Below are 56,967 nucleotides of genomic sequence, written 5' to 3' on the forward strand. Positions count from 1 at the left end.
AAAAAATTCGTGGCGTGATTGAAGAACGCACCGTGGTCGGCCAGTTGGGCGTCAGCGATTTCGTGCTGCTGGTGAAAAAGGCCAATAACCCATTCCGGGCCTATCGGCTGGCACGCAATCTGATGAACCGGCTTAATCAGCCGGTCAGCCTGCAACAGGTGCAGCTGCGTCCGACGCTGAGCATCGGCATCGCTCAGCGCGACGCGGCAAAGATGAGCGCGCCGGAGCTGCTGGGACGCGCGGTGTCGGCGATGATGTCGGCGCGCCATCAGGGTAAAAATCAGATTCTGTTCTTTGACCCGCTGCTGACCGAGCGCGCCCAGCGCCGGCTGACGCAGGAGCACGATATTCTGCAAGGTCTGGAGCAGGAGCAGTTCGCGCTGTTTTTACAGCCGCAGATCAATATGGCCAATGGCGAGCTGGTCGGCGCTGAAGCGTTGCTGCGCATGCGTCAGCCCGACGGCAGCTACAGCCTGCCGGAAGAACTGATCGCCAGCGCGGAAGAGATCGGCGTTATCGGCGCGCTGGGACGCTGGGCGCTGGAAGAAGCGTGCCGCGTGCTGGCGGGCTGGCAAAAGCGTGGCATTTTACTGCCTTTAAACGTGAATATCTCCGCCATACAGCTGCGCGAGCCGGGCACCGTCTGGCATCTACAGGAGCTGCTGGAACGTCACCGCATCCGTCCCGGCAGTCTGGTGCTGGAGTTGACGGAAACCGCGCAGATTGGCGATCCCCTTCAGGCGAAAAGCCTGCTTGGCGCGCTACAGGAGGCGGGCGTGGCGGTGGCGCTGGACGATTTCGGCACCGGCTACGCCAACCTCAGCTACCTGCATCAGTTCCGATCATTGCCGATCAGCAAGCTGAAAATGGATCGCAGCTTTGTTTCCGCGCTGCCGGATGACGATACGATGGTGAAGATTGTCGCGGCGATTGCGGACATTACCGATCTTGAAGTGGTGGCGGAAGGAGTGGAAACCGAGGCGCAGCGCGACTGGCTGCTGGCGCTCGGCATCACTATCGGGCAGGGTTATCTGTATGACGGCCCGGTTTCGCTGAGTGATTTCGAGAAGTGGCTGCGGACGCTGTCGCCTCCGCAGTGAAGACGCGGCGCGCAAGGGCGCGCCGCTCGGCCAATCTGTACGGCGTAGCGCTCCATGCACCGCTCGGCGAATCTGTTTCCCATAGCGTTTTATGCGCCAGCCAGCAAACCTCGCCCCTGTTTCGCTCCATGCCCGCTTTTTCCTTTCTTATCGCCGCCTTTTCATCAGCCAGCGAATAATTCTGAATATCTGGTTATGGTTATTCAGGCTGAAGCGTTTCAGTTCATAAATTCTGTTTATGGCCGTGCAGACCAGGGCCAGATTATATCAATCTTGTTAACACGGTGTTATTTTCCGCGCTGTCTCTTGATGATAATAACAGCTATGCACTCGTCACCTCACGCCGTCAACGGATACGCTTTTATGAAAACATCTTTGTTCAAAAGCCTTTATTTTCAAGTCCTCACCGCCATCGCCATCGGTATTCTGCTCGGTCACTTTTACCCGGAGCTGGGCGCGCAGATGAAACCGCTGGGCGACGCCTTTGTAAAATTGATCAAAATGATTATCGCGCCGGTAATTTTCTGCACCGTGGTGACCGGCATCGCCGGAATGGAAAGCATGAAGGCGGTCGGGCGCACTGGCGCGGTGGCGCTGCTCTACTTTGAAGTGGTCAGCACCATTGCGCTGATTATCGGCCTGATCGTGGTTAATGTGATTCAGCCCGGCGCGGGCATGAACGTCGATCCGGCGACGCTGGACGCCAAAGCGGTCGCTGTCTATGCGCAGCAGGCGGAACAGCAGGGCGTGGTCGCCTTCCTGTTGGACGTGATCCCCGGCAGCGTCATCGGCGCTTTCGCCAGCGGCAATATTTTGCAGGTGCTGCTGTTCGCCATTCTGTTCGGCTTCGCCCTGCATCGTCTCGGCGACAAGGGCACGCTGATCTTCAACGTGATTGAAAGCTTCTCTAAGGTGATTTTCGGCATCATCAATATGATCATGCGCCTCGCCCCCATCGGCGCGTTCGGCGCCATGGCCTTCACTATCGGCAAGTATGGCGTCGGGTCGCTGGTGCAGCTGGGCCAGCTGATTATCTGCTTCTATATCACCTGTGTCCTGTTTGTCGTGGTGGTATTGGGCACTATCGCCCGCATTACCGGCTTCAATATCTTTAAATTTATCGCCTATATCAAAGAAGAACTGCTGATTGTGCTCGGCACCTCCTCATCGGAATCCGCGCTGCCGCGCATGCTCGATAAGATGGAAAAGCTGGGTTGTAAAAAGTCGGTGGTGGGCCTGGTGATTCCGACCGGCTACTCGTTTAACCTCGACGGCACCTCTATCTATCTGACCATGGCGGCGGTATTTATCGCGCAGGCCACCAACAGTCATATGGATATCGTGCACCAGATCACCCTGCTGGTGGTGCTGCTGCTCTCCTCCAAAGGCGCGGCGGGCGTGACCGGCAGCGGCTTTATCGTGCTGGCGGCGACGCTGTCGGCGGTGGGACACCTGCCGGTGGCGGGCCTGGCGCTGATCCTCGGCATTGACCGCTTTATGTCGGAAGCGCGTGCGCTGACCAACCTCGTCGGCAACGGCGTGGCGACGGTGGTGGTGGCGAAGTGGGTCGATCAGCTGGATGAGAAGCAACTGCGCGATACGCTCTCCTCATCGAAAAAAGCGAAGAAACTGCCGGTCTGATCCTGAGCGGCGATGCTGAAAACAGCGTTAATTAACAGGGGCGCCCTCTGCATACCAGACGGCGCCCCTTCTGTTTTTATGTTTCCTGCGCCTCTTTCTCCCTTTTCAAAGGTCTGCCAACGGCAAAATGGCGTTTTGCGTGCGTAATGAGCAGCTTTCGGGTGGGCAAAATCGGTAAAATTATAAAACTTTGCAAAAAACCGTTATCCGGCTTCGCTGCGGCTTGCCCTTGTTCCATGCATTTGCATAATAAAGCCCACACAGACTGTGTCGCCTCATTGCGCCTGGCCACACTTCAGACGCGAAAGCACGGTTAACATTCATTTATTTATGATTTTTCACTTTGTTGTGTGACAACCTCGTTTTGGCGTGGTCTAACTGCGGTGCGCCCGCTGTGCGTTATCAACAGGACGATAACGCCTGACTATCGCGCGTCATCAATGAAATTAAGTGGGCAATTGAGTAGGGGTTCACATGCAGGGCACCAGAATTCGTCTTTTAGTTGGTGGGTTGTTGCTGGCGGCTGTCAGCGGCACATTGCAGGCTGAAACACTCCAACCCGATCCTGCCTGGCAGCAGGGAAAATTAGATAACGGCTTTAAGTGGCAGGTGCTCAGCACGCCGCAGCGCCCCAGCGATCGCGTTGAAATTCGCCTGTTGGTGAATACCGGCTCGCTAATGGAAAACGCCCAGCAAACCGGCTTTACGCATCTGCTGCCTCGTCTGGCGATGGTGCATAACACCGCGCTCGATCCGGCGCAGCAGCGCGCGCTCTGGCAACAGGGCATGGACCCTGATCGTCCGCTGCCGCCCGCCGTTACCTCCTATGAATTTACGCTGTACAACTTAAGCCTGCCGAACAACCGCCCGGATCTGTTAAAAGATGCGCTGGGCTGGCTTTCTGCGACCGCAGGCAAAATGTCGATTAATGAACAGGTGGTCAGCACCGCGCTGAACGCCGACGATCCCATCGCCAGCTGGCCGCCCAACCCGCGCGATGTCTGGTGGCGCTATCGGCTGAAAGGCTCCACGCTGCTGGGTCATGACCCGGCTGAACAGCCGAAGGCGCCGATAGATATCAACCAGCTCGGCAGCTTCTATAAACAGTGGTATACGCCGGACGCGATGACGCTGTTCGTGGTGGGCAATATTGACAGCCGCGCCCTGAGCGAACAGATCAACAAGGCGTTTTCACCGCTGGAAGGACGCCGCGAAACGCCCGCGCCGGTGCCGACGCTTTCTCCGCTGCCGACCGAGTCGGTCGCGCTGGTCAATCCCGCGCTGAAGCAGGATCGCCTGTCGCTGATCTGGGATATGCCGTGGCAGCCGATTCGCGATTCGCAAAACCTGATTCGCTACTGGCAGAGCGATCTGGCGCGTGAGGCGCTGTTCTGGCACGTACAGCGCGTGCTGAGCGAAAGCAAAGCGCAGGGCGTGCAGGTTGGATTTGACTGTCGCGTGCTTTATCAGCGCGCCCAGTGCGCCATCAGCATGGATTCCAGCGCCGAGACGCTGGAAAAGAACATGAATCTGATCGCGCGCGAGCTGGCTAATGTGCGCGATAACGGCCTGCCGCAGACGGAGTTCGACGCGCTGATGGCGCAGAAAACCGCCGAACTGAACAAGCTGTTCGCCACCTATGCGCGCACCGACACCGACGTGCTGATGAGCCAGCGTTTACGCTCGCAGCAGAATGCGGTGGTCGATATCGCGCCGGAGCAGTATCAGAAATTCCGTCAGGATTTCCTTAACGGCCTGACGCTGACGGCGCTGAATCAGGAGCTGCGTCAGCAGCTGTCGCAGGAGCTGACCATGGCGCTGATGCAGCCGCAGGGCGAGCCGGAAGCCAACGTTCAGGCGCTGCACCAGAGCTGGCAAAAAATCATGGCGCCGCCGCCTGCGCCGGTCGTGGCCACGCCGGAGGAAGGGAAGGCGGAAGTCTCCGATATTCCCGCGCCGCGCTCGTAAATAATGGACCGGTCAGCCACGGCGTTTAGCGCTGCCCGGCCTGGCCGTGTTTTAACGCCGTAGTCGGGCCGCCGCTCGTCTGCGGCTTCGTGCTGCCCGTCGGACGGCGTTTTCGCTTATTCCTGCCGGTGCAACGCCACGGCGGATTTACTGCCGCGTCAAACCGCCAGCGTGCGGGTTTTCTGCGCGCGCAACCACTCGGTCACCAGCATCGGCCAGCTTGCCAGCGGCGAATCGGCAAGGTTGCGCATACCGAAACCGTGGCCGCCGCGTTCGTAAAAATGCAGCTCCACCGGCACCTTCTGTTCACGCAGCGCGCTGAAAAACGCCATGCTGTGCGTCACCGGCACGCTCTCATCATCTACCGCATGAATCAGCAGCACCGGCGGCGTTTCACGACTGACGCGCGTTTCCAGCGAGTAAGCTTCGATGGTTTTGCTGTCGGGCCATTCGCCCAGCAGCCGTTTACGCGCGTCGGCATGCGTCTGCCCGTCGCGCATGGTAATCAGCGGATAAACCAACACCAGCGCATCCGGACGCGCAGGCAGGTTGTCGATGGTGTCCTGCGGCGGATAGAGCTTTTCGCTGAAGCGCGTGCCGAGGCTGGCCGCCACGTAGCCGCCGGCGGAAAAGCCCATCATCACGATGCGTTTGCCGTTGAGACCGCGCGTGGCGCGATCGCGCAGAACGCGTACCGCCCGCTGCGCATCGGCCAGCGGCGCATCGGCGCCTTCATGATGGCCGTCAGCGGGCAGTCGGTAGGTCATCACCGCCAGCGTATAGCCCATGGCGGTGAAGAAGGTCGCCAGCGCGCTGCCTTCGCTGTCGATCATAATGCGGGCGAAGCTTCCGCCGGGCGCGACCAGCAGCGTGACGCCGTTTGACTCTTCGGGATACCAGACGGCCAGTTCAGGACAGCGAACGCCTGACGCCGCGCGGTTGTAGGGCTCAAACTCTTTCGCTAAATCGATAATCTGCGGCTTAGCGGTTGACTGACTGGCGCCAGGGGCATCGCCGTGTGGCCAGAGATTGAAAATATCTGCTTTCATAGCCTGTCCTGATGAACGTGATGGTGGAGTGAAAGAGCCGCAGCGCAGCGCAAAAAAGCCAGGCGGGGCTTATTAATCATTGGCGGTGAAAGCGGTGCGCGTCCAGTCATTACTGGCGGTAAAAAGGCAATTCAGATTTAGCCTGGCGGCAAAAAAGGCGATTTGCATTAAGGAAAAATAGTGCCTTTTATTAATGGTTTTGGCGCGCGGGGCGAAAGGAACAGGCTATAGCGTGAGCAAGAAAAAAGCGGATGAATACAGGGCTGTGACGCAGTGGGCGCCGATATCCAAAGGAAATCAGCGCCAGCCAATTAATGTGAGTGCTTACTTACATTATGCGGGTTCGCGCAGCTCATCGTAGGGCACTATAACATGCTCCTGATAAGCCGGGCGCTGTGTTAAGCGCTGGTAATAGTTTTCCAGCGCCGGCAGCGTCGGACGAGCCATATCCAGCGTGTAGTAACGGTAGAGCAGCATGCCAAACAGAATATCCGCTACCGTCAGCCGATCGCCCGCCAGATAGTCATGCTGCGCCAGCCGATCGTCAGCGATTTTCAGCAGTTTCGTCAGGCTGTCCATCGCTTCGGCCAGCGCCTGGGTATCCCGTTTCTCCGGCGCGACTCGGATCATCGGCCAGAAAACAGGACGCGCAAAGCCGACGTAGACGCTCGATTTGGCCCATTCCGCCCAGACATCCACCGTGGCGCGCGCCAGTGGATCGTGCGGCCAGAAGGTGTCATTGCCGTAACGGCTCGCCAGATAGCGCACGATGGCGGCGGACTCGAACAGCGGCGGGCCGTCGCCGTCGCGCAGCACCGGCACCAGGCCGTTGGGATTCATTGCCAGAAACTCTGGCGACTGGTTGCCGCCATATTTGTGCCCGATATCGACGCGCTGATAAGGCAGCCCCAGCTCGCCGATACACCACATCACAGCCTGTACATTTGATGAAGTTTTACGTCCCCAAACCTTAAGCATCGCGTTACTCTCCTGAGCGGTGGCGGAAAGCAACAGCATAGTCCTCGCTAGCGCTGCGGCATAGCGCTAAGCGGAATAATTGCGCCGCGATGCTGTATCACCGTGCTGGCGGTCAGGTGGCCGCGCTGCGCCGCATCCTGCGCGCTGCCGCCGCACAGACGCACCGCCAGATAACCGGCGCTGAAGGAGTCGCCTGCGGCGGTAGTGTCGATAATCTTCTCTTTTTCGAGCCGCACTGCGGGCACTTCCAGCAGCGGCTCGTCATTCAGCGCCACCAGACAGGCGTCCGCGCCGCGTTTGATGACGATTTCGCTGACGCCGGCGGCGCGGGTGCGCGCAATCACCAGTTCAGTCGGCGCTTCGCCCCAGAGTAAGGTTTCATCGTCCAGCGTTAAAAAGGCGATATCGGTGCAGTCGAGCATTGCCTGATAAGCCTGCTGCGCCGCTTCGCGGCTCGGCCAGAGGCGCGGACGGTAGTTATTGTCGAAAATCACCTTGCCGCCGTTGCGTCGGCAGGCGGCCAGCAGCGCCATCAGCTGATGACGATCTTCCGGCGAGAGGATCGCCAGGCTGATGCCGCTGAGATAGAGGTAGTCAAACTGCATCAGCTGCTGGCAAATCGCTTCCGCCTGCGGGCTTTGCAGCCAGAAACGGGCGGCGGCTTCGTTGCGCCAGTAGCTGAAGGTGCGCTCGCCGTGCGCGTCGGTCTCGATGACATACAGGCCGGGCAGCCGATTCTCCAGACGTTGCACCAGGCGGGTTTGCACCCCTTCCTGCTGCCACGCGGCCAGCATTTCGTTGCTGAAGCTATCGGTACCGAGCGCGGTGACATATTCCACCGTCAGCTGCTCTGACGACGCCTGCCGCGCGATATAAACCGCCGTGTTTAAGGTATCGCCGCCGAAGCCCCGTTTCAGCGCGTCGCCCTGTTGCGAAAGCTCAATCATGCATTCGCCGATTACCGCTATTTTTTTCCCTGTCATCATGGTCACCCCCTAATGAAAATCTGTCCTAGTCTCCATCCGGCGCGTCGCCGAGTCAATATTTTAAAACGCCGTTTTAATTTAACTTAAGTCACTAAACTGCTGATATAAGCGGCGATAAAACCGTAAATCACCGCGTTATTGTTACGATTGAAAGTATTATTGGCTGATAAAGTGGATCGCCTCGACGTGGCGTAACCTGTAAAAATGCGTTCTCCATCACGCTGCGTCTGGCTGAAGATCACGGCCCGCCATTCAGGATAAAAACCATGAGGATGAAGAAAATCAGTTACCAGCTTCCTTCCTCAATTGTCGCGCAACAGCATCAGGAACAGCAGCAGTACTGGCTGTCATGCCAGCGTTCTTATACCTTTCAACCGATTTATCAGGTTACGGGTCGCCTGATGGCAATTGAGCTGCTGACCGCCGTGTCGCATCCTTCCGCGCCGCAGCAGAGGATTTCGCCGGAACGCTATTTCGCCGCGCTGAGCGTTAATCAGCGTTTGCATATTATTCAGGAACAGCTGGAGATGCTGCGCGGCTGGGAACGCTTTTTTGTCGGCTCGGATCGCGTCGCCTCCGTCAATATCGACGGGCCGACCCTGCTGGCTATCCAGCATCATGGGCCGCTGCGCGCGCTGATTGGCCGCCTGCCCTGGGTGCGCTTCGAACTGGTCGAGCATCATGTGCTGCCGCAGGAAGAAATTGTGGCGCGGATACCAGAGCTGGGCGCGCTCTGGCTGGATGATTTCGGCTCAGGCATGGCGAATTTCTCCGCGCTGACCGAGCTGAGCTACGACTACATTAAGCTGGCGCGCGAACTGTTTGTCCTGCTGCGCAACAGCGATGAAGGACGTAATATGTTCGCCATGCTGCTGGCACTGATTGGTCGCTACTGCAAAGGGGTGATTGTCGAAGGCGTGGAAACCGCCGAAGAGTGGGAGCAGGTGCGTCAGTCGCCCGCTTTTGCCGCGCAGGGCTACTTTTTTTCGCGGCCCGTACCTTTCAGCCAGCTGCCGGAATTGCCTCTCCAGCTTCCCTGATGCCGTTTTCGTCGCGCTCTACTATCTTTACCAAATAGATAACAGGTAAGGAGACGAAGATGTCACGCGCAGGAAAGATCACCAGCTGGGTTATCGGGATTTTTTGTTTGCTGGTTGTGGTAATTGTCGTCGTAATCGCAACCTTCGACTGGAATCGTCTGAAGCCAACCATCAACCAGAAAGTCTCGACGGAGCTGAACCGTCCGTTCGCCATTCGCGGCGATCTCGGCGTGAACTGGGTGCGCAATCGGGAGGAGCCGGGCTGGCGCCGCTGGGTGCCCTGGCCGCAGATCCACGCTGAGGATATTGTACTGGGCAACCCGCCCGATATTCCTGAAGTAACGATGGTGCAGCTGCAACGCGCCGATGCCACCCTTTCCCCGCTGGCGCTGCTGCATAAAGAGATTTTTATTCCCTCGATCAAACTGCAACAGCCTGACGCTCGTCTGATCCAGACGGCGGATAAGAAGAACAACTGGACGTTTAACCTCGCTAACAGCGACCAGCCGGAGAATCAGCAGCAGCCCTCCGCCTGGTCATTCCGTCTTGATAACATTCTGTTTGACCGTGTGCATCTCGCTTACCGCGACGCAGTGAATAAAGCCAATGTGAAAATGGAAATCGATCCGCTGGGCAAACCGGTGCCTTACGGCCAGGTGGCGGGCGGCGACGATAAGCAGAAGGGCGCGGCCGATTTCGTTTTCGGCTGGCGCGCCAGCGGCACTTATAACGATCAGCGTCTGGACGGCAGCGGTAAGCTCGGCGGCATGCTCTCGCTGCGCAGCAAAACCACGCCGTTCCCGGTGCAGGCCGAAGTGCGCAACGGCACCACGCGCGTCAATATTACCGGCAGCCTGCAAGACCCGATGAATCTGGGCGGGCTCGATCTGCGCGTGCGCTTCTCCGGCGATACGCTGGCGAACCTCTACGATCTCACCGGCGTGCTGCTGCCGGATACGCCGCCGTATGAAACCGACGGCCATCTGAAAGTGAAATTCCGTGAGAAGGGCGGCGCCGTTTATCACTATGAAAACTTCAACGGCCATATCGGCGACAGTGATATTCACGGCACGCTCACCTACACCCAGGGTAAACCGCGTCCGAAGCTGAGCGGCGAAGTGGTGTCGCGCCAGCTGCGCATGGCGGATCTCGGCCCGCTGATTGGCGTCGACAGCGGCAGCGGCCACGAAAAAACCGCGAAGGCGAAGGCGGAAGCGCAGCGCGGCGAGAAAAGCGGCCAGCCCGCTGACCGCGTACTGCCGCATGACCGCTTCGATACCAAAAACTGGGATGTGATGGACGCCGACGTGAAATTCAGCGGCAAGCGCATCGAACACAGCGACTCGCTGCCGCTCAGCGATCTCTATACCCATCTGGAGCTAAAAAACGGCGACCTGCTGCTGGACCCGCTGCGTTTCGGCGTGGCGGGCGGCACGCTGAACTCCACTGTGCGCCTTGAGGGCAGTCGGACGCCGATGCGCGGCCGCGCCGACCTTCACGCCCGTAAGCTGCACCTGCGCCAGCTTTTCCCCGGTGTGGAGGCGATGCAGAACAGCCTCGGCCAGCTGAACGGCGACGCGACGCTGAGCGGCACCGGCAATTCGGTGGCGGATCTGCTGGCGACCAGCAACGGCGATGTGAAGCTGCTGATGAACGACGGCGTAATCAGCCGTAGCCTGATGGAGATTATCGGGCTGAACGTCGGCAACTATGTGGTCGGCAAACTGTTCGGCGACGATGAGGTGCGCATCAACTGCGCGGCCGCCAATCTGGACGTGCGCAACGGGCTGGCGACTTCGCGGCTGTTTGTTTTCGATACCACTAACGCCGTGGTCAACCTCTCCGGCAACGTTAACTTCGCCAACGAACGAATGGATCTCTCGATCAACCCGGAAAGCAAAGGGGTACGCATCGTTACCCTGCGTTCGCCGCTCTACGTGCGCGGCACCTTTAAAAACCCGGACGCGGGCGTAAAAACCGGGCCGCTGCTGGCGCGCGGCGCGGCGGCGGTGGCGCTGGGCACGGTGTTGACGCCAGCGGCGGCGCTGTTGGCGCTGATCTCCCCCAGCGATAACGAAGAGAACCAGTGCGTTAATATTCTGCAGCAGATGAAAAAATAAGCCGCTGTCGGCAGCAGGCGGCGATAAAAAAGGCGTCTTTACAAATGATGCCAGCCAGCTAAGCATTTTAATGAATATGAATTCATCATGATGCTGGCAAGGAAAACGACGGAATCAGGCTTTCAGCCCGGTTGCACGTCGTCAGAGGCCCGAATTTTCGGGCCTCAACGCTTTGACTGACCAGCTTTCACCCGAACACGGCCTTTTTCACTCACGACAGATTAACCGTTACAAACGTCGCCATCCATTTCCGTTTTCAGGTTAACCAAAATGGCGCCGAAGATAGCCTGTACGCCGGACCTGCCACTACCACACCGTCAGCGCCCAGTTTGTTCAGGTCAGCCTGATCGACTTCAGATATGTCAGCAACGCCCAGCGATTACCTTTTCCCGTAACGGCGTTCGATATTTACGCCTTTTTCGCCGCAGCTTATTATCACCAGACGGATATAAAACAGGCAGCACAAGGAGTGCTCAATGACCGCATTACGCTTTCCCTGTACCATTTTTAAAACGCAGGACAGGATGGATGATTACAGCGCGGAGGATATGCGCTACGGCGATCTGACCGAATCACAGCTAAAAAACGATTATCATCTGCTTGATGTCTCCACCCGGGTTGATCCTTACACGCTGACGGAAATTACCCCTTTCAGACAGCCGCATTCGATGTTTTACGGTGCGCGCGGCGAAGGCCGGAAAATCATGCAGCAGGAATGCGCCAGCATCCTGTTTGACGAGATGCGCCACCTGTCGCAAAGCTTTGCGATATATGGCCCTTATAAGCACCTTATCGAAGAGATGATTACCCATATGCAGCGCGGTGAAGGTGAACCGTTCAGGCGTTTATCGCTGGATAACGCGTTGAGAATGCAGATTATTGACGACCACTTTGAAGAAAACAGTACCCGGATGCTGTTACGAACAGCGCTTGGCAGGAACATTGACTGGAAAAACAGAATTTACCCGACAAAGTTGAAAGAAGAATTAAGAAAAGCCGTTTTAAAAGGAAAACTCCCTAAATTCGATCGTTTTCAGGATAATATCAACGGCATGGGAATCACCGTACACGACACCTGGGCGACGCATATCACTATCCAGTCCCTCCATATCGAAAATAATCGCTACCGTGCAAAAATACACTATAAAGTTCAGGATCATTTTGGCCTGGACGCACACGACATTTTCAAGGGGAAATTTAATCTTTTCCGTTTCTTTCGCATCTGGTTTGTACTCCAGCGATATCATCGCTTTGGCTTTAAACCTTTTATTACCCATATGGAAGCCACGGTAGACATCAGCGGAGAAGCGAAATGACGGGAAAAAATAAGAAACTGATTGGGGCAATATTCATTATCGCCATTACACTGGTAGCCGGTTTCCTTTGGTTATCTCTGCGTCCGGTCACTATCGTAGCTGTTCATCACAGAAGCAGCGGCTTTAGCGATGTGCTGGTAGACCGCTTTCCTTTTACCACCAAAGGAAAAATAGCCTGGTGGCAGAAAAACCGTGACACGCTGAAAAAACGCTACGGCGTTCCTCAACCGGCATTTGCACAGGATTTTACCATTACCTTTTGGTACTTCGGTGACGGCTATAAGGAAAGAGGAAGATACAATGACAGACTGTGCTATATGGATATGAAAACGCAAAAAAACTGTATAGAAAAAGATAAAGCCTTTACGGTCGGTTACAGTAAAAACAGCGGTCTCTATTTTACCACCAGCGATGGTTATTACTATCTGAAAGAGAACGGTGAAATAGCAAAGAGATTGTCCGACTAATGATATACCAGTTCAATCATTGCTTTGGCTTTAAACCTTTTATTACCCATATGGAAGCCACGGCAGACATCAGCGGAGAAGCGAAATGACGCGAAAAAATAAGAAACTGATTGGGGCAATATTCATTATCGTCGTGACAATAATAGCCTGGTTTCTTTGGTTGTCCCTGCGTCCGGTAAAGATCGTGGCGGTACATCATGATGGCAATTATAGCGATGTCCTGGTAGACCACTTTCCTCTTACCACCAAAGGAAAAATAGTCTGGTGGCAGGAAAATAAAGATATGCTTAAGCGCCGCTACGGCATACCACATACTATTCCCGATGGTGGTTATAACATCACCTTCTGGCTGTTTGGCGACGGCTATATGGAAAGGGAAAGATACGATGACAGGCTATGTTTTATAGATATGAAAACCCAAAAGAATTGCATAGAAAAAAATAAAACATTCACCGTGGATTACAGTAAAAACACCGGTCTTTTCTTTACAACCTATGCGGGGTATTTCTACATAAAAGACAATGGTGAAATTGCAAAAAGATCGTTTTAATTAAATTCAGAAAAGTATTACTAAAACACAAAATTTTATTTATAAAAATCCTACAGAACCAGGATAGATATTTCACTCACAAGATGAAAAGGAATTTATGGAAAGTCTGTTTCTTAAAATAGCAGGAATAACCGGCGAGTCGCAGGACGCAGCTCATCAGGGGTGGATCGATGTGAAAAGCTATTCATGGGGCGTCTGGAGAAACGGTGATGCTGCCGGGCCCGGCGCGTCCCGTTATAAAAATCTGCTGGTTCGCTGTGCTATCGACAAGGCTACCGCGGCGATACTGCTGTTCGCCTCCAACGGCAACCGGATAAAAGCGGTTCAGCTTTCGTTGTGTAAAGCAGGCAACGGCATGATTGAATCCTGCCGGATCACGCTGGAAAACGTCACTGTCATTGATGTGAATCTGGATCATGCCACCGAGGTCGCCTGTGCGTTTCAGGCGGATAAGGTGAAATTTCAATACTGGGAACAGGCCGCGTCCGGGATTAAAGGCGCGGAAAGCCGTATGGGCTGGGATATCAAAAATTCCACTTCCTGCTTTTAGCCAGTGCGGGAGCGACCAGCGCGCCGACGCTAAACAAGCGAAACAGATAAAGTGTCATTTCTCCTCTGTCACTGCCCGGAAACAATAACAGGCGACGACGGGCGAAAAAGGCCGCTCTGAGGCTAATGCTGGCCAGTTAAGCATTTTAATGAATATAAATTCATTATATTGCTTATCGGGAAAATAGCGGAAACAGGTTTTCAGCCCGGTTTCACGCCGTCAGAGGCCCGAATTTTCGGGCCTCAACGCTTTAACTGACCAGCATTCACCCGAAGGCGGCCTTGTTCTTTTTCATTGCAGGGTAAGTCCTGCGCCGTCAGGCCTCATACAGCGTTTGATGGCGCGTCTCTTTACAGGCGATCAGCGCAATCAACGTCAGCAACGCCATCGCCGCCAGGTAGAGGCCGACGGCGAACAGCCCGTAGTTGGCGTTCAGCCAGGCGGCGATATAGGGCGCGACCGAGGCGCCGAGGATCGACGACAGGTTGTAGGAGAACGACGCGCCGGTATAGCGCACTTCCGTCGGGAACAGCTCCGGCAGCAGCGCGCCCATCGGGCCAAAGGTCAGCCCCATAATGCTCAGGCCGATCAGCAGGAACAGCATCATCATCGCCTGGCTGCCGGAGGCCATCAGCGTCGGGAACAGCAGGGCGAACAGCAGAATGCCGAGCGTAATCACAATCATGGTCTTGCGGCGGCCAAAGCGATCCGCCAGCAGACCGGCGATCGGCACCATCACGCCGAAGCCGATCACTGCCACCATCAGCATCCACAGCAGGCTGTTGCGTGAGAAACCAAGTCCGGCGGGAACCGGCGCGGTGCCGTAGCTCATCGAGTAGACGGTCATAATGTAAAACAGCGTGTAGGTCGCCAGCATAATAAAGGTGCCGAGAATGGTCGCGCCCAGATGCTTGCTGAGCAGGGTGCCGATCGGCACGCGCACCTGTTTTTTCTCTTTCTGCACCTTAGCGAACACCGGGCTTTCATGCAGCGATATGCGCACGTAAAGGCCGATAATCACCAGCACCGCGGAGAGCACGAACGGCACGCGCCAGCCCCAGCTCATAAACTGCTGGTCGGTCAGCAGCCAGGAGAGCAGCAGGAAAGTGCCGTTAGCGAAGAAAAAGCCGATTGGCGCGCCGAGCTGCGGGAACGAACCGTAGAGCGCGCGCTTTTTCGCCGGCGCGTTTTCCGTCGCCAGCAGCGCCGCCCCGCCCCATTCGCCGCCGAGTCCCAGCCCCTGGCCGAAACGCGCCAGCGCCAGCAGCAGCGGCGCGAATACGCCGATGGTGTCATAGCCTGGCAGCAGGCCGATTACCACCGTCGAAATGCCCATGGTCAGCAGCGAAGCGACCAGCGTCGTCTTACGTCCGACGCGATCGCCGAAGTGGCCGAACAGCGCCGAGCCGATAGGACGCGCAATAAAAGCGATGGCGAAGGTGGCCAGCGACTGTAGCGTCGCAACGGTGGCGTCGCCCTGCGGAAAGAAGATATGCGGAAAAACGATCACGGCGGCGGTGGCGTAGATATAGAAATCGAAGAATTCGATGGCGGTGCCGACCAGCGAGGCGATGACCACTTTTCCGCGCGAATTAACCGGCGTGTCGCCGTTTTCGGTGTCGAGAGTTGGTGCGATGGATGCTTGCATAATTGTTTCTTATTTGTAAACCCGGACAAAGAATCTTACGCACTGGCTGAAACGGGTTCAATGGCGAAAAGCCGCGCCGCGCCTGCCTTGCAGGACAAAAAGTGGATAATTTTTAGCATGAAAGCTTTACCGGCGGATGGCAGGGCGAACGGCGCGTTTTCTGGCGTGAATCACTGCAAAACGGGGAAATAAAAGTGAGGCGTCAGTTATTCATGCTGGCTTATGGCGAATTTTTGCGCAAGCGCGGCATTTTCCTCTGCTCTGCCGCGTCGTTGCCCGCTGCGTTATTTTTTCCGGCGCAGAGTGAGCTGCGGATCGTCCTTATACTCGGCGGTGGCGATCCAGGCGGCGCAGAACAGCGTCAGGCGCGCAAAGAAGTAGAAGAACGCCATCAGCCCCAGCACGGAGCCGAAAGCGGCGCCAGAAGGCGATGTGGCCAGCTTCGGCAGCGTCAGCGTCATGATGAATTTGATCACCTCGAAGCCGATGGCCGCCAGCAGCGTGCCGCGCAGCAACGCTTTCTTATGCGGGCGGTGGCGCGGCAAAATCCAGAAAATCCACAGGAACAGCAGATAGTTGGCGAAGATAGAGATCGACAGCGCGATCAGCGTCATCGCCGGGCGCAGCCACTCAATGCCTTCCAGCCCCAGCGCGCGCACGATCGCATCTTGCGCAGCGCCTGCGATAGAGGTGAGCGACAGGGTGATCACCAGCGCAAACACCAGTCCCATCAGCGAGATAAAGTCGCGGGTATATTTGAAATAGATTTTCTCTTTATCCTGCGCGCCGCGTTCCCAGACGTCGCGCGACTGCGCGCGGATCGCCTCGCGCAGGTTGCCCATCCAGCTGATGCCGGAATAGAGCGCCACCAGCAGGCCGGTAATGCCCACCGTGGTGCGCTGCTGCACGGCGGTATGCACGGTGTTTTTCAGCGTATTGGCTAAGGTCGGATCGCTGATGCTGCTGACGATGCGATCGATCAGCTCGTTCAGCAGCGTCGGATGCGACGCCAGCACGAAGCCGACGGCGGCGAACGAGACCATCAAAATCGGGATCAGCGATAAAAAGGAAAAATAGGTAATGGCGGCGCCGAACTGACTGCCGAGACGGTCGGTAAAGCGCTCTCCGGCGCGAATAAAGTGCGCCACCGCCGGAATCGACTGAAACCAGCTGACAAAGCGCGAGACGCGAGTAATGGAGCGATCCACGGTGTGATTGCCGGTTTTAATATTAATGAGCGGCTTCTTTTCCTGCCGCTGTTCGGGAGGCTGCGAATATTTGTCCGTCATGAACCGGAGTCATCCTTCTGTTTAGGCGTCAAAATGTCATTATAGCTGCGCTGTTACGTGATGGTGCCTTTCATCGCCTGCGTCAGCCACTCCATAAATACCCTGACCCGCTGCGCCAGGTTGCGGCGATGCGGCCAGAGCAGCGACAGCGGCATCGGGCGGGCGCAAAAATGGGGAAGCACCTCTACCAGCCGCTGATTCTCCAGCAGCGCCTGCACGCCATGGCGCGGCACCTGAATAATCCCCAGCCCGGCCAGGCAGGCGTGACGATAGGCGGGCGTCGAATTCACCGTCAGGGCGCCGCCGGTCTGGATAAAGTGACTGCGCTGACCGTCGAAAAATTCAAAGCCGCTATGCGCGCTGCCCAGCTGCTGGCTGTAGTGCACCATCGCGTGCTGCGAGAGATCTTCCAGCCGGAGCGGCATGCCGAAACGCATCAGGTAATCGGGACTGGCGCAGTTGATCATCGGCAGATGTCCCAGCGTGCGGCTCATCAGCCCGGAATCCTGTAGCTGGCCGATGCGCACTACGCAATCGAACCCTTCGCGGATCACGTCTACCTGACGGTCGCTGCTGCTCAGCTCCAGCTCAAGGCCGGGATAGTGCTGCAAAAACTGCGGCAGTTGGGGGATGATGATATCGGTCGCCAGCGCGACCGGCATATCGACGCGCAGGCGGCCGCTAAGCGTCGCCGGTTCTTTCTGGAACAGGGTATCCATCTCTTCCAGCGTCGCCAGCACATCGCGGCAGCGCTCGTAATAGACCAACCCGTCCTGGGTCAGCTGGACGCGGCGCGTGGTGCGGTGCAGTAGCCGCGCGCCCATGCGATCCTCCAGCGCCTGAATCTGCCGGGAGAGGCTGCCCTTCGGCTGGCCGAGACTCTCCGCCGCGCGCGTGAAACTTTCCATTTCAGCGACGGTAACAAACACCTTCATTGCGTGAATTTTATCCATTTATGCACCATTTGTTGTCAAAAATGAAACAATGAAGCGCATTGAGCATAGTTTATCCCCGCCACTGATTTCAATATGCTGTTTTTTCACTCACTGATAAAGCGGAGTTAATCAAATGGTCGATAAAATTGCGTTAATTACCGGCGGCAGCCGGGGTTTAGGGCGTAATGCGGCGCTGAAGCTGGCGGAAAAGGGCGTTGACGTCATTATTACGTGGCGCCAGGGCGAGCAGGAGGCGGAAGCGGTCGTAGCGGAAATGCAGGCGCTGGGGCGACAGGCCGCCGCGCTGCAACTGGACGTGGCGGACGTGCAAAGTTTCGGCGATTTTGTCGCGCGGCTGGAAGAGACGCTGCAAAGCCGCTGGCAGCGGCAGCGCTTTGATTATCTGTTGAACAATGCCGGCGTCGGGCTTTACGGCGCGTTCGCCGATACCACCGAAGCGCAGTTCGATACCCTGATGCTTACCCATTTTAAAGGCCCGTTTTTCCTCACCCAGCGGCTGCTGCCGCTGATTAACGATGGCGGACGCATACTTAACGTCTCCACCGGCCTGGCGCGTTTCAGCCTGCCGGGTTATGCCGCCTACGCCTCGATGAAGGGCGCGATGGAAGTGCTGACGCGCTATCAGGCGCGCGAGTTGGGCGCGCGCGGCATCGCCGTGAATATCCTGGCGCCGGGGGCGATCGAGACCGATTTTGGCGGCGGTTCGGTGCGCGACAATCCTGAGGTCAACGCCTGGATCGCCTCGCAAACCGCGATGGGCCGCGCCGGACTGCCGGACGATATCGGCTATGCGGTGGCGGCGCTGTTCAGCGATGAAACGCGCTGGATCACCGCCCAGCGCATAGAGGCCTCCGGCGGCATGTTCCTGTAAATCAGACCGTCAGGACGCCGTCGATCGCCGTCAGCGTCTCGCCGCCAATCCAGATGCCGTCGTCGCGGAAGCGCACGCTGATACGGCCGTCGCGCTGAATGGCGGTGCCCTGGCGCGCCAGGTAGTCCTGCGGCATCCCCTGCGCCGCCAGATAGCGCGCCAGGCAGGCGTTGGCGCTGCCGGTAACCGGATCTTCCGTCAGCGCGCCCTGTTCCACCAGCAGGCCGCGCACCTCATACGCCACCTCGCCGTCGTCAGACGGGCCGAACGGCATCAGGCCGGTTACCCCGGCGTCCGCCAGCAGCTGCGCCAGGCACGGCACGTCGGGGTTGATATCCAGCACCGCCTGCGCCGACGTCATCGGCACCAGCAGCCAGCGAATCCCCATATCGACGATGGTCACGGTGTGTTGCATATCAAAAGCCTCGCTGTTCAGCGCCGCAGCGATGCCGGGATGCTGCCATGCCGACAGCGTCGCTTCCGGTGCGGCAAACGCCAGTTCACCGCCTCTGCCGATAGCGATCTGCACCAGACCGACGCCGCACTCCTGTACCATGCGGCCCGGCGTTTTCGGCTGATGTCCCGCCTCCAGCAGCGCGTGGGCGGTGCCCAGCGTGGGATGTCCGGCAAAAGGCAGTTCGCCTTCGATGGTAAAGATGCGCACCCGATAGTCGGCGTCAGGATGCGTCGGCGGCAGCACGAAAGTGGTTTCGGAAAGATTCGTCCAGCGGGCGATGCTCTGCATTTGCGCATCGCTCAGCGCGCTGGCGTCAAGGATCACCGCCAGCGGATTGCCGCTGAAAGGCGCGCTGCTGAAAACATCGACCTGCTTAAAAGGAAGCGGAGTTGCCATTATTTTCCCACCGTTGTGAAACAGAAACCTGATTACTAACGCGTTTCTGTTGCTAACGTCAATCAGGGCAACTATGAATAACGATACCGACATTTACTTTTCATGGCTGAAACGATGCTGAAAATTCTGGGGCGCGCCTCTTCGATCAATGTCCGCAAGGTATTATGGCTGTGCGACGAGCTGGGGCTGACGTATCAGCGGGAAGAGTGGGGAGAGGGATTTAAATCGACGCACGATGCGCGTTTTCTGGCGCTGAACCCGAACGCGATGATACCGGTGATTCAGGATGACGATTTTATTCTCTGGGAGTCGAACACTATCATCCGCTATCTGGCGAACCGCTACAGCGGCGAATGGCTCTATCCGACGCCGCCGCGCGAACGGGCGCGCGTCGATCAGTGGATCGACTGGCAGGCCACCGAGCTGAATACCGCCTGGCGCTACGCCTTTATGTCGCTGGTGCGCCAGTCGCCTGCCCATCAGAACGCGCAGCTGCTGGCTGCCGCCTGCAAAGGCTGGACCTGGACCATGGGCATTCTGAACCAGCAGCTGCAAAAGACGGGTCGCTATATCGCTGGCGACCGCTTCACCCTGGCGGATATTCCCATCGGCCTGTCGGTGAACCGCTGGTACGAGACGCCGCTGGAACATGCCAACTACCCCGCCGTGCGCGCCTACTATGAGCGGCTGACGGGACGCGACGGCTATGTCAAATGGGGACGCAACGGCACGCCGTAGCGCAGTACTGGCGCGCACGATCGGCGAGCGGGCACGCTTTCGCCCGGCTCCGCTCTGAAAAGATCACTCCGCGCCCGCCGGCAGATCGCTCATCTCGCAGGCCAGCGCGCCCGCGCGGCTGATGGCGTAGCGGTAACGTTCGTCGAACGGGTAGCAGCAGGAGAGACGCAGCGCGTGATCGGCGCGGTCGCTCAGCGTATAGAGCGCGCCGGGCGTCAGGCAGATCTTCTCCTGCAACAGACGGTGAAACAGCGCCACGGCGTCGATCTGTTCCGGCAGCGTCACCCAGAACACAAAGCCGCCCTGCGGACGCGTGGCGCGGGTGCCGACCGGAAAGTGCTGGGCGATCAGGCCGCGCGCCTCGTCGAGATTGGCCGCGTAGCGGCGGCGCAGCGTGCGCAAATGGTGCTCATAGCCGCCGGTCGCCAGGAACTGAGCGAGGGTTTCGCACAGCAGCGTGGGTTCCGCCATCGAGGAGAATGCCTTCAGTCGCGCCACCGCCTGCGAAAAGCGACCGGCCGCCATCCAGCCGATGCGGAAATCGGGCGCCACCGTTTTGGTAAAGCTGGTGCAGTAGATAACCCAGCCGTCACGATCGAACGCTTTGGTGGTCGGCAGCGGCGGCGTGCGGTCCTGAAGTTCGTCATACAATCCATCCTCAATCAACGGCACCTGCCAATGGTTCATCAGCGCCGCCAGCCGTTTTTTATTCTCCAGCGGCATGCTGCATCCCAGCGGGTTCTGCATGCCGGGCATGGCGATCAGCGCCTGAATGCGCCGCTCGCTCAGCACCATTTCCAGCGCGTCCAGCGACAGACCGTGCTGCGGATCGGTCGGGATTTCCAGCGCGGTCAGACCGAGGCTGGCGAGCAGGGGAAAGAGAAAGAAGTAGGTGGGCGTTTCCAGGCCCACGCAGTCGCCCGGACGGGTTGTGGCGCGCAACGCCAGCTGCAACGCCTCCATGCAGCCATGGGTCAGCGTGACGCCGTCCGGCGTCAGCTTCATGCCCATATAGCTGGCGCGCCGCGCGATCTCCTCACGCAGCCGTTTACTGCCTGGCGGCAGCGCATAGCGGCCAATCATCTGCGGATTGCGTCGCAGCAGCGAGGCGGTGATGCGCGCCAGCTTCGCCGCCGGATAGAAATCGCCGTCGCGCGGGCAGGCGAGCGAAATATTGGTGTAGTCGGGATGGTTTTGCGCCGCGAACACCGTATCGATCAAATCCAGCTGCGCCTGTCCCGGCGCCGCCACGGTGGCGCGATAGCCAGGAACTTTTTCCGGCGCGGGCAGCACGCTGCGCACGTAATAGCCCGACTGCGGGCGCGACTCAATCAGCCCGCGATCCTCCAGCACGCGCCAGGCGCTGAGTACGGTGTTGATGCTGAGCTGCTGCGCGGCGGCGACGCGTCGAATAGCGGGCAGACGACTGCCGGGCGGCCAGGTGCCGTCCTGAATGGCGCGGGCGAAGTCGTCCGCCAGCTGTTGGTAGCGCGTGATTTCAGGCGAGGTCACAGACACAGTTGCTCTCCGGGCTGATGGTTACAATTGATAAATTGGAAATCTGTACCCCTGACAATACTGTTTTGTTGTCTCTGTTACCATTACTGACCGCTGCATAACATAAAGCTTCTGTTTTCAGGCCGGAGCTTGCCATGATTGATCCTTCTTTTTTCAGCTATGTCACCGTGATGTCAATAACGCCGGGGCCCAATAATCTGCTGCTGGCGACCTCAGGCGTCAATTTTGGCCTGCGCCGTACGCTGCCGATGGTGGGCGGCATTCTGCTCGGCTGTTTGATCCAGCTGCTGCTGATGGCGATGGCGCTTGAGCTGCTGCTGGGCTGGATGACGCAGATGCGCCTGCCGCTGACGCTGCTGGGCTGCGGCTGGCTGCTCTGGCTGTCATGGAAAATCTGGCGTGCATCGGCGCCGACGCTCGCCGCGCGTCAGCGGCCCATGTCGACGCTGGGCGGCGCGCTGTTTCAGGCGGTCAATCCCAAAGCCTGGCTGATGGTCAGCAATGTGGCGCTGCTCTATATTGCGGATAATGGCGTAATGACAGTGCTGGCGGGGTACGCGCTGCTGAATTTGCCCTGTATTTTGCTCTGGGCGATGCTGGGGGAGCGGATGCGCCTGTTGCTTGATATCGACTGGAAGCGGCGGTTGTTCAACGGCGTGATGGCGGCGTCGCTGGCGCTGACCGCACTCTGGATGCTGTATGAAGCATGGGGCGGAGGTTGATAAGGTGCGCGTCGGGCGACATGACCCGTTCGCAAAGACGCAAAAACGGCATCCCTGCCGGCTCGGCCCGCGCCGTCCATAGCGCGGGACGCTTTGCTCGCCGGTTCATGTCGCCCTTCTGAAGGTGAGGGTGCGCGTCGGGCGACATGACCCGTTCGCAAAGACGCAAAAACGGCATCCCTGCCGGCTCGGCCCGCGCCGTCCATGGCGCGGGACGCTTTGCTCGCCGGTTCATGTCGCCCTTCTGAAGGTGAGGGTGCGCGTCGGGCGACATAACCTGTTCGGCAGGACGCAAAACGGCATCCCTGCCGGCTCGGCCCGCGCCGTCCATAGCGCGGGACGCTTTGCTTATCGGTTTCTGTCACCCTTTTATAACGGTGACGCCAGGTTACTCCGGCGCACCGCCGCTGCCCTGCTGCGAAGGCCATTTCCAGTTGCGCACTTCCGGCACATCTTCGCCATATTCACGCACGTAGCGATGATGCTCGGCGATTTTCTCCTCCAGCGCGTCGAGAATCGCGTCCGCTTTGTCCGTTAGCGACGCCACGCGCTGAATCGCATCCTGCGCCAGATGGTAACGATCCAGCTCGTTCATCACCGTCATATCGAACGGTGTAGTAGTCGTGCCTTCTTCCATAAAACCGTGTACGTGGAAGTTGCGATGGTTGTTGCGCTGATAGGTCAGACGGTGAATCAGGCTGGGATAACCATGGAAAGCGAACACCACCGGCTTGTCGACGGTGAACAGCTGATCGAACGCCGCATCCTCCATGCCGTGCGGATGCTGATCTTTGGTTTGCAGCGCCATCAGATCCACCACGTTGACCACGCGCACGCGCAGTTCCGGCAGGTATTCGCGCAGCAGATCGACCGCCGCCAGCGTCTCCATCGTCGGCACGTCGCCCGCACAGACCATCACCACATCCGGCTCCTCGCCCGGCTTTTCAGTGCCCGCCCACGGCCAGACGCCCATGCCCGCCTCGCAGTGTTTAATCGCCTGATCCATCGTCAACCACTGCGGCTCCGGCTGCTTGCCAGCGATAATCACGTTAATGCGATCCCAGGTTTTCAGGCAGTGATCGCCCACCCACAGCAGGGTATTGGCGTCAGGCGGCAGATAGATGCGTACGATATCCGCTTTTTTGTTAGCGACGTGATCGATAAAGCCGGGGTCCTGATGGCTGTAGCCATTATGGTCCTGGCGCCAGACGTGGGAGGAGAGCAGATAGTTCAACGAAGAGACCGGCTTGCGCCACGGCAGCTTGCGCGTCACCTTGAGCCATTTGGCGTGCTGGTTGAACATCGAATCGACGATATGAATAAAAGCTTCATAGCAGTTAAACAGGCCGTGACGACCGGTTAGCAGGTAGCCTTCCAGCCAACCCTGACACTGGTGCTCGCTGAGAATCTCCATCACCCGTCCGTCAGAGGCCAGCTGTTCGTCATACGGGCGCACCTCTTCCATCCAGGTGCGGCTGGTAACGTCGAACACTTTGCTGAGCCGGTTGGAGGCCGTTTCATCCGGCCCAAACAGGCGGAAATTGTCTTTATTGCGTTCAAAGATGGCGCGCAGATACTGGCCCAGCACCTCGGTGGACTGCACCTGTTTTTCACCGGGCGTCGTGACATTCACGGCGAACTCGCGGATGTCGGGCGTATCCAGCTCGCGGCGCAGGCGTCCGCCGTTGGCATAGGGCGAAGCGCCCATCCGCTTCTCACCCTGCGGCGCCAGCGCGCGCAGCTCCGGTCGCAGTCGGCCCTGCTCGTCGAACAACGTCTCCGGTTGATAGCTGCGCATCCACTGTTCCAGAATCTGACGGTGGCCGTCATCTTCGCGACAGGAGGCGACCGGCACCTGATGCGCGCGCCAGAAATCCTCGACTTTTTTGCCGTCGACGGTTTTTGGACCGGTCCAGCCTTTCGGGCTGCGCAGAATAATCATCGGCCAGCGCGGGATGACGTCCGACGTCTCGCCGCGACGGGCGCGCTGTTGATAATCGCGGATCTTGTCGAAGGCGCGGTCCAGCGTGTCGGCCATCAGGCGGTGCATTTTTTCCGGCTCGTCGCCGCAAACGAACAGCGGCTCATAGCCGTAGCCGCTGAACAGCTGATGCAGATCCTCGTCGCTGCTGCGTCCCAGCAGCGTCGGGTTGGCGATTTTATAGCCGTTGAGGTGCAGGATCGGCAGTACCGCGCCGTCGCGCGCGGCGTTCAGGAACTTGGTGCCGTGCCAGCTGGAAGAGAGCGGGCCGGTTTCCGCCTCGCCGTCGCCGATGACGCAGGCGGCGATCAGATCGGGGTAATCAAACACCGCGCCGAACGCGTGCGAAAGCGAGTAGCCCAGTTCGCCGCCTTCGTTAATCGATCCGGGCGTTTCCGGCGCGGCGTGGCTGGGAATGCCGCCGGGGAAAGAGAACTGCCTGAACAGCCGCTGCATCCCGGTGGCGTCTTCGCTGATGTCCGGGTAGATCTCGCTGTAGCTGCCCTCCAGCCAGGTGTTGGCCACCATGCCGGGGCCGCCATGCCCCGGACCGCAGATATAGATCATATTGAGGTCGCGGTGGCGGATAATGCGGTTCAGGTGAGCATAGATAAAGTTCAGACCGGGCGTGGTGCCCCAGTGGCCCAGCAGGCGCGGTTTAATATGTTCGGGTTGTAACGGTTCGCGCAGCAGGGGATTATCCATTAAGTAAATCTGGCCGACCGACAGATAGTTGGCGGCGCGCCAGTAGCGATCGAGCAATGTCAGTTCTTCTTCGGCGCCGGGTTGCGGCTGTGCATGGGTCATGCTTTTCCTCCGGTGACTGCAATCACAAATACGGACATGGAGCGCTTTACCAGACCGTGATGAAATTCAATACTCTTTAACCCTAATAGAAGAAATCTTAATCAGCCAAAAATCAGGCTTTTTTCGGCTGCGCTGGCAAGGAGCTATCCGTTGTTCACGTCCGATCCCCATCTCTGGCTGACGACGCTGGTCGTCGCAGCGACGATTCTGCTGTGGGCCAGCGCGCGCCTGCCGGAATTCATTACTGCGCTGCTGTTTTTCGCTGCGGCGATGCTGCTGCATATCGCGCCTGCCGCCAGCGTGTTCGGCGGTTTCGCCTCATCCGCCTTCTGGCTGGTGCTGAGCGGTTTTATTCTCGGCGTCGCGATCCGTAAAGTCGGGTTGGCCGACCGGCTGGCGTACAGGCTGGCGCCGCATCTCAGCGGCAGCTGGCCGCGCATGGTCGGCGGCGTGATCGTCATCAGCTACATGCTGGCGTTTGTGATGCCTTCCAATATGGGGCGCATCGCGCTGCTGATGCCGGTAGTGGGCGCGCTGGCGAAACGGGCGGGGATCAAAGAGGGGAGCCGGGGCTGGATTGGCCTGGCGCTGGCGGTCGGCTTCGGCACCTTTCAGCTCTCCGCCAGCATACTGCCCGCCAATGTGCCGAACCTGGTACTGACCGGTGCGGCGGAGACCGCTTACGGCATGCATCCCGGCTATCTGCCGTGGCTGTTTTTACAGGCGCCGGTGGTGGGACTGCTGAAAGGGGCGCTGCTGACGCTCTGTATCTGCCGCCTGTTTCCGGCGCGGCCTGCGGCGGTCATCCGCGCTGACGCCACGACGCCCATCAGCCGCGAGGAGCGGCGGCTGATGGCATTGCTGCTGGTTACGCTGCTGCTGTGGATGACCGACAGCCTGCACGGCGTGTCGCCCGCGTGGGTCGGGCTATGCGCCGCCTGCTTCTGCCTGCTGCCGCGCGTGGGGTTCGTCTCCAGCGAGGCGTTCGCCAGCGGCGTGAATTTCCGCACCTGCCTCTATGTCGCCGCCATTCTCGGCGTCACGGCGGTGGTGGTCGATTCCGGCCTCGGCGATCTGATCGCGCGCGGCTTACTGCGCGTGACGCCGCTTGATCCCGCAACGCCTTTTGCTAACTTCCTCTCGCTCAGCGCCATTACCGGGCTGCTGAATTTTGTCGTCACCGCCAACGGCGTACCGGCGATGTTTACGCCGATGGCGCAGAGCTTCGCCGACGCCTCCGGCTTTCCGCTGGCTAGCGTGATTATGTTGCAGGTATTGGCCTACGCCACGCCGCTGCTGCCTTACCAGGCGTCGCCGGTGGTGCTGGCGATGGCGCTCGGCAACGTGCCGGCGCGCGACGGCCTGCGGCTCTGCCTCTCGGTGGCGCTTATCAGCCTGCTGCTGCTGTTTCCGCTCTACTACGGCTGGTTTTGTCTGCTGGGTTATCTGTAACGGGTGGCGCGACGGGCGGCAACAGCGCCGCTGCGCCAGACGTAAAAAAGGCGGCATAGCGCCGCCTGTTTTCTGTCCGATGCGGATTTACTTGCCGACGACGTCGGCAGTCTGCGTCGGTTCGTCGTTGGCTGCCGCTGGCGTCATCGGCGTATAGTCGAGCTGCAAAATGCGGCTGGTTTCCGCCAGCTCATGCTCGGTGGCGCTGATATTGCCGTTGAGCTTCTGGCCGTAAGAGGGCACCAGCTCTTTTATCTTCGTCTGCCATTCCGGCGTGGCGAATTTATCTTTAAATACCTTTTGCAGCAGGTTCAGCATAATCGGCGCGGCGGTGGAGGCGCCCGGCGACGCGCCCAGCAGCGCGGAGACGGTGCCGTCCTGCGAGGCGATGACTTCGGTGCCGAGGCGCAGCACGCCGCCTTTTTCGGCATCCTTTTTGATGATCTGCACGCGCTGTCCCGCCTGCACCAGACGCCAGTCCTCTTTCTTCGCTTCCGGGAAATAGTCCTGCAACGCCGCATGACGGTCGTCGTCGGTCAGCATTAGCTGGCTCACCAGGTATTTCACCAGGTTGAAGTTATCCAGGCCGACGCGCACCATCGGCAGCAGGTTGCTGGCGGTAATCGAGCCGAACATATCCAGCAGCGAGCCATGCTTCAGGAATTTGGTGGAGAAAGTGGCGAACGGGCCAAACAGCAGCACCTGCTTGCCGTCCAGCACGCGCGTATCCAGGTGCGGCACTGACATCGGCGGCGCGCCGACCGAGGCTTTGCCGTACACTTTCGCCAGATGGCGTTTCACCACCTCCGGGTTTTCGCTGACGAGGAAGGAGCCGCCCACCGGGAAACCGGCATACGCTTTCGCTTCAGGGATGCCGGTCTTTTGCAGCAGCGGCAGCGCCGCGCCGCCCGCGCCGATAAACAGATAGTTGGCATTGACCGCGCTTAACGCGCCGCCGTTCGCCAGGTCGGCGATGGTCACTTTCCAGCTGCCGTTGGCGTTGCGCTGAATATCACGCACTTCATGGCGGGTGCGCAGACGAAAGTTTGGGTTTTTAGCCAGTGAAGTCACCAGCTGGCGCGTGATTTCGCCGAAATTGACGTCGGTGCCGATAGTAATGCGCGTCGCGGCGACCTTCTGCTGCGGATCGCGGCCCTGCATCATCGCCGGCGCCCATTTAGCAATCTGCGCGCGATCTTCTGAATATTCCATGCCGCGGAACAGGGTGCTTTTTTGCAGCGCCGCATAGCGTTTGCGCAGGAAATTAACGTTGTCGTCGCCCCAGACGAAGCTCATGTGCGGGGTGGTGTTGATAAAACTGCGTGGGGTATGCAAGGTGCCTTTCTGAACCAGGGAGGCCCAGAACTGGCGGGAAATCTGGAAGGCTTCGTTAATCTCGATCGCTTTCGCGATGTCGACGGCGCCATTCTTTTCCGGCGTGTAATTCATTTCTGCCAGCGCGGAGTGACCAGTACCGGCGTTGTTCCAGCCGTTTGAACTCTCTTCCGCCACTTTATCCTGCCGTTCTACCATCTCGATAGACCAGCCTGGCTCCAGCTCCTGAAGATAAGTGCCCAGCGTGGCACTCATGATCCCTCCGCCGATGAGCAGTACATCGACGTCCTTTTCCCCTCCTGTCGCTGCATGTTTGCTGAGACCTAAAGCATTCATACACCGCGTCAGAAGTAATGCTGATTTACGCATGAGGCGACATCTCCGTCCGTTGATGAATCAACGGTAATTGCAGGTGAAAGAGACCGTCTTCTGTTCGGCGGATTATCCTCTTTCCATAAATGTCCGAAATCTTCCTGGTTTAACCACACTAAAAGTGCAGGTTAACTGCACGTTATACGTACCGGGAGAAATATAACATTCTCGCAATAAAATTGAATAATTTGTTTAAAATTTAAAATGTGGTTAAGTTTTGAGCAGGCTGAAGCGATTAGCTTCACAGTTTCAGCGCGCGGAATGTTAAAGAAGAATGTAAAGCGCAGCGGGAGAGGACGTGTAGGTAAGCGTTCCCTTACTTCATGCAGCAAGGGAACGGGCGAAACGGCGGGAATTTACATCAGATTGAGCTTTTTCACATGAACCAGCACGTTTTTGCCATGGCGCAGCACGGTGCCGTTAACGGTGATTAAATCGTCCGGCTTCACTTCCTGGCCCTGCCAGACCGCATCGTCAATTTGCAGCTGTGCGGTGCCGGACGCGTCGCGCAACACCCAGGTTTTACTGCCGCTCTGGCGCAGGATATTGCCTTGCAGCGTTACCCAGGTGCCGGTCGAAAGCTGCGCCAGCTTATTCGCTGCCGTCAGCTTCTGGTTGTCAGTGACAGCGCGGTAGCCATCTTTCTGATCTTCCGGCGGCGGCGCTTTGCCGTCTGGATTAAAACCGCCATCGGCGGCCAGCGCAGGGGCGGCGATCAGGGCCGCCAGGCATAGCGTCAGAAATTTATGCATAACGGCCTCCTGTTATTTCATTAAGGCAGCGGCGGACTTATGGCGCGCCCAACTGTTCGACGTCGACCCAGCGACGTGCGCCGTCGTGACGCAGACGGCCGTTCATCCGCACCTGATCCTCAGCGTCATAGGTTTTGCCATCAAACACTTTTTTCGGGATCACCAGGTCAATGGTTTCATTGTTGCGACCGCGCAGCTGATAGCTCTGTTCGCCTTTTTGCTTCACGATATAGCCTTCCAGCGTCACCCAGGCGCCGTCGCGCATGGTTTTCACCTCGCTGATGGAGGGCGAAGTGGTGTCTTCCGTGCCTTTATAGCCGCTGTCCTGCGTGCGCGGCGGCGTCTCGCCGCCTTTATAGCCGCCAGCGTCATCAGCGAACGCAGGCAGGGTAAACAGGGCGATCAGGGCGGCGATAGTGAATTTTTTAGCCATAGCTTCTCCTTAATGATTGTCCTTTCGGGCAGGCAAAAAACGCCATATCAGATAATAAGCCTGGCACAGTCTGATAAAGTCGTGAGAAATCAGCGCAGGACCGCTGCAATAACGCGCAGCGGGGGGCAGGACGCGGGCCGGAAAAGGCGAGTTAAACCTGGCCGAAGCGACGCCAGAGAAAACGCAGCACAAAAAACTCAATGGTGCCCAGCAGCAGGAACCACAGGCAGAGCACAATGGTGTAAAGCTGGTTGAGATCGCTGAAGTGAAACAGCGACATCAGACGTGCCGCCAGCTCCGGGCCTAAAGCGGGCGCAGGCAGCAGCAGCGCGGAGAGAAAGCCCAGCAGCAGAATGCTCATCGGCGCAAGCCAGTTTTCAAAAGTGGATTTCATGGCGGTTAAAAGAGTAAGAAAAACCAGAGCGTTATTGTCCGGGAATTAGCGCGCGGGTTCAACGATTAGCGCCGCTAAGCGCTTCCGCCATTGGGTTATTCATCCCAAACGCTGTTTTATGCACAGACTCAACGGGATGCTCAATCCCGCATGTAGAAGAATATTCTTGAATAATCAATCATATGGCATCTGTAAAACCGCGAAAAGGTGAAAAAGCGGTCCTCTCGTTTAACTTTTGTTTAAGATAACATTTGCATAATCGTGGTCCATTATGTGATCTGCTTCAAAAAAACGTTGCCGGCCAAAAGGGCAGCCGTTATAATTTCGTTGATTTTTTCAACAAAAGTTATTCAGGTCCACGCTATGAAAAAGTTCTTTCGGTATGTGTTTCGTGCTTACGTTGAAACCTTTAAGCATGTACCGCCAGGCGCGCTGAACTAACGGCGCCGCCGCACAGAAACCCCTCGATAACCGCGGCCAGGGATCGGACCGATGGTTATCAAATCCTTCTTACTGCGATAACCCCTCTTTTCCAGCCGTGATGTCAGCGCCGCAGCCCGCCTGTGTCACTCTCTTTTTCTCCTAAATGCCGATTGTTGATAGCCATCGCACACTTTCATGCTCTGCGTCCCACAGGCGGGACGGCGGATAAGGCGAAGCGCCATTTAGCGCCTAAACTTAGCGGGTATCCTTACTCTGAGGGCAGCTGATGAAGAGAACACCCCGGCGGCGCGGGCCAGATAACCGCGCAGTGCTTCTCGGTATGGCCACCGCCATAGCCGGTACCGCCCTGCTTGTCAGAAAGTGGCGCAAGTGGCAGCAAACTCCGCCGGTCGGCATTCACAGCCATCAGGCGGGCCTGGCAGGCTACTATCAGCAGGTCGGACCGTGGCGCATGTTTACCCGCACCACGCCGGAGACACGCCCTGGTCTGCCGGTGGTGCTGCTGCATGGTCTCGCGCTTTCCGGGCGCGCGATGGAAGATTTAGCCCTGGCGCTCGGATGGGAATATCGCGTGCTGGTGCCCGATCTGCCCGGCTTTGGCGGCAGCGCGTTTCCCGCCTCGCAGCCGGTATTGGATGTCGACCGGCTGGCGGAGGCGCTGTGGATGTGGATGCAGCAGAACCAGCTGTCGCGGGCGATTTTCGTCGGCAACGCCTTTGGCTGTCAGGTGTTGGCCGCGCTGGCGGTAGCCCATCCCGAAGCGGTGGCGGGGCTGGTTTTACAGGGGCCGACCGTCGATCGCCGTTCCCGCTCGCTGCTGCATCAGGTCTGGCGTGACTGGCGCAACGGCCGCCGCGAATCGCACCGTTCGGCTGCCGCGCTCTGCCGCGTCGATTTCGCCAAAGCGGGCGTATGGCGCATGGTCGGCACGCTGCGCGCCATGCTGCGCGACCGTATTGAACAACGTTTGCCCCATATCAAAGCGCCGGTACTGGTGGTGCGCGGCTCGTATGATGTGGTGTCGCCAGCGCGCTGGGTGGAGGAGATGGTGGCGCTGTTGCCGCGCGGCGAGCTGATAACGCTGCCAAAGGGCACCCACACGCTGCATTACGTCTATCCCTGGAGCTACAGCCGCGCGATTCGTCCCTTTATTGCCCGCGTGCAGAAGGAGTATGAACATCATGAGTAAACCCCCACGCGGTATCGCCCGCTTCGACTCATCGGCAGCGATGGTGACGGCGCTGAGCAACGCGCTGCATCAACGTCCCTTTAGCAGCCCCAGCCAGTCGCCGGGTCTCGATCGCGTTTTGCCCGCGCTGAACCTGCTGCCTGAGCGGCTGCGCGAATGGGGTTACGCGGTCGGCGGCATGTCTGAGGGCATCACGCTTACGCAGGCGCAGCAGCTGGATATCGAAGGCATCGCGCGCTGGGTCGCCGGACAGTATCCACAACAGCAGTACCAGGCGGCCTTTGTCGGCTCCTCTAACGGCGCGATGGTGCATCTGGCGGCGGCGATGGGCGTGCCCTGGCTGCCGCAGACGTTCCTTTGTCCAGTACGATCTTCCCATAACGATCCCGATGACGCGCAGCAGGGGTTTACCGAAGGCAAGCCGATTGTTGATGCGCTACTGGCCACTTCGCCGCACATCGCGGTGCATCAGATGCAGGACCCGAATCAGGATCGGCTGATGCTGGAGCAGATGTCCTATTTCCGCCTGAAGCACCGCAAACTGCCGCTGGAATATAATGAGTTTTTACTCAGCGCGCTGCCGCCAGGCGGCACGTTGGTCATTAACCACTGTACCCAGCAGTGGCCCGCGACGCGCACCAGCGATCGCTCGTTTTATCAGTTTGGCTCGTTAGGCGGCGCCACCGAGCAGGAATATTTTGAAGGCGGGCCGCGGGTAATGGAGCATCTGGCGCGCTACGGCAGCGACCGGGAAAAATGGCAGCCGCCCGCGCCGGACGTCACGGTGCCGGAAGCGGAGTGGGGCTTTGACGCGCATCTGATGGCGGAGCTGAAAAAACTGGCGAATAGCCAGGGCTGGAAGCTGGTAGAGCTGCGCTACGAAAACCCGGAGGCGCTGAGCTTCGTCGCCGCCGAGATTTACCGCGACTGGTATATGTCGGCCGGGATTATCGCTTCGCGGCTGGTGGTGGACAATTTTCTGCTGATGGACCCCTGGACCACCATGCAGCAGCACGCCATACCTTTCTGGCTAAGCTTCTGCACCGAGCCGTCCGCCAGTTCGCTACAGCGCTACCTGGACAGGCAGCCGCCGTTCCGCAATATCGATCTGATGCTGTTTTCACACGGTACGGAAAGCATCGGCATGGCGTCCATTGACCGCTGGCAGCAGCTGTTAAACTACGCTACCGATGAAGGCGCGTTTGTCGGCGTCGATACGGAAAAATTTCCACGCGATTTCGCTACGCTGTCGCGCTTCGACCGTGAGCTACAGCAGCGCGCGCCGCTGTTGCCGCCGCCGGATCCGCTCACCGTCGAGTCGTTCCTGGCCGCCGTGCAGCGCTATGGCGATAAGTTTCATGTGGAATGCTTACAGCATAATTAGCCGTTTATTCACGACGCAGGGAGGCGTTGTGCGACAGGCAAACAGAAAGGGTTAGCTATGGCGAAACGGAGCCGGCCGGCAATGCTCTGATGCAGAGAGAAGGGAACGGTAAAAGGAAATCGCTTGCGAGGCGGCAGAGGTTTTCGCGGGTGTCGGCGCAGGGCAAAAAAAAGCCAGGCCGTCGGGCCTGGCGTAAAAATCTTACTGCGTTTGTTCAGCGATCATCGTCAGTTTCTCATCGGTCGCTTTTTCTTCGTTCAACGTTTCTTCCAGCAGGCGAGCCGCTTCTTTGTAGCCCAGCTTGATGGCCATTGCGCGCAGCGTGCCGTAGGTAGCGATTTCGTAATGCTCAACTTTCTGCGCCGCGCCGATCAGACCGGCATCAAGCACCACGCCTTTTTCAACGGAATCAATCAGTTCCTGCGCTTCTTCCACCAGACCTTCCATCGCGTGGCACTTCATACGTTTGATACGTACTTCCGGGGTCGCTTCAACCAGCTGGTCAAGGCGCTCGATTTGACCTCGGGTTTCTTCGAGATGAGTTTTGAACGCTTCGATAAGTTTTTCATCGCTGGCGGCACGCGCCATTTTCGGTAGCGCACGGCTAATTTGTTTCTCAGCGCTATATACGTCAGAGAGATCGTGAATAAACAGGTCTTCCAGCGTTTTAATACTCATAATTTTCTCCATAACCAAAGGCTAATTCATTAATTAAATATTTCAGGGTAACGCGCCCTGTTAATTTCAGTATAGCCAGGAGTAAACAACTGCAACGGCAAAAAGGTAAGATTAAGACTCATCCTGCTTTTACCGCTACGCTTGTTTTAAATAAGGACGCTTACCGAAAAGTCACTTTTATTAGTCAGCGCGCTCGTGGAATAGAAAAACACAAATAAAAATAGCCCGTAGTGCGAGAACGCACTACGGGCTTCACTAATCCTGTCAGGCGGCTGCCCGCTTAAAGATTAGCTGCGACGGCTGTTCTGACCGCCTTTTTTGCCTGCTTCAGAGGCTTTTTCACGGTCATTTTTGAAGTTGCCGCCGCTCTGCTGGCCGCCTTTTTTACCTGCTTCAGACGCTTTTTGACGATCTTCCGCGAAGTTACCTGAACCACCACGATGCTGAGTCATATTATTTCTCCTCGTGTGAGTTAACAGAATGCATATATTTATCAGTGGGGAGACAAATATATGCGCATCCAACGCTTTTAAATCTAGCGGGTAGCAGTGGGATTGCAAGGAAACGGCAGCTAAAAGTTTTTCTTATGGTGAGTAAAAATAACTTAAGTCCGCGTTACGTAACGGTTAAATGAAAATGTTATATTTTATGAATGAGGCCGATAATAACTGTTGCCGCTGAGCTTGTTCACCTGCGCAAATAGAACAGAGACGGTTATCAGGAATGGATGCCAGGATTGTTCCTGGATCGGCAGGCCAGGCAAACAATAAAAATTAGCATTCAGAAACTTCCGCTTCGTTTATTTTGATCTTTAATTAGAGGGCAACACTGATTCCACTACTACGGAGGAGATGACTGATGCATACGACATGGTTACGATCCCGTGAACTTCCTCATCTGGGGACTTTCATCGTGTTGAAGAAAGGAAAAGCCGCGTGGCTGCTGCTGCGCAATGGCGGAGCCGTATTCCGCTCTGTCCGATGGCTGCGGCGGCACAGCCATGCTTTTGAACCGGTTAACGGCCTGCCGCGCGCGCAGTAGTTTTTGTTCAGGCGTCGTCATGCGCGGCGCCTGATCCTTCCGCCATTTTCATCTCTGTTCTTCCTGATTTTGCTGGCTCAGCGCCTGTAAAAAGTGACGTTTCACCGCTTCGGCATCAACGCCGAGACAGATGCGCTGCGGCGTACAGTCGGCGAAAGCGTTATGGCGTGAGGCAAGCTGCGTTAGCTGCCGCTGGGTTTGTCCGCTGGCAATGCCGTCGGTGACGACGCGGATCGGCGCCTCCACGCAGTGAAACCAGTCGGGATTTACCAGCCAGCTGATCGTTAAGGTATCGTGCAGCGCCATACCGTCGAAACGCTCTTTTTGCAGGCTGTAATCGAGATAGCTGCGTGAAATGGCCTCCAGCACCGGCTGCTGCAACGCGCGTATCGCCTCGCCGCCGACCAGCACCTGATGCGTCACATCCAGCGGCACCAGCACGATCGGCAGCGCCGAACTGAGCACCTGATCCGCCGCGTGCGGATCTTTCCAGATATTGAATTCGCTGAAGGGCGTGACGTTGCCCGCATGCCCGTCGGTGCCAAAGGCGCCGCCCATGATCACCAGCTCTTTTACCTTCGAGACGATCTCCGGCGCCTGGTTAAGGGCGCTGGCGATATTGGTCAACGGACCGATCGCCACCAGCGTAATTTCGCCGGGGCGCGCGTTAACGCTGCGAATAATAAACTCGACGGCGTTCTCCGCTTCGCCGCTAAAAGGGTTAGCGAACACGCCGCCCAGCCCGTCGGCGCCGTGAACCTGCGCGGCGGGCGCGGTCGGCGCAAGCGCAAGCGGGCGCGAACAGCCGCGATAAATCGGCGCGTCGATCGCCATTTTCTGACAAAACAGGCGGGCGTTTTTCACCGCCTGATCCACCGTCACGTTGCCGAATACGGTCGTTATGCCCAGCAGCCGTTGCGTGCGGGCGGCATAGGCGAGCGCGAAAGCGTCGTCCACGCCGATATCGGTATCCAGAATAATGTCGCGCACCTGTTTTCTCCCCCGGTTTAGGTTGTCGCCTGCAGCATCGACGATTAGGCGAACGGCGGCAAGCGGACCTTTGATTCAGAGCCATGATTAATTAGCAAAGCATATAAAACCGGCCCCCTTGTCCGCCCCCACAGGTTTATTCAACGCCCAATCCTTACCTGCCGCTTCAATTCCTTTTTGAATTAATGAGTTATAAAACATGGCGGCTGCCTTTAGCGATATGCGAACAAAATATCAGCAACTATTTTGTGATTGCTCTCAATAATTGGCGCCTCGCGGCTATCAGGGAAATAGTTAAGCCGCTAATGTCAGCCAGGTTTGCTGAATTTCATTATCACCGCTCGTACAGCGCTATCTGATTTGCATTTCGCACTCAATACCGTCGGGAAGGTTAAAAATGGCAATTAAAAGCAATCCACAGGATATTGATAAACTAATCGATTTGGTCGGCGGGAAGGGCAATATCGCCACCGTCTCTCACTGTATTACGCGCCTGCGATTCGTGCTTAACGAACCGGCGAAAGCGAAGCCGGCCGAAATAGAAAAGCTGCCGATGGTAAAGGGTTGCTTTACCAACGCCGGGCAGTTTCAGGTAGTGATCGGCACTGACGTGGATGACTGGTATCAGCTGCTGTTGAAGCAGACCCAGCTAAGCGGAACAGATAAAGAGAGCGCCAAGCGCGTGGCGCGGCAAAATATGAAATGGCACGAGAGCCTGATTTCCCATTTCGCTGAAATCTTCTTTCCCCTGCTGCCCGCGTTAATCAGCGGCGGTCTGGTGTTGGGTTTTCGTAATCTCATCGGCGATCTGCCGCTGTATAACAACGCGCCGCTTACCGAGGCGTCGACGGCCTGGAAAAGCATTTATGACTTTTTATGGCTGATCGGCGAAGCAATCTTTTTCTATATTCCGGTGGGCATCTGCTGGTCGGTGGTGAAAAAAATGGGCGGCACGCCGATTCTCGGCATTGTGTTGGGCATTACGCTGGTTTCGCCGCAGCTGATGAACGCCTATCTGCTTGGGCAGCAGACGCCGGAAGCATGGGATTTCGGCTGGTTCGCGATTGATAAGGTCGGCTACCAGTCGCAGGTGATCCCGTCGATTCTGGCGGGCCTGACGCTGGCGTGGATAGAGCTGAAGCTGAAGCGTATCGTACCAAACTATCTGACGCTGGTAGTGGTGCCGGTAGTATCGCTGCTGGTGGCGGTGTTTCTGGCGCACACCATTATCGGGCCGTTTGGCCGCATCGTCGGCAACGGCATCGCATGGGGCGTTAGTCACCTGATGACCGGGCCGTTCGCGCCGGTAGGCGCGGCGCTGTTTGGCTTCCTCTATGCGCCGCTGGTCATTACCGGCGTGCATCAGACTACGCTGGCGGTGGATTTGCAGCTGATCCAGAACCTCGGCGGCACGCCGGTCTGGCCGGTTATCGCGCTCTCCAATATGGCGCAGGGCTCCGCGGTGCTGGGCATTATTTTTATGAGCAAGAAAACCAACGAGCGCGAAATCTCGGTGCCTGCCGCCGTCTCCGCCTATCTTGGCGTAACGGAACCGGCGATGTACGGCATTAATATGAAATATCGCTTCCCCATGCTGTGCGGGATGATCGGATCCGCCTGCGCTGGATTGATTTGCGGGCTGGCCGGGGTAATGGCGAACGGCATTGGCGTCGGCGGCCTGCCGGCGATCCTGTCGATCAAAACCGCGTACTGGTCGATCTTCGGCACCGCGATGATTGTCGCAATTGTGGTGCCGCTGCTGTTAACCATGGCGGTTTATAAGCGCAAGCACGCTACCGGCAAGCTGTTGGTAGTATGAGCCGCAGTTGAAAAAACGGCGGCGCAGGCCGCCGCCGTGCGGGTTAAAAGTATTTCAGCCAGCGGATATCGCGCCGCTGCTGTTTCAGGCGGCTGAAGCGGCGCACCGGCCACCAGAGCAGCAACGCCAGCGCCAGCATGCAGAGCCACAGCTGCCAGACGGCGTCGAAGCCGAACCAGTCGCCCTGGTTTTTCCCCCAGCGCGCTTCGGCCAACAGGTAGAGCGCCTTCAACACGTAGAGATGCAGCAGATAGAAAAACATCGGCGCGCTGCCGAACACCGCCAGCCAGCCGATAAAGCGGCTCTTCTCTTCCACGCGTTCAAACAGCGCCAATAAGGTCAGCCCCACGCCCAGCGTCAGGCAGAGAAACAGCAGCGAAGGCGGATATTTGGTGATATTGAAAAACGCCATCGCGCTTTCGCCCAGCGTCGTGCCCGCCTGCAAGGGTTTTTCGCCGTAGCCATTGATCAGACGCAGCGCCGCAAACAGGCCGAGCAGACCCGCAGCGGCGGCGAACAGCGCCCGGCCTCGCTGCGCGCTGCGCCAGCCAGGTTGCCAGAGCTGTCCGGCGCAGTAGCCCAGCGCGATTACCCCGACCCACGGCAGCAACGGATAAGAGGTGCGCATCCGCAGCGTATCGCCGATCTCAATCCAGCCGCGATCGTGCAGAATCGCCCACGGCAGATGCCACGGCGAGCCTGGCGCGGCGTGAATGCCGTCGAGCAGGTTATGTCCCGCCACCAGCAGCACGCCGACCGCGGCGATCGCCCACAGCGGCAGCCACAGCAGCGCGCTCAGCGCCAGCATGCTCAGGCCGATAGCCCAGATCACCTGCAAATAGAGGACTTCAGGCGGGAAGCTAAAGGTCCAGGCGAAGTTAACCAGCGTCAGCTCCAGCGCGATCAGCACCACGCCGCGCTTCAGCAAAAACAGCGAAACCGCTTCGCGGCTCTGCTTTTTCTGCTGATAGAGCGCGGCGGAAAGGCCCGTCAGAAAAACGAATACCGGCGCGCACAGGTGCGCCAGCGTGCGGCTGATAAACAGCGCCGGATCGGTGTGCGCGACATCGATCGGATCGGACAGCTGTTTATGCAAAAAAAAGGTTTCGCGTACGTGATCCAGCAGCATCAGCAGGATCACCAGGCCACGCAGCGCATCGATGGCCTGCAGGCGTTGAACGAGCTTATCGGACATATCCATTTCCCAGAAGACTAAAGGCGAAATGTTATATCATAACAAAAAGCAGCGACTCAACGATCTTTACCTGGAACGGCGGCTAAGGAGAGACGCGCAACGCCTGCTGGCCTGGCGCTATTGTCTGACGCGCCCGGCGCGGCTAAAATCAGCGGCATCAAGGTGATGGCGTGCCACCTTTCCTGACCGCGGCTCTTCAGAGCGCTGATGACGCCTGACGCGACGCTTTCTTAACGGGAAGGTGTGCCGCATGTCAGGACGTCGACCTCTTCCTCTATGCGACATACCCTGTGAATCATTCCTTTTACTTTCTGGACCTTAACGGCGATGTTGAAATCGATGCTGGCGGTAATGCTGGGAGGCGCGGCGGGCTGTACGCTGCGCTGGTTAATCTCTTTACGCTTTAACGCCCTGTTTCCCAGCCTGCCGCCCGGCACGCTGCTGGTAAACCTGCTGGGCGGGCTGATTATCGGGATGGCCACCGCCTGGTTTATGAAAAATCCGCAGCTGTCGCCGGAGTGGAAGTTGCTGATCGTGACCGGGCTGTGCGGCGGCCTGACCACCTTCTCTACCTTTTCCGTTGAAATCATGACGCTGATGCAGAGCGGCAAATACCTCTGGGCGATGGGGCATGTGCTGACTCATGTCATTGGGTCGCTGCTGATGACCTTCGCCGGTTTTATGCTGGTTAACCTGCTGGGTTAGGTCAGCGCAGCGATCGCCTTCTACAGTTAAACAGGGCGGCGCGTCTGCGGGCGCGCCGGTTTTCCCGCTAACAAGGAGGGACTATGACGACTAACCGTACATTTCTTAACCTGGTGCTGCTTTCCGGCGACGCGCAGACGCAGCTGCAGGCGGCGAAAGAGGCCGGTTTCGATGAGGTGGAGATCTGGCAGGAAAGTATCGAATCGGCGGATGGCGGCGCGACGGCGGTGCGTGAACGGGCGCAACAGCTTGGCATGGGCTTTACCAACTGCCAGGTGCTGCGCGATTTCGCCGGCGCGCCGCTGACGCTGCGCGCTGAAAAACGTCAGGAGGCGCAGCGATTTTTCCGGCTGGCGCAGGCGATTGGCTGCGATACGGTGCAGGCGCCCGCCTGTACGCGCGACGACTGCCAGGCGGCGCTGATCGACGAGGATTTACGCTGGCTCTCCGCTGAAGCGGCGCGCCACGGCCTGCGGATTATGTATGAGCCGATGGCCTGGAGCCGCGTCGATAACCGGCTGGAGCCGACCTGGCGACGACTGGAGCGGCTCGATTTGCCTAACGTCGGGCTGGTGGTAGATCTGTTTCATATCGCCGCGCGCGGCGACGACGCCAGCGTGCTGGAGAGCATTCCGGCAGAGCGGATTTATGAAGTGCAGCTGTGCGATATGGCCGAGGCGGTGACGCCGGGCGATATGGCGCATCTGGTGGATACGGCGCGCCATCGTCGGCTGTTGCCCGGCGACGGCAATCTGCCGGTGGCGGAATATGTCGCCGCGCTGAAGCGCAAGGGCTACCGTGGGCCGGTCGGCATAGAAGTGTTTAACGATCAGCTGCAACAGCAGCTGCCGACGCGCGCGGCACAGCAGGCGTTTGCCGCGCTAAGCCGTTGTTGGTCATAGCGGCCGATGTCGTGAGCGCGGCGAGCGAGCCTCATCCGTCGCATTCAGAAAACCGCTGGCGACAGCGGTAAGCGCTGAAGGAGATTATCTGCGCGGACGGGAGCGAACCGCCGGATTACAGTCGGCTGCCGACGCCGAAGCAGCGGGCGATAAAGGCCACTGCCCGCTGCGCGCCTGCGCCGGAAATCGTGTGGCCGATGCCCGCTTCATACTGTGTCTCTACCGGCACGCCTGCCGCCTTCAGCCGCAGCGAGGCGGATTCGCTCTCTTCCCAAGGGATCACCGCGTCGACCCTGCCGTGCACCAGCAGCACCGGCGCGTGGCGCACCGGCATCAGTGGTTCGGGCGTTGCCAGTCGGCCGGAAAAAGCCACCACGCCCGCCAGCGGCCAGCGCCCGGAAGCCAACGCGTCCAGCGCCATACTCGATCCCTGAGAAAAACCCACCAGCAGCACGTTTTCCGGTTCGGTGACCTGATGCGCGCTCAGCAGACCGTGCAGCGTTTTGTCAAAGGCGGAGCGGGCGGCGATCACGCGTTCGGCACGGTTCTGCGGCGTAATGCCGTCAAGGCTGAACCACTGGTAGCCGGGGCCGTGATCGAAGCGAAAGGGCGCGTCGGGCGCGGCGAAGGCGGTGGCGGGCAACAGGGGGGCCCAGTGCGGGCCAAGCCCGGCCAAATCGTCGCCGTTGCTGCCGACGCCGTGCAGAAAAATCACCAGTTTTTTTGTCATCTTCGCCTCCGCATAGAAAGTTTTAGCATGCGCTTTTACGCCGCAGAGTTAAACCCTCGCGCCAAATTGCACTAAGCTCAGAGACTCGTCGATTAAAAAGTGAGCGTGCGTATGCTGTTTCGCCGTTTCGAACGTTACATCAACATTTTTCAGGATGCCCCCGGCGAGGCGCCGCCTGAAACCGTATGGGCCTTCTACCGTTATTTCCTGCGTCAGGTATGGCGCAGCTTCGCCGCGCTGCTAACGGTTGGGCTGATTACCTCGTTGATTGAAGTAGCGCTTTACCGCTATCTTAGCCAGCTGATCGATATGGTTAACGCCTCGACGCCGGCCAGCTTCTTTCACGAGCACTGGGGCACGCTGCTGTGGATGGCGGCGGTGGCGATGATTCTGCGTCCGATGTTTATCGGCCTGCACGATCTGCTGATCCACCAAAGCATCGGGCCCAGCCTTGGCAGCCTGATCCTCTGGCAGAATCACAGCTACGTGCTGCGCCAGAGCCTGAAGTTTTTCCAGAATGATTTTTCCGGGCGCATCGCGCAGCGCATTATGCAAACCGGCAACGCGCTGCGTGATTCGGCGGTGCAGCTTGTCGACGCCATCTGGCACGTTTCTATCTACGCCATCACCTCGCTGGTGCTGTTCGCCGAGGCGGACTGGCGGCTGGTGCTGCCACTGATTATCTGGATCGTCGCTTACGCCAGCACGCTGCGCTACTTCGTGCCGCGCATCAAGGCGCGCTCGGTGGTTTCGTCTGAAGCGCGCTCTAAACTGATGGGCTGCATTGTCGATGGCTACACCAATATCACCACCCTGAAGCTGTTCGCCCATACCGATCTGGAGCAGCGCTACGCGCAGGAAGCGATCGGCGAGCAGACCGAAAAAACCCAGCACGCCAGCCGTATGCTGACCAGCATGGACGTGACGCTTTCCACGCTGAACGGCCTGCTGATTGGCGGGACCTGCGGCCTGGCGCTCTGGCTGTGGAGCGAATCGCTGATTACCGTCGGCGCGATCGCGCTGGTTACCGGGCTGGTGATCCGCATCGTCAATATGTCCGGCTGGATCATGTGGGTGGTGAACGGTATTTTCGACAATATCGGCACGGTGCAGGATGGCCTGACCACCATCGCGCAGCCGCTGAGCGTTACCGACGCGCCGGACGCCAAACCGTTGCGCGTCCAGCAGGGCGCCATCCGTTTTGACAGCGTGCGCTTTGACTACGGCGGCGGTCGTCAGGTGATCAACGATCTGCATCTCGATATTAAACCGGGCGAGAAGATCGGGCTGATTGGCCCGTCGGGCGCCGGGAAATCGACGCTGGTCAACCTGCTGCTGCGGCTGTATGACCTGAACGGCGGCCGCATTACCATCGACGGGCAGGATATCGCCAGCGTCACGCAAACCAGCCTGCGCGCGCAGATCGGCATGATCACCCAGGACACCTCGCTGCTGCACCGTTCGATTCGCGATAATCTGCTGTATGGCCGTCCCGACGCCAGCGAAGCGGAGTTGTGGACCGCGATTCGTCGCGCGCGCGCCGAAGAATTTATTCCGCTGCTGTCCGATAATCAGGGGCGCAGCGGGCTGGACGCGCACCTCGGCGAGCGCGGCGTGAAGCTCTCCGGCGGGCAGCGTCAACGTATCGCCATCGCCCGCGTGCTGCTGAAAGACGCGCCGATTCTGATCATGGATGAGGCGACCTCGGCGCTCGATTCCGAAGTCGAAGCGGCGATTCAGGAGAGCCTGGAGACGTTGATGGAGGGCAAAACGGTGATCGCCATCGCCCACCGTTTATCCACCATCGCCCGGCTCGACCGTCTGGTGGTGCTGCAAAATGGCAGGATTATCGAAATCGGCAACCATCAGCAGCTGCTGGCGCAGAACGGGCTCTATGCCCGCCTGTGGCGGCATCAGACCGGCAACTTCGTCGGCGACTATTAAGCCTGTTATTCACCCCGGCGGTAGGGGAGCGACGCGCGCGCTTCCTCCGCCCACTGGCGCACGCCTTCCCGCTCCTGCTGCAAGAAATCCGCTATCGCCATCTGCAATCCCTCGTGGCGCAGGTAGTGCCACGAGCGGGTTATCACCGGCTCAAAGCCGCGCACCAGCTTATGCTCGCCCTGCGCGCCCGCGTCGAAATGGCGCAGCCCGTTAGCGATAGCGAACTCCATTCCCTGCCAGAAGCAGGTTTCGAAATGCAGCCGGTCAAATTCCGCCAGGCAGTCCCAGTAGCGGCCGTAGAGCGTATCGTCGCTGAGCAGGCTAAAGGCCATCGCCACCGGCTGCGCCTCGCGCTGGGCGAAAACCACGCGGATCGCCGTTGGCATCCGCGCCGCCAGCAGGCTGAAGAAGTCGCGCGTCAGGTAGGGCAGCTGGCCGCGCACCGCGTAAGTGTTGGCGTAGCAGCTGTAGACGAAATCCCATTGCGCCTCGCTCAGTTCGCCGCCGCTGAACCACTGAAAGGTGATGCCGTTTTCAGCCACCTGCGCGCGCTCTTTGCGGATCTGTTTACGCTTGCGCGACATCAGCGTATCAAGGAAATCCTGAAAATCGCGGTAGCCGGGATTATGCCAGTGGTACTGGCAGCCGAGGCGCTCCAGCCAGCCGGGCTGCGTCGCCAGCAGCGCATCGCCGCGCGCGTCGGTGAAATTGATATGCGCGCCGGAGAGGCCGTGCCGCGCCAGCGTTTCCGGCAGCGCCTCCAGTAGCGCCGTCAGCGCCTGTGCGTCGCCCAGCAGCCGCGGCCCGCTGACCGGGCTGAACGGCACCGCGCCCAGCCATTTCGGATAGTAGCGAATACCGGCGCGGCGGCAGGCGTCCGCCCAGCTGTGGTCAAAGACATATTCGCCCCAGGAGTGGCTTTTGCCGTAGCCGGGCAGCGCGGCGCGCAGGCGCCCCTGTTCGAACCAGGCGAGATGCGCCGGCTGCCAGCCGCTTTCCGCGCCGACGCTGCCGCTCTCTTCCAGCGCGCTGAGAAAGGCGTGACGTAAAAAGGGCTGAGTGTCGGACAGCAGGCTGTCCCAGTCGTCGGCGGAAACGGCGTTAAGCGAAGCAAGAAAGGAGAGCGACATCAACAGACTCCGGCAGAGAGCGGGCCGCCTGGCGACGGCCCGCCCGAAAGTGAATATTCACCTTAGCATATTCCCGCGCGCAACCGCTTAGTCGCTGTTCTCACGCATGTTCAGCGCCAGCGCGCTGGCCGGATCGAACAGCGACAGGCTTTCGATCTGGTCGAGCAGGATAACCTTGCGGAACGCCAGCGCCGACTGCGGCTCCGACGTCAGCGTAATGTCATGTTTGGCGTACCAGGCGCTGTAGTTATGCTCCACAATCAGGTCGAGCGTTTTGCTGTCGCGGTAGCCGCTCAGCATCGGGATCAGCACCACGTTATTGGCGTCGGCGCTGTCGAAGGACGAGGTGTGGATCATGCCGATATAAATGCGATGCGAGGTAAGGGTGATCCACGCCAGCTCTCCCTGTTCCATGCACTGATAGAGCAGATGCTCCACGCCGTTGGAGCGCGACAGCGAATTATAAAGCTCGCGGCGGCCCTGACCGTCGAGACGCGCGCTGCCCGCCCAGTTGGAGCGATAGAGGCAAAACAGCACGGCGAAGGTGAGCATAATCACTACCGGCGCCTGGATGCCGAGAAAGCTCCAGTTCATAAACTCGATGTGGTAGCTGTGATGCTCCGCGCCGAAATAGTGCGGAAACGCGTTCATGGTGGCGGACGCGGCCAACAGCAGCAGCCAGATAATGGCGGTAGCGATAACGCCCTGAATCACGAAAATACAGCCGTAAAGCGCCACCAGAAAATAGACGTCCCAGCCGAAGGTGCGTTTGAATTTAAAACGGGTGGAGAGGTCGCGGCTGCTGTACCAGTAACCGCAGACCATCAGCACCATAAATATCGCCGTTCCCATTTTATGCCCTCTTCAATGCTTCAACGTGGCGGGCAAAATCGTTCTGCACCTCCTTGCTGTGGATATTGACCATCGCGCTGCCGTTTTCATCAATAATGATGCGATCGCCATCGTCAATAGAGTCCTGAACGTCATCCTGGGACATCACCTGAAGCAGTTTCTCCGGGCTGGTAAAGAGTGAGCGAATCAGCTTTAACATTTATTTTCCTCCTTTCACCACTAGTGTAGGAAGGGATGGCGGCTTTGGGACGGGATCAGTCTGAATCGAAGGCGAAACGGCAAAAAAAACGGGCGCGGCGGCGCGCCCGTGGCAAAAATCAGAAATCGACGCTGGCTTTCAGTACAATTTCGCGCGGTTCGCCGACGGTGACGCGCAGATTGTTGCCGCTGGAGGAGTACCAGGTGCTGTCGAACAGGTTTTTGACGTTGACCTGCCATTTCACGCGATAGCTGTCGATCGGCGTGGTCCAGGCGACGAAGGCGTCGGCAACGGTATAGTCGTCGAGATAAAAACTGTTGGCGGCGTCGCCCGGACGGCGGCCGACGTAGCGCGCGCCGATGCCTGCGCGCAGATCGTCCGCGGGCAGCAGGCCGGTCGCGCCGAAGTCGTTAGTCAGGAACAGCGCCGCGGTGTGGCGCGCCACGTTAGTTAGCTCGTTGCCGCGGTTCTCCGGGTCAGCGGTGACGCGCGCGTCGGTGTACGCATAGCTGCCCACCAGACTCAGGGTTCGGGTCAGGCTGCCCGCCAGATCCAGTTCGACGCCCTGCGAGCGTACTTTGCCTGCGGTGCGCGTAACGCTTTCGCCATCCACCAGTTCGCTCACCATCACGTTGCGTTTGTGAATGTCATACAGCGCCAGCGTGCCGGTGACGCGGCCAGGCAGATCGATCTTTGCGCCCACCTCCCAGGCTTTGCCCAGCTCCGGCGGTGGAGGCGGGCATCTGGTCGTAAACCGGCTGATAAACGTTGAAGCTTTTGTCTTTCGCGCCGCGGATCATGTCGCCGCGAAAGGTGCGGTCCGCTTCATAATCGAAGCCGAACAGCAGCTGATGGTTGACGCGTCCCCAGTCGACGTCGCCGTTCAGCGTCAGCTGCACCATCTGCGAGCGGCTCTGCGCATCAACGGTGGCGTCCGCCTGGCGTGTCAGCACGCCGGTTTCGGCGTTAAAGGCGGTGGCGCGCCTGGCTGTCGCTGTAGGTATTGCGGCTGAAGGCCCAGGTGAGCTGCGAGCGCCAGCGGTCGTTCAGCATCTGGTCGAGCTGGAAGCTCAGGGTATCCTGATCGCCGCGCGTGGCGTTGTAATGCTCGTCGAAGCGGCGCTCGCGCGGGACATCTACCGGTTTGCCGCTGCGCGGATCGATGACCGTGCCGCGATCGAACGGCGTAAGGTATTCCATATGCTCCCAGGCGACGCGCACGGTGGTGGACTCGCCATACCACATCAGAGAAGGGGCGATCACCGTCTGACGCTGGCGGCCGAAGTTGCGCCAGTGGTCGGTTTCATCATCAGAATGCCTCCGGGAAACCCTGGCCTTCAGGCCGGGGAGGAAAGGAGGCGGTTTTCCGACTAACTGTCTTTTGCATAATCACATTTTCCTCTTTAGTATGTGAAGACATGAAACGCGCATATAAATACCGGTTTTACCCGACAACTGAGCAGGTTGAACTTTTAGCTCAGACGTTCGGCTGTGTGCGCTTCGTCTACAACTCCATCCTCCGCTGGCGTACCGATGGGTGATGCTGCCAACTTACTGATTTAGTGTATGATGGTGTTTTTGAGGTGCTCCAGTGGCTTCTGTTTCTATCAGCTGTCCCTCCTGTTCAGCTACAGACGGGGTGGTGCGTAACGGTAAAAGTACTGCCGGACATCAGCGCTATCTCTGCTCTCACTGCCGTAAAACATGGCAGTTACAGTTCACATACACAGCCTCTCAACCCGGTACGCACCAGAAAATCATTGATATGGCCATGAATGGCGTTGGATGCCGGGCAACCGCCCGCATTATGGGCGTTGGCCTCAACACGATTTTACGTCACTTAAAAAACTCAGGCCGCAGTCGGTAACCTCGCGCATACAGCCGGGCAGTGACGTCATCGTCTGCGCGGAAATGGACGAACAGTGGGGCTATGTCGGGGCTAAATCGCGCCAGCGCTGGCTGTTTTACGCGTATGACAGGCTCCGGAAGACGGTTGTTGCGCACGTATTCGGTGAACGCACTATGGCGACGCTGGGTCGTCTTATGAGCCTGCTGTCACCCTTTGACGTGGTGATATGGATGACGGATGGCTGGCCGCTGTATGAATCCCGCCTGAAGGGAAAGCTGCACGTAATCAGCAAGCGATATACGCAGCGAATTGAGCGGCATAACCTGAATCTGAGGCAGCACCTGGCACGGCTGGGACGGAAGTCGCTGTCGTTCTCAAAATCGGTGGAGCTGCATGATAAAGTCATCGGGCATTATCTGAACATAAAACACTATCAATAAGTTGGGACCATTACCCGTTAAACTTTATTAATTCGGTAAAATTAATTACTACTCTATGTTCGTGCCAGTGGTCTTTTACCTGAGGTAAAGATTTAATGTCCAATTTTATTAGGCAGGTTCCTCTTATGCGGTGCTGCAGCCTGCTGCAGGCCATACTGGGAGCGTACCGTAATCACAGAGAAATCACACACCATCCTTCGTGGTTCCTGCTTCGCACTTCAAATAGTAAGCAACTGAATAAATAGATATTTACGTATTGAGTGATCACCGAACGGCTGACGGCCGGGCTTGTGGAGCTCCGCATTCAGATCGACTAATAGTCAGCCGGACTGTGCTCGGCTGCCTGGCATGAGCCGCCCACCTGTTTCTGACCGTCAGCGGTGCGGATTTTATCATGCCGTTTGGCTGGCGCCATTGCAGCGAACTGCTGCGCCTGCTGAGGGTATATCACCACCATCCGGGTATCATTCCGCAGGGCTGGCAGGGGCATGGCGCGATATTTTCAACCCGTGCCACTGTCGCCGATGACGTGATCGTGGGGCTTGATGCGCTGCAAACACGGGGAGCTGCAAACACGGGGAGCTGCATCAGACGCTGTAAAGCCTGCGCTGTAGTTTGAGCAGTTATCTTATTTATTCAGCCACGCTGCTCCTGTCCAGATACTGTGCGCGATAGAATGCGTATGCTCCGCAATATCCGTTTCTCCATACGGATTATTACTCACCTGACAGTCTGCGCCGCCAATGGTGTTGCCATTGTCACCACTACGTCATAACCCGGATATGCCGCTGTTATCGGCTCACGGAAATACCTGGTACTGTCTGCACTCAGTTTCGGTATTCTGATTTTGATATACCCTCAGGCCACGCCAATACAAGTACTTGTTCCATCGCTACTGAGCGGGCTTGGTTTTTTTAGCCGTACCAGTGTTACAGCCTCTGGTATCGCTGAGAACAGGCCGGTGCCGGCACCCTGGTGGCGCGCGGACAGGCTAACGCGGATATTGCGGCAGGCCGCCTCCTGTAACTCTGCTGCTGTCCTTCCTGTGACAAGAGATCCTTCCGGGAAGCTTTTTTGACCTGTCAGTCAGGGACCAGCGAATCACATCTATGATGAGTTGATAGTGAGTTACCTGACATGCGGAAAGCCGCCGACCGTTCGCTCAGCACTCATCAGCAAATTTCTTCCCCTCCGTGCCGGTGCGCTGCGAGGAGTTACGGGTGTCGAGCCAGAGGGCCTCAATACAGATACCTCGGATGAACGGTTTCAATCTCACCACGCTCTGCTTCGAATGCCCTTAGCCATCTGCTTTTCTCTTATTTCCTTTACCTCCACTCTGCTTTTCCCCGCAGGCGCTATGGATATATGCCAGGCTTAATCCATTCAGTAAGAAATTATCACGGGAGTAATATGGATTTCCTTGGCTGGACCGCCACCAGTGGCGGCTTATTACTGGTTATGTCACTGGCGTCGGGATGGATTCACCGTGGGCCGGTGACTTCTTTTGGTCTGTTTTTACTGTTTGGCATCCTGTTCGGGCCATGGGCGCTCGACTTGGTCAGGCTCGATGTGCTGACCCATCCCGATCTGGCGGCGCATATTACTGAAATCACCATTGCCGCCTCGCTGTTTATCACCGGGCTGAAGCTGCGCTTGCCGCTGAAAGCGAGCAGCTGGCGCATCGGCGGCCTGCTGGCGTTCCCCGCTATGCTGCTGACGGTGCTCGGCATGATGATGGTGGTGCACTGGATCACCGGCTTTTCCTGGCCGCTGTCGCTGGCGTTCGCCGCGATCGTCGCGCCAACCGATCCGGTGCTGGCCAGCCTGATATCCGTCAACCATGCGGGCGACGACGACGCGATGCGCGTGGCGCTCTCCAGCGAGGCGGGAATGAACGACGGTTCGGCACTGCCGCTGCTGATGCTGGCGCTGCTGCTGTTTCAGGGTCAGGAGCCGGTCTCTGCCGGGCTGTTCGGCCACTGGCTGCTGAAAGATGTACTGTGGGCGATCGGCATGGGATCGCTGATCGGCTACAGCTTTGGCCGCCTGATCGGCATTATGGCCACTCGACTGCGCAGCGTGCACAACGATATCGCGCCAAATGATTTTCTTGCGCTGGCGCTGATCGCCATTAGCTATGCGGCGGCGCAGACGGTTGAAGCCTCCGGCTTCCTTGCCGCTTTTGCCGCAGGCATCGGGCTGCGTCACGCGGAAGTTTACGTGGTGAAAACCTTTCCGCCGGAACAGCTGCCGGAAGACAACCGCATGGCGCCGGCGGAGCTGCTGGTCAACCCTAACCAGCGCCATTTGCAGGAAGATTACGGCCCGGCGCATTCGGTAGGGCTGGTGGTGGGTGATGCGCTGTCGTTTGGCGATACGGTGGAGCGTCTGCTGGCGGCGCTGATGGTGGTGGCGCTGGGCGTCACGCTGGCGTTGCACTGGAACCCCGCCGGCCTGCTGCTGGCTGCGGTTCTGTTTCTGGTGATCCGTCCGCTGGCGGTCTGGATTTCGACCATCGGCACCGGCATGCCGACGGGACGGCGCTGGTTGATTGGCTGGCTCGGCATTCGCGGCATCGGCAGTATCAACTATATTGCTTACGCCTGGATGCACGGCATGTCCGGGCCGCAGGCGGAAACGATGGTGGATATGGCGTTGACGCTGGTGGCCGCCAGCGTGGTGGTCCACGGCATCACGGTGACGCCGTTGCTGAAACGGCGTCAGGTCTGGCAGGCAGCGCGGCGTCAGAAGGAAGAGGAACGGCGCAAAGCGCGCCAGCAGGTCAAAGAACGGGAGAACGCGCAGCGGTAACGCTTTATTTCCTTTCTGCTAAATCTAAATAACGCTGACGGCGATCACGTTTTTCGGGCTAAGATAATACAGCGACGCTGTTCAGCGTTGGTCCCGATTGGCAGACCCCGACATCATTAACGACACGTTGTTAAGCAACGCTCGGGTGGCCCTTTGCCTTATCGCTTTTCATGGTTTGGTTTTAACGTTTGAGAATGACGGGCATGAAGCATGATTAGTCGTCGGCGTTTTCTTCTGGGGGCCGGCGCCAGTTTATTTTCTATCAAGACCGGCAACCTGTTCGCGCGTCAGAATGTGATTCCGCTATGGCCGGAAACGCCGCCCGGCGGCGGCGGGCCGTCCGGGGCGCTGCATATCAATAAGTCCGGTTCCTGGTCCAATATCGTCTGTCCATCGATTCAGCGTTTTCAGCCGGGGAAACCTAACGGCGAAGCGGTGCTGATCGCGGCGGGCGGCGGCTACTGCTGGATCGGCATGGGGCGCGAAGCCTGGCCGGTGGCGCGCTGGCTGAACGGCTTCGGCTATACCACCTATGTGTTGAGCTACCGGCTGCCCGGCGAAAAATGGCATGCCGGGCCGCTGGCGGCGTTGCAGGATGCGCAGCGGGCGATCCGGCTGGTGCGGACGATGGAGAATCGCGTGCATGCGCTGGGCTTCTCCGCCGGCGCGCATCTGCTGGGCATGGCGGCCGCGCGGCCCGACTACGCCACTTACGCGCCGCAGGATGAGCTGGACGCCGTCGCGCCGTCGGTTGACAGCGTGGGGCTGATCTATCCGGTGATTACGCTCCAGGCGCCTTATAACCATACCGTGACCCACCGCATGCTGGCGGGCCGACACGCTACGCCAGAGCAGGAAGCGCAGTGGTCGATTGAAAACTTCGTCACGCCCGCCTATCCGCCGACTTTCCTGGCGCAGGCGGAGGACGATCGCATTTCGCCGCCGCAGAATACCCTGATTATGCGTGAAGCCTGCCGCCGCAAGGGCGTGCCGGTGGAGCTGGTGCAGATCAGCCGTGGCGGTCACGGCTTTGGATTAGGGCAGGCGGGCACGCCCGCCGCCATCTGGGATCAGGCCTATGCGCTCTGGTTGCAGTCGCGCCGCCGTCGCCGCGTGCCGCTGCGCACCGAGTCGATTTAAGCGGGGCGACAGCCCGCGACGCGGATGACGCTGGGCCAGCCCGCCGCAGACGCGCAAACAAGCTGACCCGCCTGGCGGCGGCCGGTTAAGGCCGCAACGCGCTATTTATGGGTGAAATCGATCACCATGCGGCCACGGATTTTCCCGCTCTCCATCTCATGAAAGATTTCATTAATCTCGTCAATGGCGCGGCGCTGCACGCGCGGCACCACTTTGCCTTCCGCCGCGAACTGGAATGCTTCCGCCAGATCTTCACGAGTGCCGACCAGCGAGCCGACCACCTCAATGCCGTCCAGCACCAGACGCGGAATATTCAGGCTCATCGACTCCGGCGGCAGGCCGACGGCGACGATGCGTCCCCCGGCGCGCATGGCGTCGACGGCGGAGTTAAAGGCGGCTTTGGCGACCGCGGTGACCACCGCCGCATGAGCGCCGCCGACGCGCTCCTGAATGATTTTCGCCGCATCTTCATTGCGCGAGTTAATCGCCATATCCGCGCCCATTTCCGTGGCGAACGCGAGCTGATCGTCATTGATATCTACCGCGATGACCTTCGCGTTAAAGACGTTTTTCGCGTACTGCAACGCCAGGTTGCCCAGGCCGCCCAGCCCGTAGATGGCGATCCATTTGCCCGGACGAATGCCGGAGACTTTTACCGCCTTATAAGTGGTGACGCCCGCGCAGGTCACGCTGCTGGCCGCCGCCGGATCGAGGCCGTCCGGTACTTTTACCGCGTAGTCGGCGACGACGATGCACGCTTCAGCCATGCCGCCGTCGACGCTGTAGCCAGCGTTTTTTGCGCTGCGGCACAGGGTTTCATTGCCGCTGTTGCAATATTCGCAGTGTCCGCATCCCTCATAAAACCAGGCGACGCTGGCGCGATCGCCCGGCTTCAGCGAAGTAACGCCCGGCCCGATCTCTTCCACAATACCGATGCCCTCATGGCCGAGAATAATGCCGGTCGCGTCGCCGAAATCGCCGTTCTTAACGTGCAGGTCGGTATGACAGACGCCGCAGCACTCCATTTTCAGACGCGCTTCGCCATGTTTCAGCGAGCGCAGCGTTTTTTCCACAACTTCAACGCGATGATCTTTGGTGACAACAGCTGCTTTCATATCGTGTCTCTCCGTTGGTGAGGTTGGGTCATATCCTTTATGCGTTTTACGGGACGAACAGGCGCGTCCGGCTGACCGTGCCGTTCGCCTTTTCCTCTATGCTAACCATTAAGAGGTATACGCAACGCAGCGATTATCCAGAGTGTGACAACGATCACCGGTGTACTACGCTTAACGAATGCCTGCCAGCGCAGCGCGAGAAGCCAGCCTTGCCATGTGCGCCTCTCTGCGCTGCCGTTCAGATAAAGGAAAACGTCGCTGTGAAGAACATGACCTACCATTCTCCCGCCCGCGAAAAAGGCTATGCCGGGCTGGGCGACTACGCTGCGATTGGCGAAGGCCGTTCCGTCGCGCTGATTGCGCCCGACGGCGCCATCGACTGGTGGTGCGCGCCTAATCTCGATTCGCCGCCGCTGTTCGACCGTATTCTTGACGCCAGCAACGGCGGCTATTTTCAGGTGGCGCCGACCGCGCCGTGGCGAATGCAGCGCCACTATCGGGAGAACAGTAATGTACTGGAGACGCGCTACCAGACCGACAGCGGCGAGGTGCTGATAACGGAATCGCTGAACAGCACCCTGGCGGGACGATTGCCGTGGAATGAGCTGGCGCGACGCGTGGAAGGGGTAAGCGGCGAGGTGGAGATGCAGGTGATTTTCCAGCCCGGCACGCGCGCGGAAACCTGCTCACCCTGGCATAACAAGGTTAACGGCCATCCGCTGTGGCACATCGGCGAACTGATGGCGATGCTGCGCCTGACCGATGATGTGCGCATCGAACAGTGCGACGATGTGCGGCTGACCGCCACCTTTACCACCTCGCCGGCGTCGCGCTCGCTGGTGGCGCTGGTGACCACCGAGCGCGAGCCGCTGGCGATCCCGGCGCCGGAGAAAATCGATGAGCGCATCGAAACCAGCCATACCGCCTGGCGCGACTGGGCTGACGGGCTGGCGGATCACGGGCGCTACGACAGTCATGTCAGGCGCTCGGCGCTGGCGCTGAAGTTTCTCTGGTATTCGCCGACCGGCGCGCTGGCGGCGGCGGCCACCTCCTCGCTGCCGGAAAAGCTCGGCAACGATAAAAACTACGATTACCGCTACGCCTGGATACGCGACGCCTGCCTGATTATCAAGGCGTTTGTTTATCTGGGATCGCTGGAAGACTGTAAGGCGGCGTTTTCCTGGCTGTCGAACACCATTCGCCGTCACGACGGCGGCCTGCGCGCCTGCTATACACTGGAGGGCGGCCAGGTGCCGGAAGAGCGCAATCCGCCGCTGGAAGGCTATCAGGGCACGCAGCCGGTGCGGGTCGGCAACAACGCCCGCGATCAGGTTCAGATCAGCATGTATGGCGATATGCTGGCGACCGCGCGATTGTTTATCCGTGCGGGCCACGTCCTGGATCTCTCAACGTCGCGTCTGCTCGGCAAGCTGGCGAACCACTGCGCCGACAGCTGGCGGCAGAAGGATTCCGGCATCTGGGAACTGCCTGAAGAACAGCACTATACTCACTCGAAAATGGCCTGCTGGCTGGCGCTCGACCAGGCGGTCAAGCTGGCGGAAGACAGCCATATTGAACCGACCTGGGTAGGGCGCTGGGAGCGTGAGCGCGATCGTATCCGCGACTGGATCGAGACGCACTGCTGGTCAGAGCAGCGCCAGGCCTACACCTTTTACGCCGGGACGGAACGGCTCGATGCGGCGGTGGCGCTGACGCACTATTACGGCAGCAAAGTGAACCCGCAGCGGATGCTGTCGACGCTGACGCAAATCCGCGAGGAATTAGGACGCGGCGGCGTGATGCTCTATCGCTATTCCGACGTGGAGAAAGAGGAGGCCACCTTTGTCGCCTGCTCTTTCTGGATGGTGGAGGCGCTGGCGGAGCTGGGCGAGCGCGAGGCGGCGCAGCGCGCGATGGATGAGATCCTGGAGCAGCTCTGTCAGCGCGGCAACGTGGAAATCTTTAATGAGATGTTTGATATCCATACGCAGAACTGGCTGGGCAATATGCCGCAGGGACTGAGCCATCTTTCGCTGGTTTGCGCCGCCAACGCGCTGGCGGACGCTAATCCGGGACATCGGGTGTAACCGCAGGCTGTTTTAAACCGCGGGCGCAAAGCGGGCTTTTTTTGGCGAAGGTCAGCTTCGCGCGCCGCCGGGTTATCGATCGGCCTAAAGGTCGCCTTTTTCAGGAGCCGGTTAAGCGCGCTGATTAGTTATAGATCAATACAAAGGTCGCCATGCTGTTGGCGGTTCCCGCCGACACCCTTTCTTCGGTCTGCACATACTCCGCGGTAAAGTTGATGTTCTCCGCGTGGCCAGCGTCGCTTGCCGTAATGGTTTTTACCACCGGCAGGTTGCTGGCCTCGTTAATCTTGACGGGGGTGCCTGCGGCTGGAGCCGGGGCGGGATTTTGACCGTATCTCAGCTTTACGCCCACGCCGCGCGCCGCATCGGCCTGCTGGGTTAAGGCCAGGGTATCAGGCATATCGGCAGCGGCGGTAACGCCGAAAAAGCCGACCCTGATGTCTGTTCTCGCGGTGCAGTACACCGGTAGCGAAAACGTTTTTACATTGCCTGCGGTCTGGCCTTTGCCATGGAAATCCGTGCGGCTTACGGTGCCAAGATCGACATTGATAGTGGATCGGGTGACCTGGCAACTGCCTTGCTGACCAATATCGACGTTCATCGCCGCCAGATCGAGCGTCGCGGCAGGGCTGGTCACGCTGCTTGCCGCGCCCGCTGGCTGATATTCTATATAAAGTTTTCCAATGTGCGGGAGCGGATCCATCTGTCTGTGGTTGCCATCGATCAACTCTACGTTGCCGGTTTTGTAAAAGATCACGTAGATCTTTACGATAAGCTCGCGCAGGTCAAGCATTGAGGCAGTCTGCCTGCTGTCGCATAGCGTAACGGACTCGCTGCCGGCTGGCGCGTCGGCGCCGTCGATATAGCGAATCGCGCCGCCGTTGCACTGTAGGCCGAGCGCATAACCGATTCCCTTGATACTGCTGGGAAAAACGTGGCGGCCATTGATAATCGTTTCAGGTGCGCCATTTTGCTGATACACAATGCGTTTCCATGTCGCCGTCGGCGCCTGACGATCGCAGGTAAAATGAACCCCGCCGCCGTTGTCCGCCATCGGAGTCGTCATTTGCATATCCGACGGCAGCGTCGGCAGGTATTTAATATTTTGCAGGTTGATGGTCATCTGCGACGTTGCCGGACCGCAGTTTTCCGCCTGACCAGCCTGGCTCCAGAGACCCGCCATTAGCGCAAGGGATAAGCCGAGCGCGCGCAATAATGTATGCATAAACACCTCTTATAAGCACAGGCCGCTGACCGTTTTTACCGGAGACTGCCGCTGGTTATTGGGGAGGCGGAAATGCATAACGCACTTCCGCGTGACGTTACTGGACTGCCAGCGCGCCTCAATGGCGCCCCGGTCAGGAATGCCGCTCAGATAGACCTGTCCGCCATCGGCGACCATGCCGCTGGCGGGCGCACCCTCTTCTTCGCTGTAGACGAGCAGCCGCGCGCTGGCGCCGAACGGCAGCGGGCCCTCTTTATTTTTCAGTGTAAAGAGCACCCGGTTGCCGATATGGGTGCGGTAGTTCGCCTGTACGACGGCGCCGCCGCCAGGGATGACCGTCTGTCCTTCCAGCTCGACGTCGGTGTCGTCGGCCAGGGTTTCGGTATCAAGGGTGATGTAATTTTTTCGGTAAGGCGTCAGCGTGGGAACCACAGCGTAACCGCGCCAGTCGGTGTGAATATTATTGCCGTTCTGAATCGCCACATGCGATGCGCCGGGGGCGCGCACGATGGCGAAGGTGTCGTCGGTAGGCTGGCCGAGCGTAACGCCGTGCGGATGCGCCACCACCGAGCCTGATGCGCCCCAGGTTATCTGGCGACTCAGGCTATCGTGCCGGTAGCCCAGCTGCGCGGTGCCGTATCCGCCGTGATAATCGAGCGATGCGCCGCCGTTGTGCCCTTGCCCCTGGCTATCGTAACCCTGTTGTACGCTGTAATAGAGGTTATGCTTATCCAGCAGCGTGCCGTAAAGCGAGACCTGCTGAGAGCTGTAGCCGTTGCTGGCGGAAAGGGTGTTATAGCTGATGGTGTGATCCGGCAGCCAGCGGTTCAGCGGTACTGAAATGTTGAAGGAGATCGAGCGATCTTTTTTATGTCGATCCGATGATTTGGTGAGGTAGTAGCCCACTCCCCAGGAGATGCCTTTCCATCCGCTGTAGAGGCCGAGATGCACCGTCTCATCATGGCCTTCGGCATGCCAGTACTGCTGGGAATAAAAGGAGGCGGTGAGGCTGCCGATATCGCCGAGCGACTGGCTGACGGCGATCTCTTTGCGGCTGCGTTTGTTGTTCACCAGCCCGCTGCGGCTTTCCAGCGCGTTGGCCTCGCCAAATTCATAGTAGCCGCTGGAGGAGTAGCGATAGCTGGCGAGACTGAAAGTGGTGCCGGTCAGGTTAATATCTTTCTGGTACTGCGCGCGCAGCGAATGGCCGGA

The 56,967-nt window shown here is 58.6% G+C and carries 50 protein-coding genes and 3 pseudogenes (2 of these 53 only partly in view); 24 read left to right on the forward strand and 29 right to left on the reverse strand.

The features are described 5' to 3' along the window. Together hmsP and C2E16_RS01035 are read left to right on the forward strand one after the other, a co-directional pair. Nucleotides 1–1,100, forward strand: the 3' portion of a protein-coding gene (hmsP, locus tag C2E16_RS01030; RefSeq protein ID WP_038629472.1) for a biofilm formation regulator HmsP. 910 nt of this gene lie to the left of the window's left edge; only the last 1,100 of its 2,010 coding nucleotides appear in the window; its start codon lies off the left edge, out of view; it ends in the stop codon at nt 1,098–1,100. A gap of 363 nt (nt 1,101–1,463) precedes the next feature. Further along, nucleotides 1,464–2,741, forward strand: coding sequence for a dicarboxylate/amino acid:cation symporter (locus tag C2E16_RS01035; protein ID WP_038629473.1), 1,278 nt, complete (start codon nt 1,464–1,466; stop codon nt 2,739–2,741). A gap of 76 nt (nt 2,742–2,817) precedes the next feature. Here the strand turns inward: C2E16_RS01035 and C2E16_RS20700 are convergent, their stop codons facing one another. Beyond that, nucleotides 2,818–2,979, reverse strand: coding sequence for a hypothetical protein (locus C2E16_RS20700; protein ID WP_167401650.1), 162 nt, complete (start codon nt 2,977–2,979; stop codon nt 2,818–2,820). A gap of 236 nt (nt 2,980–3,215) precedes the next feature. Between C2E16_RS20700 and C2E16_RS01040 the strand changes: the two genes are divergently transcribed. After that, the gene (locus C2E16_RS01040; RefSeq protein ID WP_084970393.1) at nt 3,216–4,709 is read left to right on the forward strand and encodes a M16 family metallopeptidase; all 1,494 of its coding nucleotides are present in this window, start codon (nt 3,216–3,218) and stop codon (nt 4,707–4,709) included. 158 nt (nt 4,710–4,867) lie between these two features. On the opposite strand, the gene C2E16_RS01045 is transcribed toward C2E16_RS01040, so the two are convergent. The 3 genes from C2E16_RS01045 to kdgK form a co-directional block, all read right to left on the reverse strand. Beyond that, nucleotides 4,868–5,758 (reverse strand): alpha/beta hydrolase, encoded by an 891-nt coding sequence (locus C2E16_RS01045; protein ID WP_084970394.1) that lies wholly within the window; start codon nt 5,756–5,758, stop codon nt 4,868–4,870. A 333-nt stretch (nt 5,759–6,091) separates the two neighbouring features. Beyond that, entirely contained in the window at nt 6,092–6,736 is a 645-nt protein-coding gene (locus C2E16_RS01050) for a glutathione S-transferase family protein (RefSeq protein ID WP_084970395.1), read from the reverse strand. 47 nt (nt 6,737–6,783) lie between these two features. After that, nucleotides 6,784–7,719 (reverse strand): 2-dehydro-3-deoxygluconokinase, encoded by a 936-nt coding sequence (gene kdgK / locus C2E16_RS01055; RefSeq protein ID WP_084970408.1) that lies wholly within the window; start codon nt 7,717–7,719, stop codon nt 6,784–6,786. Between the two features lie 269 nt (nt 7,720–7,988). On the opposite strand from kdgK, the gene pdeH reads away from it, so the two are divergent. Together pdeH and C2E16_RS01065 are read left to right on the forward strand one after the other, a co-directional pair. After that, a complete protein-coding gene (gene pdeH, locus C2E16_RS01060; RefSeq protein ID WP_038629477.1) occupies nt 7,989–8,762 on the forward strand; it encodes a cyclic-guanylate-specific phosphodiesterase in 774 nt (257 codons plus the stop codon). A gap of 59 nt (nt 8,763–8,821) precedes the next feature. Further along, entirely contained in the window at nt 8,822–10,882 is a 2,061-nt protein-coding gene (locus tag C2E16_RS01065; protein ID WP_104951395.1) for an AsmA family protein, read from the forward strand. A 221-nt stretch (nt 10,883–11,103) separates the two neighbouring features. Here the strand turns inward: C2E16_RS01065 and C2E16_RS21045 are convergent. Beyond that, nucleotides 11,104–11,258 (reverse strand): annotated as a pseudogene (locus tag C2E16_RS21045) (PTS glucose transporter subunit IIBC); the annotation flags it as partial. A 148-nt stretch (nt 11,259–11,406) separates the two neighbouring features. Between C2E16_RS21045 and C2E16_RS01075 the strand changes: the two are divergent. The 4 genes from C2E16_RS01075 (at nt 11,407) to C2E16_RS01090 (ending at nt 13,765) form a co-directional block, all read left to right on the forward strand. After that, nucleotides 11,407–12,198 (forward strand): YPO3983 family protein, encoded by a 792-nt coding sequence (locus tag C2E16_RS01075; protein ID WP_409365941.1) that lies wholly within the window; start codon nt 11,407–11,409, stop codon nt 12,196–12,198. After that, nucleotides 12,195–12,665 (forward strand): DUF943 family protein, encoded by a 471-nt coding sequence (locus C2E16_RS01080; protein WP_084970397.1) that lies wholly within the window; start codon nt 12,195–12,197, stop codon nt 12,663–12,665. Before C2E16_RS01075 ends, C2E16_RS01080 begins: the two co-directional genes overlap by 4 nt. A gap of 85 nt (nt 12,666–12,750) precedes the next feature. After that, nucleotides 12,751–13,215 (forward strand): DUF943 family protein, encoded by a 465-nt coding sequence (locus C2E16_RS01085; RefSeq protein ID WP_084970398.1) that lies wholly within the window; start codon nt 12,751–12,753, stop codon nt 13,213–13,215. Nucleotides 13,216–13,312: 97 nt separating this feature from the next. Then, nucleotides 13,313–13,765, forward strand: coding sequence for an Hcp family type VI secretion system effector (locus C2E16_RS01090; RefSeq protein WP_038629491.1), 453 nt, complete (start codon nt 13,313–13,315; stop codon nt 13,763–13,765). A gap of 316 nt (nt 13,766–14,081) precedes the next feature. Here the strand turns inward: C2E16_RS01090 and C2E16_RS01095 are convergent, their stop codons facing one another. The 3 genes from C2E16_RS01095 to C2E16_RS01105 all read right to left on the reverse strand — a co-directional run bounded on the left by C2E16_RS01095 (nt 14,082) and on the right by C2E16_RS01105 (nt 17,655). After that, a complete protein-coding gene (locus C2E16_RS01095) occupies nt 14,082–15,413 on the reverse strand; it encodes an MFS transporter (RefSeq protein ID WP_038629492.1) in 1,332 nt (443 codons plus the stop codon). 284 nt (nt 15,414–15,697) lie between these two features. After that, complete coding sequence (yhjD, locus tag C2E16_RS01100) at nt 15,698–16,702, reverse strand: inner membrane protein YhjD (RefSeq protein WP_038629493.1); 1,005 nt, start codon at nt 16,700–16,702, stop codon at nt 15,698–15,700. A 53-nt stretch (nt 16,703–16,755) separates the two neighbouring features. Then, entirely contained in the window at nt 16,756–17,655 is a 900-nt protein-coding gene (locus tag C2E16_RS01105) for a LysR family transcriptional regulator (RefSeq protein WP_038629494.1), read from the reverse strand. A gap of 115 nt (nt 17,656–17,770) precedes the next feature. Between C2E16_RS01105 and C2E16_RS01110 the strand changes: the two genes are divergently transcribed. Further along, nucleotides 17,771–18,529 carry an SDR family NAD(P)-dependent oxidoreductase gene (locus tag C2E16_RS01110; RefSeq protein WP_038629496.1) on the forward strand — a complete coding sequence of 253 codons (759 nt, stop codon included), beginning with the start codon at nt 17,771–17,773 and terminating at the stop codon, nt 18,527–18,529. Between the two features lies 1 nt (nt 18,530). Here the strand turns inward: C2E16_RS01110 and C2E16_RS01115 are convergent, their stop codons facing one another. Next, nucleotides 18,531–19,382 (reverse strand): PhzF family phenazine biosynthesis protein, encoded by an 852-nt coding sequence (locus C2E16_RS01115; RefSeq protein ID WP_084970400.1) that lies wholly within the window; start codon nt 19,380–19,382, stop codon nt 18,531–18,533. Between the two features lie 114 nt (nt 19,383–19,496). Here C2E16_RS01115 and C2E16_RS01120 point away from each other — a divergent pair, with 114 nt between their 5' ends. Beyond that, nucleotides 19,497–20,120, forward strand: a complete 624-nt coding sequence (locus C2E16_RS01120; protein WP_038630220.1) for a glutathione S-transferase family protein — start codon at nt 19,497–19,499, stop codon at nt 20,118–20,120. A gap of 63 nt (nt 20,121–20,183) precedes the next feature. Here the strand turns inward: C2E16_RS01120 and C2E16_RS01125 are convergent, their stop codons facing one another. Further along, the gene (locus tag C2E16_RS01125) at nt 20,184–21,638 is read right to left on the reverse strand and encodes an aminotransferase-like domain-containing protein (protein WP_084970401.1); all 1,455 of its coding nucleotides are present in this window, start codon (nt 21,636–21,638) and stop codon (nt 20,184–20,186) included. A gap of 134 nt (nt 21,639–21,772) precedes the next feature. On the opposite strand from C2E16_RS01125, the gene C2E16_RS01130 reads away from it, so the two are divergent. Then, entirely contained in the window at nt 21,773–22,360 is a 588-nt protein-coding gene (locus tag C2E16_RS01130; RefSeq protein WP_084970402.1) for a LysE family translocator, read from the forward strand. A 388-nt stretch (nt 22,361–22,748) separates the two neighbouring features. On the opposite strand, the gene C2E16_RS01135 is transcribed toward C2E16_RS01130, so the two are convergent. After that, the gene (locus C2E16_RS01135; protein WP_038629502.1) at nt 22,749–25,148 is read right to left on the reverse strand and encodes a phosphoketolase family protein; all 2,400 of its coding nucleotides are present in this window, start codon (nt 25,146–25,148) and stop codon (nt 22,749–22,751) included. A 150-nt stretch (nt 25,149–25,298) separates the two neighbouring features. Here C2E16_RS01135 and C2E16_RS01140 point away from each other — a divergent pair, with 150 nt between their 5' ends. Further along, nucleotides 25,299–26,600: an SLC13 family permease gene (locus tag C2E16_RS01140; protein WP_052133984.1), complete on the forward strand. Its 1,302-nt coding sequence runs from the start codon at nt 25,299–25,301 to the stop codon at nt 26,598–26,600. An 87-nt stretch (nt 26,601–26,687) separates the two neighbouring features. Here the strand turns inward: C2E16_RS01140 and mqo are convergent, their stop codons facing one another. The 4 genes from mqo to C2E16_RS01160 form a co-directional block, all read right to left on the reverse strand. Next, nucleotides 26,688–28,271, reverse strand: a complete 1,584-nt coding sequence (mqo, locus tag C2E16_RS01145; protein ID WP_052133985.1) for a malate dehydrogenase (quinone) — start codon at nt 28,269–28,271, stop codon at nt 26,688–26,690. A 392-nt stretch (nt 28,272–28,663) separates the two neighbouring features. Further along, nucleotides 28,664–29,059 (reverse strand): YgiW/YdeI family stress tolerance OB fold protein, encoded by a 396-nt coding sequence (locus tag C2E16_RS01150; protein WP_052133986.1) that lies wholly within the window; start codon nt 29,057–29,059, stop codon nt 28,664–28,666. Between the two features lie 37 nt (nt 29,060–29,096). Further along, a complete protein-coding gene (locus C2E16_RS01155; protein ID WP_038629506.1) occupies nt 29,097–29,492 on the reverse strand; it encodes a YgiW/YdeI family stress tolerance OB fold protein in 396 nt (131 codons plus the stop codon). 151 nt (nt 29,493–29,643) lie between these two features. Next, nucleotides 29,644–29,886 (reverse strand): DUF1158 family protein, encoded by a 243-nt coding sequence (locus C2E16_RS01160; protein WP_038629507.1) that lies wholly within the window; start codon nt 29,884–29,886, stop codon nt 29,644–29,646. Between the two features lie 763 nt (nt 29,887–30,649). Here C2E16_RS01160 and C2E16_RS01165 point away from each other — a divergent pair. Beyond that, nucleotides 30,650–31,519 (forward strand): alpha/beta fold hydrolase, encoded by an 870-nt coding sequence (locus C2E16_RS01165; protein ID WP_257152249.1) that lies wholly within the window; start codon nt 30,650–30,652, stop codon nt 31,517–31,519. After that, nucleotides 31,512–32,903, forward strand: coding sequence for a hypothetical protein (locus tag C2E16_RS01170; protein WP_038629511.1), 1,392 nt, complete (start codon nt 31,512–31,514; stop codon nt 32,901–32,903). Before C2E16_RS01165 ends, C2E16_RS01170 begins: the two co-directional genes overlap by 8 nt. A 201-nt stretch (nt 32,904–33,104) precedes the next feature. Here the strand turns inward: C2E16_RS01170 and C2E16_RS01175 are convergent, their stop codons facing one another. The 4 genes from C2E16_RS01175 to C2E16_RS01190 all read right to left on the reverse strand — a co-directional run bounded on the left by C2E16_RS01175 (nt 33,105) and on the right by C2E16_RS01190 (nt 35,612). Beyond that, entirely contained in the window at nt 33,105–33,581 is a 477-nt protein-coding gene (locus tag C2E16_RS01175) for a YciE/YciF ferroxidase family protein (RefSeq protein ID WP_038629513.1), read from the reverse strand. Between the two features lie 287 nt (nt 33,582–33,868). Beyond that, on the reverse strand, nt 33,869–34,033 hold the full coding sequence (locus C2E16_RS01180) for a con-10 family general stress protein (RefSeq protein WP_038629516.1): 165 nt from the start codon (nt 34,031–34,033) through the stop codon (nt 33,869–33,871). Nucleotides 34,034–34,454: 421 nt separating this feature from the next. Further along, complete coding sequence (locus tag C2E16_RS20705; protein ID WP_038629517.1) at nt 34,455–34,643, reverse strand: hypothetical protein; 189 nt, start codon at nt 34,641–34,643, stop codon at nt 34,455–34,457. 27 nt (nt 34,644–34,670) lie between these two features. After that, nucleotides 34,671–35,612 (reverse strand): nucleoside hydrolase, encoded by a 942-nt coding sequence (locus C2E16_RS01190; RefSeq protein ID WP_038629518.1) that lies wholly within the window; start codon nt 35,610–35,612, stop codon nt 34,671–34,673. Nucleotides 35,613–36,009: 397 nt separating this feature from the next. Between C2E16_RS01190 and treB the strand changes: the two genes are divergently transcribed. Next, the gene (gene treB, locus C2E16_RS01195) at nt 36,010–37,431 is read left to right on the forward strand and encodes a PTS trehalose transporter subunit IIBC (RefSeq protein WP_084970404.1); all 1,422 of its coding nucleotides are present in this window, start codon (nt 36,010–36,012) and stop codon (nt 37,429–37,431) included. Between the two features lie 43 nt (nt 37,432–37,474). On the opposite strand, the gene C2E16_RS01200 is transcribed toward treB, so the two are convergent. After that, entirely contained in the window at nt 37,475–38,626 is a 1,152-nt protein-coding gene (locus C2E16_RS01200) for a DUF1624 domain-containing protein (protein WP_104951396.1), read from the reverse strand. Nucleotides 38,627–38,953: 327 nt separating this feature from the next. Here C2E16_RS01200 and crcB point away from each other — a divergent pair, with 327 nt between their 5' ends. Both crcB and C2E16_RS01210 read left to right on the forward strand, forming a co-directional pair. After that, nucleotides 38,954–39,331: a fluoride efflux transporter CrcB gene (crcB, locus tag C2E16_RS01205; RefSeq protein WP_038629522.1), complete on the forward strand. Its 378-nt coding sequence runs from the start codon at nt 38,954–38,956 to the stop codon at nt 39,329–39,331. Nucleotides 39,332–39,414: 83 nt separating this feature from the next. Further along, nucleotides 39,415–40,233: a sugar phosphate isomerase/epimerase family protein gene (locus C2E16_RS01210; RefSeq protein WP_084970405.1), complete on the forward strand. Its 819-nt coding sequence runs from the start codon at nt 39,415–39,417 to the stop codon at nt 40,231–40,233. Nucleotides 40,234–40,348: 115 nt separating this feature from the next. Here the strand turns inward: C2E16_RS01210 and C2E16_RS01215 are convergent, their stop codons facing one another. Further along, on the reverse strand, nt 40,349–40,963 hold the full coding sequence (locus tag C2E16_RS01215; RefSeq protein WP_084970406.1) for an alpha/beta hydrolase: 615 nt from the start codon (nt 40,961–40,963) through the stop codon (nt 40,349–40,351). A gap of 111 nt (nt 40,964–41,074) precedes the next feature. Between C2E16_RS01215 and C2E16_RS01220 the strand changes: the two genes are divergently transcribed. Further along, entirely contained in the window at nt 41,075–42,907 is a 1,833-nt protein-coding gene (locus C2E16_RS01220; protein ID WP_084970407.1) for an ABC transporter ATP-binding protein, read from the forward strand. 5 nt (nt 42,908–42,912) lie between these two features. On the opposite strand, the gene C2E16_RS01225 is transcribed toward C2E16_RS01220, so the two are convergent. The 4 genes and pseudogenes from C2E16_RS01225 to C2E16_RS01240 all read right to left on the reverse strand — a co-directional run. Further along, entirely contained in the window at nt 42,913–44,037 is a 1,125-nt protein-coding gene (locus C2E16_RS01225) for a GNAT family N-acetyltransferase (protein ID WP_104951397.1), read from the reverse strand. An 87-nt stretch (nt 44,038–44,124) separates the two neighbouring features. Continuing rightward, nucleotides 44,125–44,889 (reverse strand): hypothetical protein, encoded by a 765-nt coding sequence (locus C2E16_RS01230; RefSeq protein WP_038629537.1) that lies wholly within the window; start codon nt 44,887–44,889, stop codon nt 44,125–44,127. 1 nt (nt 44,890) lies between these two features. Continuing rightward, a complete protein-coding gene (locus tag C2E16_RS01235; RefSeq protein WP_038629541.1) occupies nt 44,891–45,088 on the reverse strand; it encodes a hypothetical protein in 198 nt (65 codons plus the stop codon). Nucleotides 45,089–45,206: 118 nt separating this feature from the next. Then, a pseudogene (locus C2E16_RS01240) lies at nt 45,207–46,264 on the reverse strand (TonB-dependent siderophore receptor); the annotation flags it as partial. Nucleotides 46,265–46,506: 242 nt separating this feature from the next. Between C2E16_RS01240 and C2E16_RS01245 the strand changes: the two are divergent. Both C2E16_RS01245 and C2E16_RS01250 read left to right on the forward strand, forming a co-directional pair. Continuing rightward, nucleotides 46,507–46,623, forward strand: a pseudogene (locus tag C2E16_RS01245) (helix-turn-helix domain-containing protein); the annotation flags it as partial. A gap of 56 nt (nt 46,624–46,679) precedes the next feature. Next, nucleotides 46,680–47,377, forward strand: a protein-coding gene (locus C2E16_RS01250) for an IS1-like element IS1A family transposase (protein WP_103215986.1) whose coding sequence is annotated in 2 segments (ribosomal slippage) — nt 46,680–46,929 and nt 46,929–47,377 — 699 coding nt in all. Because the reading frame shifts where the segments join, the coding sequence is not laid out codon by codon here. Nucleotides 47,378–47,690: 313 nt separating this feature from the next. Here the strand turns inward: C2E16_RS01250 and C2E16_RS20710 are convergent. Next, nucleotides 47,691–47,834, reverse strand: coding sequence for a hypothetical protein (locus C2E16_RS20710; protein ID WP_156462404.1), 144 nt, complete (start codon nt 47,832–47,834; stop codon nt 47,691–47,693). A 953-nt stretch (nt 47,835–48,787) separates the two neighbouring features. On the opposite strand from C2E16_RS20710, the gene C2E16_RS01255 reads away from it, so the two are divergent. After that, entirely contained in the window at nt 48,788–50,188 is a 1,401-nt protein-coding gene (locus C2E16_RS01255; protein ID WP_038629558.1) for a cation:proton antiporter, read from the forward strand. A 210-nt stretch (nt 50,189–50,398) separates the two neighbouring features. Further along, entirely contained in the window at nt 50,399–51,328 is a 930-nt protein-coding gene (locus C2E16_RS01260; protein WP_038629560.1) for an alpha/beta hydrolase, read from the forward strand. 101 nt (nt 51,329–51,429) lie between these two features. Here the strand turns inward: C2E16_RS01260 and adhP are convergent, their stop codons facing one another. Beyond that, nucleotides 51,430–52,443 (reverse strand): alcohol dehydrogenase AdhP, encoded by a 1,014-nt coding sequence (adhP, locus tag C2E16_RS01265; RefSeq protein ID WP_038629561.1) that lies wholly within the window; start codon nt 52,441–52,443, stop codon nt 51,430–51,432. A gap of 260 nt (nt 52,444–52,703) precedes the next feature. On the opposite strand from adhP, the gene C2E16_RS01270 reads away from it, so the two are divergent. Continuing rightward, on the forward strand, nt 52,704–54,530 hold the full coding sequence (locus tag C2E16_RS01270; RefSeq protein ID WP_084970598.1) for a glycoside hydrolase family 15 protein: 1,827 nt from the start codon (nt 52,704–52,706) through the stop codon (nt 54,528–54,530). 124 nt (nt 54,531–54,654) lie between these two features. Here C2E16_RS01270 and C2E16_RS01275 read toward each other — a convergent pair whose 3' ends face one another. Then, nucleotides 54,655–55,755, reverse strand: coding sequence for a fimbrial protein (locus C2E16_RS01275; RefSeq protein WP_244555308.1), 1,101 nt, complete (start codon nt 55,753–55,755; stop codon nt 54,655–54,657). A gap of 9 nt (nt 55,756–55,764) precedes the next feature. Beyond that, a protein-coding gene (locus C2E16_RS01280) for a fimbria/pilus outer membrane usher protein (RefSeq protein ID WP_052133992.1) crosses the window boundary here: on the reverse strand, nt 55,765–56,967 show its final stretch. The gene runs 1,338 nt beyond the window's last position; 1,203 of the gene's 2,541 nt are visible here — the last part of the coding sequence; its start codon lies beyond the right edge, outside the window; it ends in the stop codon at nt 55,765–55,767.

Source organism: Mixta calida (assembly GCF_002953215.1).
GTDB lineage: Bacteria > Pseudomonadota > Gammaproteobacteria > Enterobacterales > Enterobacteriaceae > Mixta > Mixta calida.

Excerpts from the sequence above, each read along its gene's own strand:
- C2E16_RS01260 (WP_038629560.1), top strand. The coding sequence starts at position 50,399 with ATGATTAGTCGTCGGCGTTTTCTTCTGGGGGCCGGCGCCAGTTTATTT.
- pdeH (WP_038629477.1), top strand. The coding sequence starts at position 7,989 with ATGAGGATGAAGAAAATCAGTTACCAGCTTCCTTCCTCAATTGTCGCG.
- yhjD (WP_038629493.1), bottom strand. The coding sequence starts at position 16,702 with ATGACGGACAAATATTCGCAGCCTCCCGAACAGCGGCAGGAAAAGAAG.
- C2E16_RS20710 (WP_156462404.1), bottom strand. The coding sequence starts at position 47,834 with ATGGTGGTGATATACCCTCAGCAGGCGCAGCAGTTCGCTGCAATGGCG.
- C2E16_RS01045 (WP_084970394.1), bottom strand. The coding sequence starts at position 5,758 with ATGAAAGCAGATATTTTCAATCTCTGGCCACACGGCGATGCCCCTGGC.
- C2E16_RS01220 (WP_084970407.1), top strand. The coding sequence starts at position 41,075 with ATGCTGTTTCGCCGTTTCGAACGTTACATCAACATTTTTCAGGATGCC.
- C2E16_RS01155 (WP_038629506.1), bottom strand. The coding sequence starts at position 29,492 with ATGGCTAAAAAATTCACTATCGCCGCCCTGATCGCCCTGTTTACCCTG.
- C2E16_RS01135 (WP_038629502.1), bottom strand. The coding sequence starts at position 25,148 with ATGACCCATGCACAGCCGCAACCCGGCGCCGAAGAAGAACTGACATTG.
- C2E16_RS01275 (WP_244555308.1), bottom strand. The coding sequence starts at position 55,755 with ATGCATACATTATTGCGCGCGCTCGGCTTATCCCTTGCGCTAATGGCG.
- treB (WP_084970404.1), top strand. The coding sequence starts at position 36,010 with ATGGCAATTAAAAGCAATCCACAGGATATTGATAAACTAATCGATTTG.
- C2E16_RS01120 (WP_038630220.1), top strand. The coding sequence starts at position 19,497 with ATGCTGAAAATTCTGGGGCGCGCCTCTTCGATCAATGTCCGCAAGGTA.
- C2E16_RS01200 (WP_104951396.1), bottom strand. The coding sequence starts at position 38,626 with ATGTCCGATAAGCTCGTTCAACGCCTGCAGGCCATCGATGCGCTGCGT.
- C2E16_RS01225 (WP_104951397.1), bottom strand. The coding sequence starts at position 44,037 with ATGTCGCTCTCCTTTCTTGCTTCGCTTAACGCCGTTTCCGCCGACGAC.
- C2E16_RS01105 (WP_038629494.1), bottom strand. The coding sequence starts at position 17,655 with ATGGATAAAATTCACGCAATGAAGGTGTTTGTTACCGTCGCTGAAATG.
- C2E16_RS20705 (WP_038629517.1), bottom strand. The coding sequence starts at position 34,643 with ATGACGACGCCTGAACAAAAACTACTGCGCGCGCGGCAGGCCGTTAAC.
- crcB (WP_038629522.1), top strand. The coding sequence starts at position 38,954 with ATGTTGAAATCGATGCTGGCGGTAATGCTGGGAGGCGCGGCGGGCTGT.
- C2E16_RS01115 (WP_084970400.1), bottom strand. The coding sequence starts at position 19,382 with ATGGCAACTCCGCTTCCTTTTAAGCAGGTCGATGTTTTCAGCAGCGCG.
- C2E16_RS01165 (WP_257152249.1), top strand. The coding sequence starts at position 30,650 with ATGGCCACCGCCATAGCCGGTACCGCCCTGCTTGTCAGAAAGTGGCGC.
- C2E16_RS01065 (WP_104951395.1), top strand. The coding sequence starts at position 8,822 with ATGTCACGCGCAGGAAAGATCACCAGCTGGGTTATCGGGATTTTTTGT.
- C2E16_RS01175 (WP_038629513.1), bottom strand. The coding sequence starts at position 33,581 with ATGAGTATTAAAACGCTGGAAGACCTGTTTATTCACGATCTCTCTGAC.
- C2E16_RS01180 (WP_038629516.1), bottom strand. The coding sequence starts at position 34,033 with ATGACTCAGCATCGTGGTGGTTCAGGTAACTTCGCGGAAGATCGTCAA.
- C2E16_RS01215 (WP_084970406.1), bottom strand. The coding sequence starts at position 40,963 with ATGACAAAAAAACTGGTGATTTTTCTGCACGGCGTCGGCAGCAACGGC.
- C2E16_RS01040 (WP_084970393.1), top strand. The coding sequence starts at position 3,216 with ATGCAGGGCACCAGAATTCGTCTTTTAGTTGGTGGGTTGTTGCTGGCG.
- kdgK (WP_084970408.1), bottom strand. The coding sequence starts at position 7,719 with ATGACAGGGAAAAAAATAGCGGTAATCGGCGAATGCATGATTGAGCTT.
- C2E16_RS01095 (WP_038629492.1), bottom strand. The coding sequence starts at position 15,413 with ATGCAAGCATCCATCGCACCAACTCTCGACACCGAAAACGGCGACACG.
- C2E16_RS01170 (WP_038629511.1), top strand. The coding sequence starts at position 31,512 with ATGAGTAAACCCCCACGCGGTATCGCCCGCTTCGACTCATCGGCAGCG.
- C2E16_RS01160 (WP_038629507.1), bottom strand. The coding sequence starts at position 29,886 with ATGAAATCCACTTTTGAAAACTGGCTTGCGCCGATGAGCATTCTGCTG.
- adhP (WP_038629561.1), bottom strand. The coding sequence starts at position 52,443 with ATGAAAGCAGCTGTTGTCACCAAAGATCATCGCGTTGAAGTTGTGGAA.
- C2E16_RS01090 (WP_038629491.1), top strand. The coding sequence starts at position 13,313 with ATGGAAAGTCTGTTTCTTAAAATAGCAGGAATAACCGGCGAGTCGCAG.
- C2E16_RS01210 (WP_084970405.1), top strand. The coding sequence starts at position 39,415 with ATGACGACTAACCGTACATTTCTTAACCTGGTGCTGCTTTCCGGCGAC.
- C2E16_RS01255 (WP_038629558.1), top strand. The coding sequence starts at position 48,788 with ATGGATTTCCTTGGCTGGACCGCCACCAGTGGCGGCTTATTACTGGTT.
- C2E16_RS01050 (WP_084970395.1), bottom strand. The coding sequence starts at position 6,736 with ATGCTTAAGGTTTGGGGACGTAAAACTTCATCAAATGTACAGGCTGTG.
- C2E16_RS01110 (WP_038629496.1), top strand. The coding sequence starts at position 17,771 with ATGGTCGATAAAATTGCGTTAATTACCGGCGGCAGCCGGGGTTTAGGG.
- C2E16_RS01075 (WP_409365941.1), top strand. The coding sequence starts at position 11,407 with ATGGATGATTACAGCGCGGAGGATATGCGCTACGGCGATCTGACCGAA.
- C2E16_RS01150 (WP_052133986.1), bottom strand. The coding sequence starts at position 29,059 with ATGCATAAATTTCTGACGCTATGCCTGGCGGCCCTGATCGCCGCCCCT.
- C2E16_RS01235 (WP_038629541.1), bottom strand. The coding sequence starts at position 45,088 with ATGTTAAAGCTGATTCGCTCACTCTTTACCAGCCCGGAGAAACTGCTT.
- C2E16_RS01080 (WP_084970397.1), top strand. The coding sequence starts at position 12,195 with ATGACGGGAAAAAATAAGAAACTGATTGGGGCAATATTCATTATCGCC.
- mqo (WP_052133985.1), bottom strand. The coding sequence starts at position 28,271 with ATGAATGCTTTAGGTCTCAGCAAACATGCAGCGACAGGAGGGGAAAAG.
- C2E16_RS01130 (WP_084970402.1), top strand. The coding sequence starts at position 21,773 with ATGATTGATCCTTCTTTTTTCAGCTATGTCACCGTGATGTCAATAACG.
- C2E16_RS01085 (WP_084970398.1), top strand. The coding sequence starts at position 12,751 with ATGACGCGAAAAAATAAGAAACTGATTGGGGCAATATTCATTATCGTC.
- C2E16_RS01035 (WP_038629473.1), top strand. The coding sequence starts at position 1,464 with ATGAAAACATCTTTGTTCAAAAGCCTTTATTTTCAAGTCCTCACCGCC.
- C2E16_RS20700 (WP_167401650.1), bottom strand. The coding sequence starts at position 2,979 with ATGGAACAAGGGCAAGCCGCAGCGAAGCCGGATAACGGTTTTTTGCAA.
- C2E16_RS01230 (WP_038629537.1), bottom strand. The coding sequence starts at position 44,889 with ATGGGAACGGCGATATTTATGGTGCTGATGGTCTGCGGTTACTGGTAC.